Below are 56,592 nucleotides of genomic sequence, written 5' to 3'. Positions count from 1 at the left end.
TTGGCCACGACGGGAATCTGCGGATGGATCAGCGCGTGCTGCCCGCCGAAAGTCCGGATGGAGAAGCCGGCCGCCTCGAAGACCTCGCCGGGGGCCACCGCGTGGATCCTCGTCCCGGCGCCGGGCGCCTTCTCCCGCAGTTGTGCGGCGACCCCCGCCGGCGCGAAAAGCTGCAGGGAAGCGCCGCCGAGCAGCGCGGCCGCGACGGCCCCGACGTCGATGTGGTCGGCATGTTCGTGGGTGACCAGCACGGCATCGGCGCCGGCGAGGGCCTGGTCCGTCTCCGAGAAGTTTCCCGGGTCGAAGACCAGCACTTTGCCATCCTTCTCGAGCCGGACACAGGCATGGGTGAACTTAGTCAGCAACATCCGGCCAGCCTAAGGTCCTGCCACGGCGGTGTCCACGTGCCGGCTGGTAATCTGGGACCTTGCCACCACCCGTATCAAGACCACCAGCGAAGCGAGTTCGACGATGTCCCACGGCGCCACCGCCGACGGCGGCCGGGCAACCGTGCCGGCCCCTGCCGCGGCCAAGGAGCAGCGTGTCACCAAGCAGCGCCTCGCGGTCAGCGCCGTCCTTGACGAACTGACAGACTTCGTCAGCACGCAGGAGCTGCACCGCATCCTGCAGGACCGCGGCACCTCCGTGTCCCTCGCCACCTCATACCGGATCCTGCAGTCCCTCGCGGACGAGGGCCTGGTGGACGTCCTCCGGAACGCCGACGGCGAGGCCGTGTACCGGCGCTGCGCCGTCACCGGCCATCATCACCATCTGCTGTGCCGCAACTGCGGCAAGGCCGTCGAAGTCGAGGCACCCGCAGTCGAGGCCTGGGCCGCCCGGACGGCCACCGAGCATGGCTTCACCGCAGTGGAACACACCGTGGAAATTTTCGGCCTCTGCCCGGACTGCACCGCCCGGGCTGGGTGCCACTAGGTAAAAAACACCGCGGGCCGGGTTGCAGTTGCTGCAGCCCGGCCCGCGGTGGCGTGGGGTTTTCGCCGGCTACTTCCTCGGCCCGGCGGCCGGGGCGAAGGCCTCGTCGTCGGCGTCGTCGGCCGTGATCAGGATGTTGCCTTCCGAAATGGATTCGGAGAGCACATCGTGCTCAATGGCGATGGCCAGGGGTTTCTGCTTGACGAAGCACATCAGCGCGGCGGCGACCAGCGCCAGCGGAACCATCCAGATGAAGATCGGCGTCAGAGCGTCGTTGTAGGAGGAGATGATGGCCTCCTTGATGGGCGCCGGCAGCTGGCTGACCACTGCAGGAGTCAGTGAGTTCGATCCTCCCGGCGTGCCGCCGCCGGTTGCCGTGGCCGGCAGGCGCTCGGTGAGCAGCTCGGCCAGCCGGCTGGCAAAGAGGCTTCCCACCACGGCGGAGCCCAGGGTGGCCCCGATCTGCCGGAAGAAGTTGTTCGACGCCGTGGCGGTGCCGACTTCGCGCAGCGGGAAGGAGTTCTGCACGATGAGCACCATGATCTGCATGCTCAGGCCCAGCCCGAGGCCCATCACGGCCAGGTAGGCGCAGATTTCCCAGAGCGGAGCTTCGGGCTTGAGCGTGGAGAGCAGCACGAGGGCGATGGCAACCAGCACGCCGCCCGCGATCGGCATCCACTTGTAGCGGCCGGTCCTGCTGACGAGCTGGCCGGAGACCACCGAGGCCACCAGCAGGGCGCCCATCATCGGAATCATCAGCAGCCCGGATTCGGTGGCGTTGACGCTGAAAGCCATCTGGAGATAGGTGGGCAGGTAGCCGATGGCGCCGAACATGGCCACGCCGATCAGCAGGCCGGCGACAGTGGAAAGGTTGAAGTTGCGGTCCTTGAACAGGTGCAGCGGAATGATCGGTTCGGCCGTACGGCGCTCCACCAGGACGAAGGCAACGGCGCTGAGCACCGTGCCGGCGATCAGTGCCAGGATGATCGGATCGCTCCACTCGTACTTGCCGCCGCCCCAGGTCGCGAAGAGCACGAGGCAGGTGGTCGCGATGGCGAGCAGCACCATGCCGCCGAGGTCCAGGCGCGGTTTGCCGGCGTGCTTGGGCAGCTTCAGGAAGAACACGGCCCCGGCCAGCGCAAGCAGGCCCAGGGGGATGTTGATCCAGAAGACCCAGCGCCAGCCGGGTCCTTCGGTGAACCAGCCGCCCAGCAGCGGACCGGCGACGGAAGCAATGGCGAAGACGCCGCCCATCATGCCCATGTACTTGCCGCGTTCGCGGGCCGGTACGACGTCGGCGATAACTGCCTGCGAGAGGATCATCAGACCGCCGCCACCGAGGCCCTGGACGACGCGGGCCGTGATAAGCACACCCATGTCGTTGGCCAGGCCGCCGATGACGGACCCGATCATGAACAGGATGATGGCGGCCATCAGCAGGGCCTTGCGTCCCATCAGGTCGCCGAGCTTGCCGTAGATAGGCATGGTGATGGTGGAGGCGAGGATGAAGGCGGTGATGACCCAGAGCATGTCGCTGACGCCGTGGAGCTCGCCGACGATGGTGGGCAGTGCCGTGCTGAGCACGGTCTGGTTCAGTGCTGCCAGGAGCATCGAGAGCATAAGGCCCACGAAGAGCAGCACGATGTGCTGCTCTCCTTCGGCCTGTCCCGCGGCGGGGACAGCGTGCTTGGTCATGAAATTTTCCTTAGTAAATGGTGGAGCAGGGCCAACGACGGTCCGAGGGTCTCTGCGGAGATCCCCTCGACCGGGTTGAAATTGGCTGACGTGAGATCAAAGCGGATGGGGACTCCGGCGATCATGACCAGCATGCGCGCGGCCTCCTCGGGGCCGAAGCCTTCGGCGCCCGCCGCCCAGGCGGGATCCTGGGCCAGCACGCCGGCGATCCCCTGGCAGACGAGGCCCTCGGCTTTGACCATGTAGTCCATATGGCGGCGGCCCAGATTGGGATACCGGGCGATGAGCTGGCGGCGCCGCGTGCGGTCGGTGCCTCCGATCGCTGTCCAGGCAACGGTTACCAGGAGGCACGAGATCTGCCCCACCAGATCGTCCGCCGTGGTGGAGATCCGGGACAGCTGTGACGCCTCCAGGACAGGTTCGCGCAGCCCCAGAATGGCGTCTTCCTTCACCTGGAAATAGTTGAAGAACGTCCGCGGGGAGACTCCGGCGCTGGAGGCGACGGCTTCCACCGTGGTCTCGTCAACGCCGTGCTGCAGGGCAAGCGAGGCAGCCGCCTCATGGAGGGCGGCCCAGGTCTCAGCTTTTTTGCGCTCACGCAAGGGAAGCGCGGCAACATTAGTCATGGCCTAAATAATTGCATAACTGCAATGACTGCACAAGTGCATACTTGCACTGATGCATAACTTAGTGCGCGCCGATCGCGCGCCGGCTCAGGCGGCCGACGCCTCCGTAGCCCGCAGCACCCGTCCATTGAGTCCGCGTTTGGCCCGGACCGCGCCGACCACCCGGCACACGACGTAGATCAGGAAGGACAGTGTGGTGACATAGGGGCTGATCGGAATCCGGCCGCCGAGGGCCAGCAGGATGCCTCCGACCGTCGCCGTCATGGCGAACGCCACGCTGAGAATGACCACCAGCCGGGGCGAGGACGTCACCCGCATGGCCGCTGCCGCGGGAGTGATGAGCAGTGCCAGCACCAGCAGGGCGCCAACAATCTGGATGGAGAGGGCGACGCTGACGCCCAGCAAAAGCATGAACCCGAGGGCGAGTGCCCGGACGGGCACGCCGCGGGCCGAGGCGACATCGGGGTCCACGCTGGCGAAGGTCAGCGGACGCCAGATGGCCACCAGGGCGAGCATCACAACGACGGCGGCGACGGCCAGCACCTGGAGCTGGACGGTGCCGACCGAGACAATCTGCCCGGTGAGCAGGCCGAATTTGTTGGCCGCCCGCCCCTCATAGAGGGAGAGGAACAGGATGCCCAGGCCCAATCCGAACGGCATGATGACGCCGATGATGGAGTTCTTGTCCCTGGCACGGACGCCCAGCAGACCCAGCAGCAGGGCCGCCACGACGGATCCCACCAGGGATCCCAGGACGATGTCCGTCCCGATCAGCAGGGCAAAGGCCGCGCCGGCAAAGGAGAGTTCCGAGATCCCGTGGACGGCGAACGCCAGGTCCCGCTTCATCACGAAGGTTCCCATCAGGCCGCCGAGCAGGCCCAGTACAGCGCCGGCCCAGAGGGAATTCTGGACCAGCACCAGCAGTTCGCCGTAGTTCTCGAAGTTGAAGATTGAGTTGAGCAGGTTGTCCAGGTCCACCTAGCCCACCTCCCCCGCCACGGCGTGGGCGTCCTCGTGGTGGTGGGTCGTGGCGTCCGGCAGCCCGACGACGATCAGCCGTCCGTTCGCGTGGATCACTTCGACGTGGCTGTCGTAGAGATCGGACAGGACCTCGGTGGTCATGACTTCCTCCGGCGGACCCACCCGGAAGCGTCCGCCAGCCAGATACAGCACGCGGTCCACATAGTCCATGATCGGGTTGATCTCGTGCGTCACAAACACCACGGCGCTGTCCTGGTCGTGGCACTGCTTGTTGATCAGCCCGCTGACGGCCTGCTGGTGCTGGAGGTCCAGGGACAGGAGGGGTTCGTCGCAGAGCAACACTTTGGGTTCGGTGGCAAGCGCCTGCGCCACGCGCAACCGCTGCTGCTCGCCGCCGGAGAGCTGGCCCACGGGTACCTTGGCGTAATCGGCGGCCCCCACGAGGTCCAGCAGCTCATCGATTCTGCGGTTCACTTTCGCCGCGCCGAGCCGAAGGCCCCAACGGTGGCCGTCGACGCCGAGCCCGACGAGGTCGCGGGCGCGCAGCGGAGTGTCGGGGTCGAAGGACTTTTGCTGCGGGACATAGCCGATCCCCCGGCTGCCCCGCGCCACGGGCCTCCCCGCGAGCGTGGCCGTGCCGGAGCTCAGCTCCTGCAGGCCGAGCAGGACTTTGAGGAACGTCGTCTTGCCACTGCCGTTGGGGCCGAGGACAGCGAAGAATTCACCCGGGTTGATGTCCAGGTCCAGGCCCTCCCACAACGTCCGTTTGCCGAACATCAGGGAGGCTCCACGGAGGCTCACTACGGGTGTCAACTTGGATCCTCGAATTCTGCGCAAGCCGTCGGCTCGCGTTCTTTACCTGGGCCGTCTGGCCGGGATGTCTGCCGGGCTGCCTGAGCGGCCGTACAGCGGGGGGCTGTCTGCTAATCCTAGGCCAGGGCCTTGGCGATGTTGTCGACATTCCCGGTCATCCACTGCAGGTAGGTCTTGCCCTCCGGCAGGGTCTCGCTGAAATTCACCACGGGGACCCCGGCAGCTGCCGCGGCGTCCCGCACAGCCACTGCTTGCGGACCTTCGGTCTGCTGGTTGTAGGCCAGGAGCCTGATGCTGCCCGCACGCATGAGGTCGGTGGTGGCCTTGAGCACGGCGGGCGGCACATCCGCGTCTTCCTCGATTGCGGCGGTATATTCACCAGGGGTCTGGTTTGCCAGGCCGGCGGCTTCGAGCAGGTAGAGCGGCACCGGCTCCGTCACGGCGACGGGCGCCGCCCCGGCGGACGCCTTGAGTCCGGCCAGCTTCGCCTCAAGGCCGCCGAGCGAGTCCTTGAACGCCGCGGCATTACCGCGGAAAGTCCCGGCGGAGGACGGTTCAAGCTCGCCCAGCTTGGCAGCGACGGCGTCAGCCATCCGGGCCATGGCGGGGAGGCTGTACCAGACGTGCTCGTTGAAGCCGGCGGGGCTGTGGCCGTGCCCGTCGGCGGCAGCGGACGCGCCGGCAGGCTCTTCCGGAGCCAGCCCGGAGAGCTCCACGGCATTCAGGACGCTGCCGTGGTCGAGTCCCGTGTCGTCCGCGAGCTTGTGGATGAAGTCGTCATAGCCGCCGCCGTTCTCCACCACCAGCTCGGCCTTGGAAACCGCCAGCTTGTCCTGCGTCGTGGCCTCGTAGCTGTGCGGGTCCTGGCTGGTGCGCGTGATGACGGAGGTGACCCGCACTTTGTCTCCGCCGATGGCGCCCACGATGTCGCCGTAAACGCTCGTGGAGGCAACGACATCGACAATTCCGTCGCCGGCACCCGGGGCCGGGTTCCCCGGCGTCGGCGAGCAGGCCGTCAGCAGCAGGGTGGCGCCGGCAAAGGCGGCAACGACGGCACGGGCAGCAGGACGACGCACAGGGGACCTCGGATCTGTTATTGAGAATCAGCAGCAATAGCAACAGTTCGAGTGTAGCCCTAAATGGGAATGATTCCTATTTAGGGCTACACCCTGACGTTGCGGCTGGCCGTGTTACTGCTGGTCCTGGCCGAGCCTCCGGTAGCCGGTCGCCTGCGTGGCGTCCCGGATCTCCCCGACGAGCTGTTCGATGACGTCCTCAAGGAACAAAACGCCCTGGGTGAGGCCGTCCGGGCCGATCACGCGGGCCAGGTGCGAGCCGGTGCGCTGCATGACGGACATGGCCTTCTCAATTTCGTCGCCCATGGCCAGGTTCGCCAGGGAGCGGATGTGGCTTTCCGCGATGGGCTGGTGGTAGGCGGCGTCCGGGATGGAGAGCACGTCCTTGATGTGCAGATAGCCGGAGAGCATCCCGTCGTCGTCGAGCATCGGAAAGCGGGAGAACCCGGTGCGGCTCACGGCCTTCTCGAACTCCACCGGAGTGGTGTTCGCTTTCAGCATCACCAGTTTGTCGAGCGGGACCATCACATCGGAGGCCGTATGTTCGGAGAACTCCAGGGCACCGGTGATGAGTCCGGCGTCGTCGTCCACGAGCCCGTGGCGGGTGGATTCCTGCACGATCGACTGGACTTCCTCAAGGGTGAAGGACGACGTGACCTCGTCCTTCGGCTCGATCCGCATCAGTTTCAGGATGTGGTTCGCGGCCCAGTTGAGCGCCACGATCACCGGCTTGACCAGCCGGGCGACGAACATCAGCGGCGGAGCCAGCAACAGGGCTGCCTTGTCCGCCACGGAGACTGAAATGTTCTTCGGGACCATCTCACCGATGGTGACGTGCAGGAAGGTGACCACCAGCAGGGCGACGGCGAACGCCGCGATGTCGGCGATCTCCACCGGGATGCCCACGGCCTCCAGCGGCACGGCCATCAGGTGGTGGATTGCCGGCTCCGCAACCTGCAGGATCAGCAGCGAACACACGGTGATGCCGAGCTGCGCGCAGGCCAGCATCAACGAGACGTTTTCCATGGCGCGCAGAGTGGTCTGCGCCCGCTTGGATCCCGCCTCGGCGAGCGGCTCGATCTGGCTCCGGCGGGCCGACATGACCGCAAACTCGGCACCCACGAAGAAGGCGTTGCCGAGCAGCAGGACCACAAGCCAGAGGATTCCTGCCCAGTCGCTCATGCGGCACCGACCTGGCCCTTGGAGTGCTCGTCATGGTGCGCGCGGACGGGCTCAAAGCAGATCCGGTCGATCCTGCGTCCGTCCATGCGGGTGACAGCAAGGGTGCCGCCAACAACGTCGACGGTATCCCCCACGGAGGCAATCCGGCCCAGCTTGCTCATGACGTAACCTCCCACCGTTTCGTAGGCAGACTCATCGGGCACGGTCAGGCCCGGGATCTGTTCGGAGAGTTCATCGGGCCGCAGCAGGCCCGGGAAGTACCAGTCGCCCGAGGCGCTTTGCAGCAGCCCGGGCCGGACCTTGTCATGTTCATCGGCCACTTCCCCGACGATTTCCTCGACAAGATCCTCCAGGGTGGCGATGCCTGCGGTTCCGCCGTACTCGTCCAGGACGACGGCGAGCTGCAGGTTGCCTTCGCGCAGTTCCGCCAGCAGTGCGTCCAGGTGAATGGTTTCCGGAACACGGAGCACATCGGTCATGATGGCGCCGGCCTCCAGCTTGGCCCGCCGGCCCGAGGGGACGGCGATGGCCTTCTTGATGTGCACCACGCCGCGGATGTCGTCCGAGGACTCCCCGATGACGGGGAACCGCGAATAGCCGGTGCGGCGTGCGGCCTCGACAATGTCCGATACCGGCTGGTCGCCGTCGATGGTCTCGACCCGGATGCGGGGCGTCATGACGTCCGCCGCTGTCCGTCCCGAGAATTTGAGGGTCCGTGCGATGAAGTTGGCGGTGCCGGCGTCGAGGGTCCCCATCGCCGCGGAGCGGCGCACGAGGGACGCGAGCTCGGCCGGGGTCCGCGCGCCCGAAATCTCTTCCTTGGCTTCCAGCCCGAAGATATTGAGCACCTTGTTGGAGAAGCCGTTAAGGACCACGATGGCGGGTTTGAAGATCGCCGTGAAGATCAGCTGCGGACGGGCCAGGACCTTGCCGACCTCGAAGGACAGCGCAATCGCCATGTTCTTCGGGACCAGCTCGCCGATCAGCATGGACAGGAGCGTCGCGAGTGCCATCGCCAGGACCAGTGACACGGAGGAAACCGCGGCTGCGGGCAATCCCAGGGCCGCCAGCGGCCCTTCGAGCAGTTTGCCGACCGAGGGCTCCATGACGTAGCCGGTCAGCAGGGTGGTGATGGTGATGCCCAGCTGGCAGCTGGAGAGTTGGGTGGACAGGGACTTGAGGCATTTGAGCAGGGGCGCGGCGGCGGTATCGCCGCTGTCCACGGCCCGCTGGACCGAGGCCTGGTCAAGGGCCACGAGGGAGAATTCAACGGCTACGAAGAAGCCGGTTCCGAGGATGAGCAGCAGGCCTGCGCCGAGAAGTAGCCACTCCATTTAGCGGCCTGCTTCCGGGGCAGCGCGGCGGCGGCCCGGCGGAGGATGGTCAGACGAGGCCGACCCTGTTTCCTGGAAGGCTCCGGTTTTTTGATAGGCACCTGGCTGGTGTGCCGCCGGAGAATGATGGGCGCGTGAACGGGGTTTGCCGGCTCTTCGGGTGGACTGCGCGGGAAGGATTTCCATCCCCCGCTGACAGCCCCCAGGCCGGCACCTAGATTTACTGTCCATAAGAGTTTCAGTCTACAGGAGCAGCGGCTACCAGCTCTGCGGGACCGGGCGGCCTTCCTCGTAGCCGGCCGCGGACTGGATGCCAGCCACGGCGCGTTCCCGGAACGAGGCAAGATCCGCGGCGCCGGCGTAGCTCATCGAGCTGCGCAGCCCGGCGGTGATCATGTCCAGCAGATCCTCGACGCCGGGGCGCACCGGATCGATGAACATCCGGGACGTGGAAATGCCTTCCTCGAAGAGGGCCTTGCGGTCCTTTTCGAAGGCGCCCTCGCGCTGGTTGCGGTTCTGCACGGCACGGGCCGAGGCCATGCCGAAGCTCTCCTTGAAGTGCCGCCCGCCGGCGTCCTGCTGCAGGTCCCCGGGGCTCTCGTGGGTTCCGGCGAACCAGGAACCGATCATGACCTGGCTTGCTCCGGCCGCCAGGGCCAGCGCCACGTCGCGCGGGTAGCGGACGCCGCCGTCGGCCCAGACCCGCCCGCCGGCGGCCCGCGCGGCGGCCGAGCACTCCAGCACGGCGGAGAACTGCGGCCGGCCCACGGCCGTCATCATGCGCGTGGTGCACATGGCACCGGGGCCCACCCCGACCTTGACGATGTCCGCGCCGGCCTGGATGAGTTCGCGGGTCGCCTCCGCCGTGACCACGTTGCCGGCCACCACGGGCACGCCGGGGTTGAGGCCTTTCACGGCGGCCAGGGCATCGAACATCTTCTGCTGGTGGCCGTGCGCGGTGTCGAGGACCAGCACGTTGACCCCGGCGGCGAGGAGTTCCGCGGCACGCCCGGCGACGTCGCCGTTGATCCCGACGGCGGCCGCCACTTTGAGCTGGCCTGCACTGTCCAGCGAGGGCCGGTACAGAGTCGAGCGCAGGGCGCCTTTCCGGGTGAGGACCCCGGCCAGGACTCCGTCCCGCTGCACGGGCGTGAAGTCGGTCCCGGCAGCGTCCATGGCCTCAAAGGCACGGCGCAGGCCGGAGCCGGCGCCCGGTCCTGTGCCGCTGGCGCGCGTGTCCTCCAGCAGTTCCGCCTCCAGGACCAGCGGCTGGACGCGCATTACCGAGGCAAGGGAGGCGAACCGGTCCTGGCCTTCGCAGTCCGCACTCCGGACGATGCCGGCGACGGCGCCAGCGTCGTCCACGACCATAACGGCCCCGTGCGGACGCTTGCCCATCAGGTGCAGGGCGTCAATGACGGTGCTGGCAGGCGAGAGCGTGACCGGTGTTTCCAGGACGGGGTGTCGGGACTTGATCCAGGCCGTCACGTCGCGGATCACGCCGAGCGGGACGTCCTGCGGCAGCACCGCCAGTCCGCCGCGCCGCGCCATGGTCTCAGCCATGCGCTTGCCGGTCACCGCCGTCATGTTGGCCGCGACCAGGGGAATCGCGGAGCCCGTACCGTCGTCGGCCGCCAGGTCCACATCCAGCCGGGAGGTGACGTCGGAACGGGACGGTACGAGGAAGAGGTCCGAATAGGTCAGGTCGGTGGTGGGCTCGGTCAGGAAACGCACGGCTGCTCCTTAATAGGCATTCCGGTGCTCAACGGGTTCTCCGAGTGATTCTAGCGAGGCTCTCCAGGGCCCCGCACGGCCGCTCCCGCTGCTGCCCAAAAGGCCTCCGGAGGGCCGGATCGCGTGCGGCTCCGGCGCGTTGAGGCGACTTGATGATTTGAGTCACCCTTATTGGCGGTTTGGCAAGAATCGTCACTAGACTGGCATGGGTCTGGGTTCACTGGACGCGGAGACTGGTTCAATCGTCGTGCTGAGGCACCGTGAAACCAGTGGGAATCAAACTCATGGAAGAGGCGTAATTCAAGTGCCAGAGCAGCCTAGCCACCGTCTACCAGAGGAATTTGGCGGAAACGAGTGGCTCGTTGACGAACTGTACGAGCGTTATCAGCAGGACAAGAACGCGGTGGACGCCAAGTGGTGGCCCTTGTTCGAATCCTTCGACGCCGGAGACAGTTCCTCCACCAACGGAGCCTCAGGCGCAGCGGCAGTTGCCCGCCCCGCCACCCGCGAACTTCCTGTTGTAGCTCCGGTTGCCGCGGCGGCAGCGCAGCCGCCCGCTCCGGCCGCCGCGCCCGCACCGGCCGCAGCTCCCGCTGCCGCGAAGAAAGCCCCGGCCACTGTTGCCCGCGACGGCTCCAAGACCTCGGAAGCCGGTCCCGGCACCACGCCGATCCCGGCCCAGCTGCCCAAGAACATCAAGGCGCCCACGGCCCCCGAGGAAGACGTCGTCTCCGTCCTCCGCGGCCCGGCCAAGGCCATCGCCACCAACATGATCACCAGCCTGGAGGTGCCGACCGCCACCAGCGTGCGGGCGATCCCAGCGAAGCTCCTGATCGACAACCGTGTGGTCATCAACTCCAACCTCGCCCGCGCCCGCGGCGGCAAGGTTTCCTTCACGCACCTGATCGGCTACGCCGTCATCCGCGCCCTGGCCCAGTTCCCCTCGATGAACGTGTACTACGACGAGATCGACGGCAAGCCTGTCGCGGTCCAGCCGGCGCACGTGAACTTCGGCATCGCCATCGACATGCCCAAGCCCGACGGCACCCGCCTGCTCATGGTGCCGAACATCAAGAAGGCGGAGACCCTCAACTTCTCCGAGTTCTGGCACACCTACGAGGACCTGATCAAGCGTGCCCGTGCCGGCAAGCTGACCGCGGACGACCACTCCGGCACCACGGTCTCGCTCACCAACCCGGGCGGCATTGGAACCGTGCATTCGGTGCCGCGCCTGTCCAAGGGCCAGGCCGCCATCATCGGCGTCGGCGCACTGGACTACCCGGCGGAATTCCAGGGTGCCAGCGCGAAGATCATCGCGAAGAACGCCATCAGCAAGGTCGTCACACTGACGTCCACATATGACCACCGCGTCATCCAGGGTGCCGGCAGCGGCGAGTTCCTGAAGCTCGTGAACCAGCTCCTGCTCGGCGCGCAGAACTTCTACGACGAAATCTTCGAGTCCCTGCGCATCCCGTACGAGCCCGTGCGCTGGAGCCCGGACCTGCAGGTGGACCCGGCCGACGAAATCAACAAGGTCGCCCGGATCCAGCAGCTCATCCACGCCTACCGTGTCCGCGGCCACCTGATGGCAGACACCGATCCGCTGGAATACGTCCAGCGCAAGCACCCGGACCTCGACGTCCTCACCTACGGCCTCACGCTGTGGGACCTGGACCGCGAATGGCCCACCGGCGGCTTTGGCGGCAAGCCCATGCTCGCGTTCCGGGATATCCTCGGAGTGCTCCGCGATGCCTACTGCCGCACCACCGGCATCGAATACATGCACATCCAGGACCCCGCGGAACGCAAATGGTTCCAGGACCAGCTGGAGCACCCCTACTCCAAGCCCAGCCGTGACGAGCAGCTGCGCATCGTCTCCAAGCTCAACGCGGCCGAAGCCTTCGAGACCTTCCTGCAGACGAAGTTCGTCGGCCAGAAGCGCTTCTCGCTTGAGGGCGGCGAGTCCCTGATCCCGCTGCTGGACGCCATCATCTCCGACGCGGCCGACGACGAACTCGACGAAGTGGCGATCGGCATGGCCCACCGCGGCCGGCTCAACGTGCTCACCAACATTGCCGGTAAGACCTACGCCCAGGTCTTCCGCGAATTCGAAGGAACCCAGGACCCCCGCTCCGTGCAGGGCTCCGGTGATGTGAAATACCACCTCGGCACCGAGGGCACCTTCACCTCGGACAACGGCAAGGAGACGAAAGTATACCTCGCCGCCAACCCGTCCCACCTTGAGGCCGTGGACTCCGTCCTCGAAGGCATCGTCCGGGCCAAGCAGGACCGCCTCGACCGCGGCGAAGCGTTCCCCGTGCTTCCGATCATGATTCACGGAGACGCCGCCTTCGCCGGCCAGGGTGTTGTCGCGGAAACGCTCAACCTCTCCCAGCTGCGCGGCTACCGCACCGGCGGCACCATCCACGTCGTTGTCAACAACCAGGTCGGCTTCACCACCGCCCCGTCGTCGTCGCGTTCGTCCACCTACTCCACGGACGTCGCCAAGATGATCCAGGCGCCGGTGTTCCACGTGAACGGCGATGACCCGGAGGCCGTGGTCCGCATCGGGCAGCTCGCCTACGAATTCCGCCAGCGGTTCCACAAGGACGTTGTCATCGACATGGTCTGCTACCGCCGCCGCGGGCACAACGAGGGCGACGACCCCTCGATGACCCAGCCACTGATGTACAACCTGATCGAGGCCAAGCGTTCGGTCCGCAAGCTGTACACCGAATCCCTGATCGGCCGAGGTGACATCACCGAGGAAGAAGCAGAGCAGCTGCTGCGCGACTACCAGGAACGGCTGGAGCGTGTCTTCGCCGAAACCCATGCCGCGCAGACCTCACCGATCCCCATCATCACCGCCGATTCCGCCGCGGTCTCGGACCTGGAGCGCCCGCTCGCCCAGCAGACCGACCTGGGCGTCAGTGCCCCGGCGTCGACGGCGATTTCCGCCGGGACACTGGCACGCATCGGCAAGGCCCACACCGACATCCCCGAGGGCTTCACGGTCCACGCCAAGCTCAAGCAGCTGCTGGAGAAGCGTGAAGTGATGTCCCGCGAAGGCGGCATCGACTGGGGCTTCGGGGAGCTTGCCGCGTTCGGCTCGCTCATCATGGAAGGCGTTCCCGTCCGGCTTGCCGGCCAGGACTCGCGCCGCGGCACTTTCGTGCAGCGTCACGCCGTCTTCCACGACCGCGCCAACGGTGACGAGTGGCTGCCCCTGGCGCACCTCTCCGAGGACCAGGCCAAGCTGTGGATCTACGATTCCCTGCTGTCCGAATACGCGGCCATGGGCTTCGAATACGGCTACTCGGTGGAACGCCCGGATGCCCTGGTGCTCTGGGAAGCGCAGTTCGGCGACTTCGTCAACGGCGCGCAGACCATCATCGACGAGTTCATCTCCTCGGCCGAGCAGAAGTGGGGCCAGCGCTCCTCGCTCGTGCTCATGCTGCCGCACGGCTACGAAGGCCAGGGACCGGACCACTCCTCCGCCCGGATCGAGCGCTTCCTGCAGATGTGCGCCGAAGAGAATATGATCGTGGCCAACCCCACGACGTCGGCGTCGCACTTCCACCTGCTGCGCCGGCAGGCGTACAGCCGGCCGCGCAAGCCGCTGATCATCTTCACGCCGAAGCAGCTGCTCCGCCTCAAGGCCGCAGCGTCTTCCGTGGAGGACTTCACCACCGGCACCTTCCGGCCCGTCATCCCCGAGCACGAGCAGCTGCAGGGCGACGCCGTCGAGCGTGTCCTGCTGGTGTCAGGCCGCCTGTACTACGATCTGCTGTCCACCCGGCAGAAGACCGGAGACAAGACCACGGCGATCGTCCGGGTCGAGCAGCTTTACCCGCTGCCGGCCGAAGAGATTGCCGCTGAGCTTGCCAAGTACCCGAACGCCGAGGTTGTCTGGGCACAGGACGAACCCGCCAACCAGGGCCCGTGGCCGTTCATCGGCCTCAACCTTCCGGACGCACTGGACCGCCGGGTCCGCCTCGTTTCCCGTCCCGCCTCGGCTTCCACCGCAGCAGGATCGATGAAGCGCCACGCGGCCGAGCAGGACGCGCTGCTCAAGCAGGCATTCGCACGTAAGTAAGGTCAACGCTGCCCGGCCGGAGATGTAAACACGCAACTCCGGCCGGGCACCGTTGTTTAACCGGCTTTGTTCCCCTCCGTCTGAGACGGTCCCGGGGAACGGTTTAATGGACACCCTGAAGTGAAGAGGTAGTCGTGGAAGATCGAAAGCTGCGGATCGCAGCCGTGGGCGATGAAATGCTGGCCGGCCTGGGTGATCCCCGCGCGCTGGGCTGGCTGGGCCGGGTCCTGGCTCGCACGCCGCAGGACGGGCTGTCCCTGGAGTGCTACTCCCTCCCCTGCCCGGAGGAAGGCACGGAGGGTCTGGCGGCCCGCTGGCTCGAGGAAGCCGGCCGGCGCTTCAACGACCACGCTGAGAACCGCCTGGTGATCGGCCTCTCCGGCCGGGATATCGAGTTTGGACTCTCCACGGCCCGCAGCCGGCTCAACCTCGCCAACATCCTCGACTCCGCGTCGCAGAACAAGATCGAAGTGTTCGTCGTGGGCCCGCCGCCCACCCTCGACCCGACCCAGAACCGCCGGCTCGGCGAGCTGAATACGGCTTTCGCCGACGTCACCACCCGGCGCAAACACCTCTACGTCGACACCTTCTCGCCGCTGCTGAACCACGAGCAGTGGCGCCAGGACCTGGCAGCCAACGGCGGCACCCCCGGCCAGGCCGGCTACGGACTGATGGCGTGGCTCGTGCTGCACCGCGGCTGGTTCCAGTGGTTGGGGATGGACGCCCCGGAGTAGGCGGGCCGCACCTCGGGGGCGCCCGGGATTTTCGCGATATATCTTGACCGTGCAGATTCGGCGATATATCGTGACTTCATAGTCACGATATATCGCAACCATTCGCACGAAGTATCGCCCTCCTGGAGGAGCCATGTCAGAGAATAACTGGACTGTCACCGGTCCGCAGACGATCGACGTCGACGGCGTCACCTCGCTCAAACTCGGCATCGTCCGGGGGCGCTTCGACATCGTCGCCCATGAGGAGGCCGTCGCCCGGATCGAAGTGTCCGAGGTCCACGGCGACCCGCTGGCGATAAGCCTGGTCAACGGACGCCTCGAGGTCCGGCACCAGCTGCACGGGCCGCAGGGCTGGTTCAAGAACCTGATGGACACGGTCATCAACACGAGCAACAACTCGGTGGTCATCAGCATCGCCCTTCCGGCCGGCGTGGAGGTCGAGGCTGGCACCGTCAGCGGCGACGGCATGGTGTCCGGCATCAGCGGGCACACCCGTCTGAACACCGTCTCAGGTTCGGTCCTGGCTGACGGCACCTCCGGGGAGCTCTCCGTCAACACCGTCAGCGGCGAGGTGATTGCCCGCAACCACCACGGCGTGCTGACGGCCAGGAGCGTCTCAGGCGAGGTCACCGCCTCCGGCGATTTCAGCCACATCCGCGCCAACACAGTGAGCGGGGACCTGAGCTTCGACCTGCACGGCTTCACCCAGGACTTCGGCGCCAATTCAGTGTCGGGCGACGTGACCATCCGCCTGCCGCACGACGTCGGCGTGGACATCATCGCGAAGTCCGCCAGCGGCGCCGTCGTCATCGGCGACACGAAGTACGTTCAGCCCGGCGGATCCGTGCAGACCATCGCCGGACCCGATAGCCAGCTCATGCTGGTCCGCACCAACTCCGTCTCGGGCAAGACGTCGATCTTCCACCGCCCGCCCAGTGCGGACACCGAAACGGGGATCTGATGCCTCCGGTCTTCGCCCACGGGGCGCTGCGGCTCTACCTGCTCGCACTGCTGGAGTCGGGTCCGAAGCACGGCTATGAACTCATCAAGGCGCTGAGCGAACGCTTCGGCGGCACCTACTCCCCCAGCGCCGGAACCATCTATCCGCGGCTCGGCAAGCTCGAGGAGGAAGGGCTCGTGGCCACCCACGCCGAGGGACGACGGACCTACTACAGCATCACCCCGGGCGGGCTCGTGGAGCTGAACAGCCGGCGGGACGAACTGGCCGGCGTGGAAAATGACATCTCCGCGTCCGTCCGGCGCCTCGCCGACAACCTGCGGCAGGACATCAAGGTCAACATGCGGGGCCTCCGGGCGGACCTGGCCGCAACGGCCGAGGCAGCGCGCTCCTCGGCGCGTGCGGCCGGCTCAACGGTCGCCTCGCTGGCAGGCCAGCGCTACTCCCAGGAGGGCGACAACCGGCTGCGGGAGGCGGAGATGCTGGTGCAGGCCTTCCGCGACGACATCCGCGTGGAGCTGCGGCGGCACGGCGGCAGGCACCCCATCACTCCCGTGACGCTGGAGACCGTCAAGACGGTGCTGGACCAGGCACGGATCTCCATCCGCAATTCCCTCGAGTGATCCGCCCGCCCCGCCGGTTCGCGGCGGGTGCCCTGATGTGGGAGACTTGAGGGCAGCTCTTTTGAGTACCAAAAATTAAGGAGGCCAGCTATGAGCAAGCGTGCACGTAAACGTCGTGACCGTAAGCGTGGCGGCGCGAACCACGGCAAGCGCCCCAACGCCTAAGCAAAGCTTGGAATGACAGCTTTAGGCGAATGACCCCGGAACCTCACGGTTTCCGGGGTCATTCGTTTTTGGCGGGGATGCCTTTACAGGCAGGGCTGCCCTTTGCAGTGCGGCCCCGCTGCGTCAGGCTTCGACCGGGCTGCTGGAGTGGATCCGGTCCAGGATCGAATTCTTGAGGTTTTCCGGGGCTGCCTCGGTGCAGGAACGCTTCACCATAACGCGGATGACACACTCGAGGTCATACTGCTCGAAGCATTCCGGGCACCCGTCCAGGTGGGCCTTGATCTCGGCGATGTCCTCGTGGGTGAGGGCACCATCAAGGTACTCGTAAATACGTTGCATCCGGGCGTCGTCGCAGTCGCCCAGTCCCTGGCAGTCGCTCATTTCCTGTTCTCCTGTTTGTTGCTTCCGGCTGCAGCGGTGGCATCTGCGGCCTTGAATCCGCGCTCGGCGGCGTAGTCGGCGAGCATGTCCCGCAGCATCTTCCGGCCCCGGTGCAGACGGGACATGACGGTCCCGATCGGGGTGTTCATGATGTCTGAAATTTCCTTGTACGCAAATCCCTCGACGTCGGCGAAGTAGACTGCCAGCCGGAATTCCTCCGGAATGGACTGCAGGGCGCGCTTCACGTCCGAGTCCGGCAGGTGGTCCAGCGCCTCGGCCTCCGCCGACCGGAGTCCCGAGGAGGTGTGCGATTCGGCACGCGCCAGTTGCCAGTCCTCGATGGTGTCCGAGTTCGACTGCAACGGCTCGCGCTGCCGCTTGCGGTAAAGGTTGATGTAGGTATTCGTCAGGATGCGGTACAGCCAGGCCTTCAGGTTGGTGCCGGGCTTGTACTGGTGGAACGCGGAAAACGCCTTCGTGTACGCCTCCTGCACCAGGTCCTCGGCATCAGCGGGATTCCGGGCCATCCTCATGGCCGCGGAGTACAGCTGGTCCACGTACTGCATGGCGTCGCGTTCGAACCGTATCCGCCGCTCGTGCGTGGTTTCAGTCGCCACGTCCAGCGCCTGCCCGTCCACGATTGTCTCCCGGGCGGCAGCCTCCTGAACGGCGTCGGGCCTCGGGGCAGGGCCAGAGGGTGCGCCGGCGGGGCCGGCAGCAGGTGACTTAGCGGGCGTGGCGCCGTTTCCGGCGACCTCGTGCATGGCCGCAACGGCCGGATCCATGGTGCTCATTGCCCTCAAGTCTACTGTCACCGCGCGGCGGGCGGCCGAAACTGCCGGCACGGTTCCTTCGCGCAGTCCCATGGCCCACAACTCCGCGGGATAGTCCGCCAGTTGCGCGTCCTTCACCAGTACCAAATCTCCGCCTCCCGGCTCGTCGTCCCGCCACCTTCCAGCCGCAAATAAGCAGCTCGAACACGTCATTCACAACCCCGCCCGGCGGGCAAATATTCCACAAAAGTGCAAGACTAGAACCGGTTCTCCCGCATTGATTCCGCGGTTCGTCCATCCAGGAGGAAATTCATGTCCTTTGTCCGCTTTCTCGCCCGGCCCATGCTCGCCTCCAGTTTCGTCCTTGCGGGCATGGACAAGCTCAAGAACGCGGATGACACTGCCACGCAGCTGTCCCCCCTGCTGCGCCGCGCGGCTGAATCCCTGCCGTTCCAGACCAACGAAAAGGTCCTGGCCCGCGTCATCGGCGGTACCCAGGTCGGCGCCGGCGTCCTCTTCGCGGTTGGCAAGTCGGCCCGCCTCGCCGCCACCATCCTTGCCGTCATCTCCGCGCTCAACAGCTACGTTGAATGGCGCAGCGCGGACATCACGTCCAAGGAAGGCCGCGACGCCCGCCGCAAGCAACTGCTCAAGAACGTCTCACTGACCGGCGGCGTGCTGCTGGCCGCCGTCGACACGAACGGCCGCCCCAGCCTGGCCTGGCGCGCCGAGCACCTCGCCGCGGACGCCAAAAAGAACGCCGGCCACCTCGCCGCTGACGTCAAGAAGACCACCGGGAAACAGCTGAAGAAGGCCGACAAGGCCGTCCGCAAGGCCGTCGACCACACCGTCGGAGCCTAAAGCAGCAATGACAGGCACCACCCCCACCGCAGCTGCCCCCTCCGTTCCGGCCGACAGTGCCCCGCTGTGGCGGGCGCCATTCGCCGGACGGCCGGTCGACGCGACGGTCACCGTCCCGGGATCAAAGTCCCTGACCAACCGGTACCTCGTGCTGGCTGCCCTCGCGGACGGGCCCTCACGGTTGCGGGCCCCCCTGCATTCCCGTGACTCCGCCCTCATGGTCGAGGCCCTGCGGCAACTCGGAGCCACCATCACGGAGGTTCCGGGCGACGGCGACTTCGGTCCCGACCTGGAAATCGTCCCGATCAGCCTTGACGCCGCCGGCACGGACACGGCCATCGACTGCGGCCTGGCCGGAACCGTCATGCGGTTTGTCCCGCCCGTCGCGGCCCTGCGCCGCGGAGTAACACTGTTCGACGGCGACCCGCACGCGCGCAAGCGCCCGATGGGCCCCATCATCGATGCACTCACCGGACTGGGCGTGGCCGTCAGGGCGCCCGACGGCGGACCGGCGTCGTCGTTGCCGTTTACCGTCGAGGGCACCGGCACCGGCACCGTGCGGGGCGGCCATCTGGTCATTGATGCCAGTGCGTCGTCGCAGTTTGTGTCCGCGCTGCTCCTGGCCGGCGCCCGCTTCACCGAGGGACTGCACCTCGAACATCAAAGCGTCGAACATCAAAGCGTCGAACATCAAAGCGGGGGGCACGCGGGAAAGCCCGTGCCGAGCCTGGACCACATCAACATGACCGTCGCCGTCCTCCGCGGCGTGGGCGTGGCCGTGGATGATTCCCGCCCGAACCACTGGGTGGTCTCCCCCGGGCCCATCCGCGCCTTTGACCTCCGGATCGAACAGGACCTCTCCAACGCCGGACCCTTCCTCGCAGCGGCCCTGGCCACCCGCGGCACCGTTCGTATTCCCAACTGGCCGCCCGGGACCACCCAGGTCGGCGATCTGTGGCGCAGCATCCTCACGACGATGGGGGCCACCGTCACGCTCACGGACGGCACCCTGACCGTGAGGGGCGGCCCGCACATCAAGGGCGCGGACTTCGACGAGACCAGCGAGCTCGCCCCCACCGTCGCCGCCCTCTGCGCCCTGGCCACCGGGCCTTCGCGGCTGAGCGGCATCGCCCACCTCCGCGGGCACGAAACGGACCGGCTGGCCGCCCTCGTGGCCGAGATCAACGGCCTGGGCGGCGACGCCGAGGAGACGGCCGACGGCCTCATCATCCGGCCCGCACCGCTGCACGGCGGCGTCGTCCACAGCTACGCGGACCACCGCATGGCCACAGCCGGCGCCATCCTGGGCCTGGCTGTCCCCGGCATCGAGGTCGAGGACATTGCGACCACTGCCAAGACCATGCCCGACTTCCCGCAGCTCTGGGAAGCCATGCTGGCGCAGCGAACCCCCGCAGACAAGGACGCCTCCGGTGGCACGCAGCACTGACTCCTGGGACGAATCCGACGTCCGGATCCGCCCCAACAAGAAAGGCACCCGGCCCCGCACCAAGGACCGGCCCGCCTACGAGGACGCCGTCACCGGGCGGATCATCACCGTTGACCGCGGACGCTACACCGCCGTCGTCGCCGAGGGTACCCCCGGGGAACGCAAGATCATCGCCGCCCGCGCCCGGGAACTGCGCCGGAACCCGGTCGTCGCCGGCGACTTCGTCTCCCTTGTCGGGGACGTCAGCGGCGAACCGGACACCCTCGCACGGCTGGTCAGGATCCAGGACCGCAAGACACTGCTGCGGCGCAGCGCCGACGACACCGACCCGATCGAGCGCGCCGTCGTCGCCAATGCCGATACGCTGGTGATCGTGGTGGCGGCCGCGAATCCTGAGCCCCGGACCGGGTTCATCGACCGCGCCCTCGTGGCCGCGTACGACGCCGACATCGAGCCGCTGCTGCTCGTCACCAAGGCCGACGTCAAGGATCCCGCGGAACTCCTTGCCAACTACCAGCACCTTGACTTCCCGGTCATCATCTCCAAAACGGCGGACTCCGCGGCGTCCGGCATCGATGCCCGCTCGGACGACGGGCTTTCGGCCCGGCTGGACAAGGACGCCGTCTCCCAGCTTCGCGCCCATCTCGACGGGAAGGTCACCGTCATGCTGGGCCACTCCGGCGTCGGCAAGTCCACCATGGTCAACGCCCTCACCGGCGCCGAGCGCGCCACCGGCGGCGTCAACGCCGTGACCGGGCGCGGCCGCCACACCTCCTCCTCCGCGCTGGCCCTCAAGGTCAACGATGCACCGGCAGGCAGCTGGATCATCGACACCCCGGGCATCCGCTCCTTCGGCCTGGCCCATGTGGACCCGGACCGGATCCTGCGGTCCTTCCCCGATCTTGAGCCCGGCACCGACGACTGCGAGCGGGGCTGCAAGCACGATTCCAGCGCCGTCAACTGCGGCGTGGACGCCTGGGTGGCCGCCGGCCATGCGGGCGAATCCGGCCCGGCCCGGCTCGCCTCACTCCGCCGCCTGCTCGGAACAGATCCCCGCATGGAAGCCCAGGACGTCAAGGAACTGGGCACCGTCTCCTAGCGGGCTGCGGCGCAGCCTACCGCGCCCCCGCCCGCTTTGGCGGTAGTTTGGAACCATGAGTCAACCCGCTTCGAGCTACAACGATGACCTGCGCCTTGCCCATGTACTGGCAGATTCCGTAGATTCCCAGACCATGAGCCGCTTCAAGGCGCTCGATCTTCGGATTGAGACGAAGCCGGACCTGACACCGGTGACCGACGCCGACAAGTCGGCCGAGGAAGCCATCCGCGGCCAGCTGTCCCGGTCCCGGCCGCGCGACGCCGTGCTCGGCGAGGAGTTCGGCAGCTCCGGCCACGGCTCCCGCCGCTGGATCATCGACCCGATTGACGGGACCAAGAACTTCGTCCGCGGCGTCCCCGTCTGGGCCACGCTGATCGCCCTTGTTGACGAGGGCGAGCCGGTCGTCGGCGTCGTGAGCGCCCCGGCACTGGGCAAACGCTGGTGGGCCGCCAAGGGCGCCGGTGCGTACATGGGCCGGTCGCTGGCGGCCGCCACCCGGCTGAAAGTCTCCAACGTCTCCAAACTCTCGGACGCCTCGCTGTCCTACTCCAGCCTGGGCGGCTGGAAGCAGCGCGGCAACCTCGATGAGTTCCTCGGCCTCACCGAGGAAGTCTGGCGCACCCGCGCCTACGGCGACTTCTGGTCCTACTGCCTTGTGGCCGAAGGCGCCGTCGACATCGCCTGCGAGCCCGAACTGAACCTCTACGACATGGCCGCGCTGGTCCCGATCGTCACGGAGGCGGGCGGACGCTTCACCTCCCTCGAAGGAGCAGACGGCCCGTTCGGCGGCAACGCCCTCGCCACCAACTCCATCCTGCACTCGGAGGTCCTCAAACGCCTCAACCCGGGGCTCGACGACCTCCTGTAGGGAATTCCGGCGTCGTCCTGCAGGTCCGGACGCGTCCCGTAACAAAACACTTCACATTCCTGCCCTGCCTTTTCCGCGGCAGCAGGCATGGCCTACGCTCGAAACAGGTCACGAGTGCCAGCGCGAAACCCCGGTTTGCTGGCCGGCAACCCTCCATTCGCGGTGGGGTGCCCCGGGTGACGACCTGGCCGGTCCGGAACGGACCCGGCAAGCGCGGATCCCCGGTACGTGGGGTCCTTTTCGAGCGAGGTCCCATGACGACTGCCACGATTCCTGCCACCCCCGAACTCCAGTCCGGCGCCGGCCGGACCCGTCCCGAGGCGCGGTTCGCCGCCGCCCGCCGGCCGCTGTCCGCGGTGACCGGAGCGGAGATCCAGGCTCCCCTCATCCAGGGCGGGCACGTCCGCTACGCCAATCTGGATTATGGCGCCTCGGCCCCTGCCCTGTCCGTGGTCTCGGCCTACCTCAACGAGATCCTGCCGTACTACGCCAGCGTCCACCGCGGTGCCGGCTACGCCTCCCAGATCAGCACATCGGTCTACGAGAATGCCCGGACCATTGTCCGCGACTTCGTCGGCGGCCGGCCGGACGATTCGGTGATCTTCACCCGGAACACCACCGACTCCCTTAACCTGCTGGCAGGCTGCCTGCCCGCCGTCGACGGCGTGCACACCGGCGAGGTGCTCTACCTCGACATCGAGCACCACGCCAACCTGCTGCCGTGGCAGCGGGTGCCCCACCGCAGCGTCATCGCCGCGCCGACCCTCGCCGCCACCCTGGAACTGCTCCGCGGGGAACTCGCCCACGGCGGCGTCAGCCTCCTCGCCGTCACCGGCGCCTCCAACGTCACCGGCGAGATCCTGCCGATCCGGGCCCTCGCCGCCCTCGCGCACGACTACGGCGCCCGGATCGTCGTCGACGCCGCCCAGCTGGCGCCGCACCGGCGGATCGACATCGCCGCCGACGACGTCGACTACCTCGCCTTCTCCGGGCACAAGCTTTACGCGCCGTTCGGCGCCGGGGTGCTGATCGGCCGTCCCGACTGGCTCGACGCCGGCACCCCGCACCTGGCCGGCGGCGGAGCCGTGCAGGACGCCCGGATCGACGCTGTCAGCTGGACCACCGGTCCGGCCCGGCATGAAGGCGGCTCCCCCAACGTCCTCGGCGCCGCCACCCTCGCCCGGGCCACCCAGGTCATCGCCGATCTGGATGTGGAGCAGTGGCACGCGCACGAAAACGCCATCCGGTCATTCCTCGTCGAGGGCCTCGCCGGGATCGACGGCGTAAGCGTCCACCAGATCTTCCCGGACAGTGCTTCCTTCGATGCGTCCTTCGACGCAGGATCCGGAGCCGTCGCAGGCACCGGCACGATCGGCGTCGTCAACTTCTCGGTGGAAGGCTACGACGCGGGCCTGGTGGCGGCGTACCTGTCGGCCGAACACGGCATCGGGCTGCGCGACGGCCGCTTCTGCGCGCACCCCCTGCTCCGGCGGCTCGGCATGCCCTCGGGTTCGCTGCGGGCAAGCTTCGGCCTGGGATCCCGGCTGGAGGACGCCGAGCGGCTGCTGGCAGCACTCCAGGAGCTGCGCCGGAACGGCCTCGGCTGGGACTACGTCGTCGACGCCGGCCGCTGGGTGCCCGCCAACGACACCCGCAGCTACCCGCACTGGGCCCCCAACACGCCCGGAACCGCCGGCGCGGCCCCCTGCACCCGGGACTGACTGACAGCGCGGATCCGCCAGCCCTGTGAAAACACGGCCCTGCCGCGTGCGGTAAATTCGATGGGTATCCATCCGGACCTGCCGAAGGAGATCGCACGTGGCAAGCGGCGGACCCAAGCTGCACGGGGGCCCCTTGTTGGGAGGCGGCCCCAAGCTGGATCAGGAGCGGCGCCAGGAGCTGGGCCAGAGCTTCCAGGACGGCGGGGAGCACTACGACCGCGTCCGCCCCGGGTACCCCGGGGATTCGGCCGACTGGCTGATCCCGGCCGGTGCCCGGGACGCCGCGGACCTCGGCGCCGGCACCGGGAAGTTCACTGCCCTGCTGGCCGGGCGCGGCCTGCACACGGTGGCGGTGGACCCGTCCGCCGACATGCTCGGGCAGCTGCGCCGGACGCTTCCGGGCGTCACCGCCGTCGTGGGTACTGCCGAGCAGACGGGGCTTCCCGGCGAAGCGTTCGACGTCGTGACCGTCGCCCAGGCCTGGCACTGGTGCGATCCGCTGCCGGCCAGCACGGAGATCGCCAGGATCCTCCGCCCGCACGGGATGCTGGGGCTGATCTGGAACCAGCTGGACACGTCCGTTCCCTGGGTGCACCGGCTCTCGCGCATTATGCATGCCGGGGATGTGCACAAACCGCACTTCACACCGCCGCTGGGCCCGGAATTCACGGGGCTGGAGAGCCACCTCACGCGCTGGGAAGATCCGGTGCGCACCGCGGACATCATGGAGCTGACGAAGTCCCGCAGCTACTATCTGGCGGCCAGCGAGACGACCCGCGCCAAGGTGCTGGGCAACCTCGACTGGTATCTGCACGAGCATCTGGGCCACCGCCCGGAAGACGTCATCGCGCTCCCCTACCTGACCCAGAGCTGGCGGGCCGTCCGGGCCTGAACCCGACGGGCGGCACTGCACGACCTCCGGGATTGCCCCGGACAGGCGCGCTGGCTTATGGTTTCGGTATGCCTAATAATTATTTGTAGGCACTCGCAAACTCCGGTGCCGGTGCGAACCGCCGCTACCGGCCGCGTCGCCGTCGACGCACCTACCAGGGGAGCCCACCGTGCTGGAAGTGACAGGACCCGAATCTGCGGCGCCGGCGGCGCCCCGCCGGCCGAAACCGGGCCGCCGCGCCATCATCGGCCTGCTGGGCCCGGCCTTCGTCGCCGCGATCGCCTACGTGGACCCCGGCAACGTTGCGGCCAACCTCACGGCCGGCGCCCAGTACGGCTACCTCCTGGTCTGGGTCCTCGTGGCGGCCAACATCATGGCTGTGCTGGTGCAATACCAGTCAGCCAAACTCGGGATCGTCACCGGGAAGAGCCTGCCCGAGATTCTCGGCGAGCGGCTCAAGCCGTTCTGGCGCCGCGCGTTCTGGGTCCAGGCCGAGATCGTGGCCGCTGCCACCGACCTTGCCGAGGTGGTGGGCGGCGCGATCGCGCTCTACCTGCTCTTCGGGTTGCCCCTGCCCCTCGGCGCAGTGATCGTCGGCGGCGTCTCCATGGCCCTGCTCGCCGTACAGGCCCGGAACAAGCAGCGGTCCTTCGAATTCATCATCATGTTCCTGCTGGGCATCATCACGATCGGATTCCTGGCCGGCCTCTTCATCAGTCCGCCGGACCCTGCGGGCGTCGCCGCCGGACTGATCCCAGGCTTCCAGGGTCCGGACACGGTGCTGCTGGCTGCCAGCATGCTCGGCGCCACGGTGATGCCGCACGCCATCTACGTCCACTCGGCCCTGTCCCGGGACCGGCACCGTCCGAACCCGCACCTGCATGTCCCCCCGCAGGCCCTCGCCCGCCTCGTCAAGGCAACCCGCTGGGACGTCGTGGCGGCCCTGGCCATCGCCGGCATCGTGAACATCGGGATGCTGCTGCTGGCCGCATCGACCCTGGGCGGTGAGGAGGGAACGGACACCATCGAAGGCGCCCATGCCGCGATCACCACCAATCTGGGTCCGGTCATCGGTGTCATCTTCGCCGTCGGCCTGCTCGCCTCCGGCCTGGCCTCGACGTCCGTGGGCTGCTATGCCGGGGGATCCATCATGCAGGGGCTGCTCAAAATCCGGATCCCGCTGATGACGCGCCGCGTGGTCACCCTGATCCCGGCCGTTGTGCTGTTGAGCATCGGTTTCGATCCCACCTGGGGCCTGGTCCTCAGCCAGGTTGTCCTGAGCTTCGGTATCCCCTTCGTGCTTGTCCCGCTGGTTGTCCTGACCAGCAACAAGGCCCTGATGGGCCGCTTCGCCGATGGGATGGCACTGCGGATTGCCGCCGTCATCAGCGTGATCCTGGTCGTGGCGCTCAATCTCGTCCTGCTGTGGCTGACGTTCTCCGGCGCCGCCTGACGGTAGGCTGGAGGCTGTGAAGACCAGTCTGCCCTCCTCCTCGATCGAGGACTACGTCAAGGTCATCTACTCCTTCACGGAGTGGCAGGACAAGCCCATCACCTCCACGCAACTGGCCCAGCGCCTCGGCGTGGCCAACTCCTCGGTCTCCGAAATGGTCCGCAAGCTCAAGGACCAGGGCCTGGTGGACCACCAGCCCTACAGCGCCATCACCCTCACGGCCGACGGTGTCCGGCTGGCGTTGTCCATGGTCAGGCGGCACCGGCTTATTGAAACGTTCCTGGTCCGGGAGCTCGGCTACCGCTGGGACGAGGTCCACGACGAAGCCGAGCTCCTGGAACACGCGGTTTCTGACACCTTCATCGAACGGATGGCCGCCAAGCTTGGGAACCCGGTGCGGGACCCGCACGGCGATCCGATCCCTGCCGCGGACGGCTCCGTGCTGATGCCGCCGGCCCACCGGATGAGCGAGCTCGACGACGGGCACACCGGCCGGATCACCCGGATCAGCGACGAAAACCCCGAGCTCCTGCGCTACCTTTCCGCGGAGGACATTGATCTCGACGCCGACGTCGAGGTTCTGGGCCGCAAACCGTTCGGCGGCGCCCTGGTGGTCCGTATCGGCTCCGGCGGCACCCGGCAGGACGTCGACCTCGCCGAGGAAGTCGCCTCCGCCCTCTGGGTCCACAGCGACACCGTCCATCCCGGCTGCAGCCTCAAGCGGTCCTGAGTGCTGGCCCTGCTGACCGGAGCCGCGGCATGAAGCGCGCAGCGAAGGCGTTATCACCGGCTGTTGCTGCGCCGCCTCCCGGGATGCCGGGCTGGCGCGCGTGGGCTGCCGTCGCCGTCGGCGGCCTGATCGGAACGGAACTGCGCTACGGGGCCGGCCTGGCTTTCCCGGAGGCAGCGGGCACCATTCCCTGGACCACCCTGGTGATCAACGTCGTCGGAAGTTTTGTCTTGGCGGCCCTGACCACGGTCTGGATCGCCCGGCCGAGGACCGCCTTCTGGCTGCGGGCCGGGCTCGGTCCCGGGCTGCTGGGTTCCTTCACCACGTTTTCGGCGGTGGTGTTCGCCATCGACCAGCAGTTCCGGGCCGGCTTCCATGCCAGCTGGCTGGCCTACCTGGCGCTCTCGCTCATGCTGGGACTCGCCGCCGCCGCCGCCGGGTGGAAGACCGGCAAGGCCCTGGCCGACCTGACCGGCGGGGCGTCATGACCACCGCCGTGCTCGTGGGAGTCTTTGGCGTCGCGGGCGCCTTGCTGCGCTTCGCCGTCGACTCCTGGTTTGCGCACCATCCGGGACCCCGTCCCCACTGGCCCTGGGCAACCCTCGCCGTCAACGTGGCCGGCTCCTTCATCATCGGCGCGGCCCTGGGGATGACCGGGCAGCTGGGGCTGGGACCCGAGTGGCAGTCCGGCCTCTCGGCCGGGCTCGCCGGCGGCCTCACCACGTTCAGTTCCTGGACCACCGCCACGGTGCGCCTGGTCAGCGAGACGCGCTACCGCGCAGCCGCCGCCAATATTGCCGCCAACCTGGTCACGGGCCTGGCAGCAGCGGCGCTCGGCATGGCCGTCACCGGCCTATGACGAGCCTAACGCCGGCCCTCCGGCGGCGGTAGGAGCACCTTCACATCCCGTATCGTTGAAGGATGATTACCCGCCGTGTTGCAGCCCAGATCCTCGACATTCCGCTGGAAATGGCACACCGTCACGGCATCCCGTCCCGGTTGAGCGACGCTGAGCTCGGCGAACTCCTGGACAACCCGCCGCAGTGGCTGGTCCAGTCCAAGGCCAACCGGACCGGCAAACGCCCGGTGTGGGTCCAGCTGACGTGTGCCGTCTGCGGATTCTCCGAGGCGGCCCGGCCGAAGAAGTGGTGGCCGGAGTTCACCTACGTGTGCTGCGCGCACCATTCCTCGGTCGAGATCCCCGGCGTCGGCGCCGGCCTGGTCCGCAGCGAATATGAGGGTGTGGGCAGCCGGTTCGTTGGCATCGTGGACGTAGCGGTACCCGAGGCGTAACTTAATATCACGGGGGCCATCCCGGCCCCCTGCCGTTAGGGAGCGCCCACATGCCTGACAAATCGCCGCACCGGAGCATGGCCAAGAAGCCGGTGAAAACCATCAAGGAAAAACGGGCCGAGAAGAAGTCCAAGAACGTCGCGGAGACGCACGCGGACCCGGTCGCCCACATCAAGAAGCGTTGAGCCCAGCCCGCCGGCCGGGCCGCCGCTTCTGCCAACAAACGGGCAAAGCAAAAGGCCGGAAGCTGACGCTTCCGGCCTTTTGCGTGGAACTTTACGGGGTGGGGCACCGTTTCCGGTGGCCCGATGGTGGAGATGGGGGGAATTGAACCCCCGTCCGATGTCGTGTTGTCAGGGCTTCTCCGGGCGCAGTTTGCGGTGGATTTTCTCGGCCCCGGCCATGCTGCAAACAGCTGGCTGATCCGGGCCCAGTCATCTAAGAGTCCCGTCCACCCCGATGACGGGGGTAAACAGCAGTGGCTATCTAAATGACGCCAGGATCCGGGGCAATAGCAACCTCGGGCTGACGGACTGTCTTACTGCTTAGGCAGCGAGAGCGAAGTCAGTGCGTTTTGATTCGGCACTTATTGGTTTGCAGACAGCGTTTACGAGATAATTCTGCATCCTCGGCCCGCTTCACCTGTCGCGACTAACATCGTCGAAACCGATCATCCCCGTATTTTTTTATCAAACCGTTCAGGACTCTTGCTGCACCGCCGCAGCTGATGCTTTTAGCGGATGCTGCGCCGTTCCTTCCCGGACTATCAAGCATAACGCACCTCCGGGCAGATTCATTCCCGCGGCCTTCAGTGCGGCTCCTTAGCGCCGGTTCCGCTCGCGCATCACGCGCAGGGCCTCGCGCTTGTCCTGCTGTTCGCGCAGGGTCTGGCGCTTGTCGTATTCCTTTTTGCCGCGGGCGACGCCGATCTCCACCTTCGCCCGGCCGTCCAGGAAGTACAGCTGGAGGGGGACGATCGTGAAACCGGACTCGCGGATCTTGTGCGAGATCTTGGTGAGTTCGTCGCGGTGCAGCAGCAGCTTCCGACGGCGGCGCGCGGCGTGGTTGGTCCAGCTCCCCTGGTGGTACTCGGGGATGTGGATGCCCTCCATCCACAGCTCGTCGTTGTAGAAGGTGCAGAAACCGTCGACCATGGAGGCGTGGCCCTCGCGGAGGGACTTCACTTCCGTTCCCATGAGCGCGATCCCGGCCTCGTAGGTGTCGAGGATGTGGTAGTCGTGCCGGGCCTTGCGGTTGGTGGCCACTACCTTACGGCCACTTTCTTTCGGCACGGTAGAACTCCTTGAATCGAGGGGTGGGCCCTATGCCGGAGCGGCGCAGGCTTCTTCCAGTTTACGGCAGGGCCGCAGCCCGGCCGTGTGGCTTCCGCTCCGGGCGGATCAGAGCAGGTTCATCGGGTCGACGGCCCTGCCGTTAAGCCAGGTCTCGAAGTGCGAGTGGCAGCCGGTGGAGTTTCCGGTGGTTCCGGAGTAGGCGATCAGCTGGCCGCGGCTGACCTGCTGGCCCGGCGAGACCACAACGCTGGTGTTGTGGTAGTAAATTGTGGTCAGCGAGTTGCCCTGGATGACGCCGTGGGAGATTTTGACGTTGTTACCGCCGCCGTCGTTGGCCCAGCCGGCCGAGAACACCGTGCCGGCCGCCGCGGCAAAGACCGGCGTGCCGCAGGCGGCGCCGAAGTCGATGCCGGTGTGCATGTAACCGCCCTGGCCGTAGAAGTCGATGGTGCCCGGCGGCGTCGCACGCCAGCCAAAGCCGGAAGTGATCGGGACGCCGTTGAGGGGATGCTGCAGGCCGAAGGCCGACGGCGAGCCGGCCGGGGCGGGGACATAGGGCGCGGGCGCCTTGGTCTGGCCCTGGGCGCGGGCAGCCGCTGCCGCGGCGGCCGCGGCTGCCTCGGCGATCCGGCGCTGTTCGGCTTCCCAGGCCTCGCGCAGTTTCCGGTCGCGTTCGGCGATGTCCGCGGCGACGGCGTCCTGCTGGGACTTGACCTGGGCGAGCTGGGTCTGGATTCCCGGCTTGGCGGCCTGGAGTTCGGCGTCCAGCCGGGTGGTGTCGGCGATGAGCTTGTCCACCTGGGCCTTTTTGGCCTCAGCCTCGTCGCGGGCTGCCTGTTCGCGGGCCAGCGCGGCGTCGGCCTTGGCCTTGAGGTCCTTGATTTCGGCTTCCACCGCTTCGAGCCGGGCCTGGGAGTTGACGTTGGTGGCGTTCTGCTGGGTGAGCTTGTCCATGGCGGAGTTCTGGCTGCGCATGGCCTGGTCGGCCAGGTCGATCGTGTCCGTGAGGCTGCCAGTGTTGTTGGAGCCGAAGAACAGTGAAAGGTTGGAGGGGACTCCCCCGGACTTGTAGGCCTGGGTGGCGATCTGTCCGATCAGCTTCTTTGTGTCGGTAATCTTCTGTTTGTCCGTCTCGAGCTGCTGGGTGATCTTGGCCTTGTTCTGCTGCGCCAGGTCCACGCGGGCCGCGAGTGCCTCGGCTTCCTTGACGGCGCCGGCCACCCGGCCCTGGGCTTCGAGCAGGGACTGCTGGGCACCGGGGAGCTGGCCCTGGTACAGGACGAGGTCCCCGGCCGCCTGGGCGATCCGGGAGTCGACGAACTCGAGGGAGTGCTGGACCCGGGTCGCTTCCTCACGGAGCGCCGCCTGCTGGTCTTCGAGGGTGTCGGCGAATGCCACCGGCGTTGAGGCGCCCATGCCCGCCGCCAGGACAAGGGCCAGTGCGGCGCTGACGATGCGGGCACGGCGGCCGCCCACGGCAGGCCGGGTGGTGCCCGGCCGGGGGGCGGTACGGTGCATCGGTGTCATGGGGTTCCCTTTTTCGTTGCGCACGCTAGACCCTCAAGTATCGTCGAAGTGTCAGGAGTGATGATACGCCCGCCAGCAGCACGCCGAGTCCGATCAGGGCCGGGGCCAGGATCAGCGTCTGACCTGCGGAGATGAAGGCGGTGTCCGGATACTGCTTGGACAGGTAGCCGCCAAGGAAGAAGTGCGCCACAGCCCACAGCGTTCCCGAGGCCAGCGCCGCACCGATCACGGCGGCAATCACGCCCTCGAGGATGAACGGCAGCTGGATCACGATCTTCGAGGCCCCAACCAGGCGCATGATCCCGGTCTCCCGGCGCCGGCTGAAGGCCGACAGCCGGATCGTGGTGGCGATCAGCAGGATGGCACAGACAATCATCACGCCGGCGACACTCACCGCCACGAGGGACGCGGCGTTCATGACCGAGAAGAGCCGCTCCAGGAGCTGGCGCTGGTCGATCACGGTTTCAACGCCGGCCTGTGAGGAGAAGGTCTCGCTGATGATCTGGTACTTCTCCGGGTCCTTCATGTTGATCCGGAAGGAGGCCGGGAGCTGGTCCGGGGTCACCGAGTCGACAATCGGGGAGTTGGAGAACTGTTCCTTGAAGTGCTTGTACGCGTCGTCCTTGGACTCGAACTGGAAGTCGTTGACGTACTGGGCCACCGCCGGCGACTCCAGGAGCTTGGCCAGGTTGTCCTGCTGCTCCGGGGTGGCCGGGCCGGTAGCGCAACCGGCCGCCGTCGAACCGTCACTGCAGAGGAAGATGGCGACCTGGACTTTGTCGTACCAGTAGCCCTTCATCTGGTTGATCTGCAGCTGCAGCATGCCGGCGGCGCCGACGAAGGTCAGGGACACGAACGTCACCAGAATGACGGAGACCACCATGGAAAGGTTGCGGCGCAGGCCGCTGCCGATCTCGGCGAGGACGAATTGGAGCCTCACAGCTGACCCTCCCCTGCGGCGCGCGCTTCGGCGCGGGCGTCGCTGCGGGTGGTTACCGCGGCTTGCGGTTCATCCCGTCCGCTGGCATCCCGCAGGCGGCGCGATTGTCCAACGACCGGAATCATGGAGGTGTAGAGGGCCTTGGCCTCGTCACGGATGATGACGCCGTTGCGGAGTTCGACGACGCGTTTGCGCATCTCGTTGACGATGTCGTCGTCGTGGGTGGCCATCACCACGGTGGTGCCGTTCTGGTTGATCTTGTCCAGCACGCCCATGATCCCCATCGAGGTCGTCGGGTCCAGGTTGCCGGTGGGCTCATCAGCCAGCAGGATTCCGGGGCGGTTGACGACGGCGCGGGCGATCGCCACGCGCTGCTGCTCGCCGCCGGAGAGCTCGTGCGGAAGGCGGTTTTCCTTGCCTTCGAGGCCGACGGTCTTGAGGACCTCGGGAACGGTGTCGCGGATGACGCTGCGGCTCTTGCCGATGACCTGCATCGCGAAGGCGACGTTGGCGAAGACGGTCTTCTGCGGCAGCAGGCGGAAGTCCTGGAACACGACGCCGATCCCGCGGCGGAGCCGGGGCACGCGCCAGCTGGAGATGTTTGCGACGTTCTGGCCGGCCACGTAGACGGCGCCGGAGGAGGCGCGGTCCTCTTTGAGGACAAGGCGCAGGAAGGTCGATTTGCCGGAACCGGAGGCCCCGACGAGGAAGGCGAATTCGCCGCGGTCGATTTCAAGGTTGATCGAATCCAGCGCGGGGCGCGCCTTCTGGTCATAGACCTTGGTGACATTTTCGAAACGGATCATGGCCCTAAGTACCCTGCAGGACGTGGACGGGTACGGCCCAGTTCTGCTGCCGGTGCGCGGGCTTTCTAGTGGGGGAAGTAGAGCTCCGGCTTTTCGACTATACGCACGGGTCCCGGCGGATCGGCCGGAGTGCGGGGGCGTGTCGCAGGATTAGACGGGAGGGACAGGTGTGACGCGAGAGCCAAAAGGTGATGCTGGCGTGCCGCTACTTGTCCGCGTTGCGGTTGTCGGTCCGCCAGCGGATGCCGGCGTCGATGAAGTCGTCGATCTCGCCGTCGAACACGGCCGAGGTGTTCCCGACCTCGTGCTCGGTGCGGAGGTCCTTGACCATCTGGTACGGGTTCAGGACGTAGGAGCGCATCTGGTCGCCCCAGGAGGCCTTTACGTCGCCGGCGAACGCCTTTTTCTCCGCGTCCTCCTGCTCCTTCTTCAGCAGCAGGAGCCGGGACTGCAGCACGCGCAGGGCCGCCGCGCGGTTCTGCAGCTGGGACTTCTCGTTCTGCATCGACACGACGGTGCCGGTGGGGATGTGCGTCAGGCGCACGGCGGAGTCGGTGGTGTTGACCGACTGGCCGCCGGGGCCGGAGGAACGGAAGACGTCGACGCGGATCTCGTTGTCCGGGATGTCAATGGAGTCGGTCTGCTCGATCAGCGGGATGACTTCGACGGCGGCGAACGAGGTCTGGCGGCGGCCCTGGTTGTCGAAGGGGCTGATCCGGACCAGGCGGTGGGTGCCGGCCTCGACGCTGAGCGTGCCGTAGGCGTAGGGTGCCTTGACCTCGAAGGTGGCGGACTTGAGTCCGGCTTCTTCGGCGTAGGAGGTGTCCATGATGGTGGTCGGGTAGCCGTGGCGTTCGGCCCAGCGCAGGTACATCCGGAGCAGCATTTCGGCGAAGTCCGCGGCGTCCACTCCCCCGGCGCCGGCGCGGATCGTGACGACAGCTTCGCGCTCGTCGAACTCACCGGACAGCAGCGTCACGACTTCGAGATCCTTGAGCGCCTTGCGGATCGATTCCAGTTCGGTGGCGGCTTCGCCCATCGAGGCGGCGTCGTCCTCGTCCTGGCCCAGTTCCACGAGGACTTCGAGGTCGTCGATCCGGGAGGTGAGGGACTCGAGGCGTGCCAGTTCGGACTGGCGGTGCGAGAGCCTCGAGGTGATCACCTGGGCGGCCGCGGGATCGTCCCACAGATTGGGTTCGCCGGCCCGTTCGCTGAGTTCGGCGATGTCCTCCTTCAGCGCGTCGACATTCGAAACGTTCTCGATCGAGGCGTAGGTGGCGCGGAGGGCGCGGATTTCTGCGGGAAAATCAATGTTTGCCATGGTTTTTTAAGCCTACGCTATCCGTGCGGGCCACCCGGACTGGGTCGCGGGACATTGCTGCGGGACGTGATACAGGCTAGCGCGTGAGCCGGGAACGCGCCGTCGAACTGGCGTCGATCCTGATGCCGTCCGGGACCAGGAAGTTGACCACGGGCGGGTGGACAGCGGCGCTGAGGACGACGACGGCGGTGGAGCCGTCCGGGCTGCCCGTGCCCGGCCCGACGGCGAGTCCGCTGAAGCGGGTGAAGGCGCTGCTGCGGTCCAGGAACTCGACGGCGGCGCTGCGCACGCGGGTACCGGTCAGGACTGCCGTGGGGGTGCCGCCACCGGTTTCGAGCTGTCCGAGCGTGAAGCTGTCTGCGGCGGCCACCGAGGCGCCGTCGGCCATCGACAGGAGTTTCTTGTGCTCGATGTAGACGCTGGACGCGGCGATGACCACGGTGGTGATCAGCAGCGCGAGCAGCACGAAGCCGATGATCAGCACCATCAGCTGCCCGGCGTCGCGGGGCTGGCGGCCGAGTGGTTGCTCCGTCCCGTCATGGCTCATCGGAAGCGGCCCACCAGCTGGGTGGCGGAGGCGCTGAGCTGCCCGGCGTTCAGGTCCAGCACCTCGCTGAACGGGACGAACGGCAGCGGCACCGTGAGATGGACGGTGACCGTCACGGCCGAGCCCGCTGCCATGCAGTCCGCGGGTTCGCACGTCGTTTCAATGTGGGCGTCCGCCGCCGGGTGCCCGTGGTCGGCGAGCGCCAGCAGCACGGCCTGCTCGGCGGCGGCCCGGCCGGCCCCGGCGTCGGGCTGGGCGACGAAGACCTTGGCGGCCTGGTCCGCGGCTCCGACCACCGCGAAGGAGCCGCCCTGGAGCTGGCCCATGGTGATGATGAAGTAGACCAGCGGCACCATCAGCAGCAGTGACAGGAACGTGAATTCAACGACGGCGCTTCCCCGTTCGGCAACGTCGCCGCTGCTAGGGCTGGATGGCGGCATGCCCCTTCACCTCCAGCACTGCGCGGGGACCGATCAGCCCGATCACGGGCAACGGCGCGCGGACCGTGACTTCGAGGGTCCGGATGCCCTGGTAGGTGGCTTCGCTTGTGGTCACATCGGTGGCAAAGTCCTGGTTCAGCGCGACCCCGATCAGCTGGGCGGTCCGCTCCCGGGCGTCCCCGGAGCCGCGGTCCGCGAGGGTGCCGTATCTCGCGCCTGAAGCGGCGGCGTCGATCAGCGTGTTCCGGACGTGGAGGACAAGGGTGAGCTGGACGATGGCGAGGAAGAACAGCGTCAGCAGTCCACCCACGAGGACAAAGTCCACCACCGCCGAACCCCTTTCGTCAGTTCGGCCCCGGCCGGCGCCGGGCAGGCGCACGGGTTACTGCCCGACCTTGTCCATGGCCTGGTTGAACAGCCCTTCCAGCGCCGGCCCGGCGAGCGCCAGGAGTGCGGCGACCAGGACGGCCGACATGAGGGTGATCATCACCCAGCCGGGCACGTCCCCCCGCTCGCGGTGGTCGCCGTGATCGCCGCCCCGCCGTCCGCGGGCTTCCTCCGACGTGTCAGGTCTGGCCAGCCCAGGCATCAGGCTGATGGTGCAGAGCAACAATGCCATGCGGTTTAGGATCTGTTTCACGGTCTCCCCTTTGGTGGGTGGTGCGGTTGTCCTGGTGCTTCCTTACTGGTTCCTCTGTTGCTACAAACCCATGCTGATGGCGGCCAGGCCGGGAAAGACGGCGAACACGACCGTCAGCGGCAGGACACCGAAGACCACGGGAATCATCATTCCAATTTCCTTTTTGCCTGCCGACTCCATCAGCTCGCGCTTTGCCGTATCGCGGACGTCCTGGGCCTGCGCCCTCAGCACCTCAGCGAGCGGTGTCCCGCGTTCGACGGCCACGATCAGCCCGTCTACGAAGCGGAGCACCGGGCCAAGCTCGGTCCTAGCGGAGAACTCCTGGAGGGCTTCCACGAGTGGTTTCCCCGCCCTGGTCTCCGCCAGGACACGGGTGAAGTCCTTGGACAGCTCTCCCCGGGCGCTGCGGCACACCCGGTCCAGCGCGCCGGTGGCACTTTCTCCCGCGCTGACGGCGAGCGCCATGAGTTCGGCGATGCTGGGGAATTCCGCCATCATGCGCGCTTCGCGCTTCCTGATCCGGGCGCCCAGCAGATAGTCCCGCAACAGAAATCCGCCAGCGGCGCTGCCAATCACCAGCACGACGGCGAGCAGGGGGCTGAACCGTCCGGCCACGCCGAAGAGCACGACTGCCCCGACCGCCGCAACGAAGCCGCCCGCGCCCCAGAGCAGCTGTTCGGCCCGGAAGTCGGCGGGCGTCTTGGCGCTCCCGGCCCTGGCCAGGCGGCGGTTCAAGGCCAGGGACCCGGGATTCAGCCTCCCCAGCCAGGTGACGGCGTCACCGATGACCGGACGCAGGATTCGTTCCAGGGGCCCGAACGGGGTGATGGTGCCCGGCACGGTGCGCAGGAGCCGGGATTCCAGGTTGTGGGACTTCAGCTGCGGGCGGATGCGTTCGACGAACGTGGTCGGCCGCATGAACGGCAGCCTGACCAGCAACAACCAGACTCCGCCGCCAAGGACGACTCCGCAGACAACGGCAGCCGCCGTCAGCCCGGTCATCGAAGGACCCGCTCATCTGCCGGGAGCGCGCCAATGCGCAGCATGATGGCATAGGAGACCAGGGAGACCGCCAGTCCCCCCAGCAGGACGGCGGCCCCGAGGGGAGTGTTGTAGGCAGCCACCGCTTCGGGCCGGCTTGCCAGCAGGACCAGGACCAGCCAGGGGGCGGCCACAGCGAGGCGCGCGGCGTTGACGGTCCAGGACTGCCGGGCCTCCAGCTCGCTCCGGGTGCGGGCACTCTCGCGCAGGAACTCCGCCAGGGTGCCCAGCAGCCGGCCCAGATCCGACCCGCCCACCTCCCTGGTCAGCCGGAGCGCCTCGACGATCCGGTCCGCCACGGGGTCCGCCAGCCGGTCCTTCAGCCGCGTCAGGCAGGGATCGAACTGCCCGCCGGAGCGGTAGTCCGAGCCGAAGTCGCGGAACACGTGTCGGAGCTCTTCGGGACCCTTGTCTCCCAGCTGGATGAGGGCTTCCGGGAGCGAGAGTCCAGCGCGGATCGCCGACCGGAGGTGGTCGACGACGTCGGGCCATAACTGGCGCAGGATGGCGCTCCGCTTCCGGGCGCGCCATTTGACGACGGCCAAGGGCAGCCAGCCGCCAAACAGGCCAAAGCAGCCAGAGATCGGCCAAGACCTGGTCACGGCGAAGAAAACGAGCATCGTGACCGCTCCGACGCCGAGGCAAGTCGCCAGCAAGCCGGCGCCGCTGACCTTCTCAATTCCGGCCGAGCGCAGCAGATCCTCCAGCCGGCTGCCTCGCGCCCTGGAGCTGGCCGCCTTGGGCTGTTCCCAGGCGGACCACCAGATCAGCAGGAGTCCGGCCCCGGCAAGCATGCCGAGCAGCGCCGCCATCAGCCCGCCTCCAGCAGAGCCGCGACGTCGTACCCGGCCCGGGCAAACTTCTCGGCTGCCGGCATCGAGATGGCCCTGGGCTGCAGCCGGCCGTCAGCGAGGGCGAAGACCATCGAGGATTCGATGATCCCGCTTTCCACGCGCCGGCCCAACGACAGGATCTCCGTCACTTCCCGGCGTCCGCTCGCGTGCCGGGCGCAGTGGACCACGAGGTCGATACAGGATGCCACTGTCGGCACCACGAAGGCACTCGAGATGTTCTCGCCAGCCAGCAACGGCAGCGTGCAGATCTTCGTGACTGCGTCGCGGGCCGAGTTGGCGTGGACCGTGCACATGCCTGGTAAGCCCGAGTTCAAAGCGATCAGCATATCCAGGCTCTCAGCCTCCCGGACTTCGCCCACCACCAACCTGTCGGGGCGCATGCGCAACGCCTCCTTGACCAGCCTGCGCATGGGGATTTCGCCTTCGCCCTCCAGATTCGGTTGCCGGCACTGCAGCCCGACGACGTCCCGCAGGGGAAACTGCAGCTCGAAGATCTCCTCGACGGTGATGACGCGTTCGCGGGTTCCAATGCTCGCCGCCAGGCAGTTGAGCATGGTGGTTTTGCCGACTTGACGCTAATGTACCCCCATGAGCAAAGCACGTTCCGCGGTAGCGATCTACGCCCGGATTTCCCAGGACCGAACGGGTGAAGAGTTGGGTGTGAAGCGGCAGTTGCTGGACTGCCGGGCTGAGGCCGAGCGGAGGGGCTGGCATGTGTCGGAGGAGTATGTCGACGATGACGTGTCTGCCTACTCGGGCAAGAAACGTCCCGCTTACGAGCGGATGCTGCTGGATTTGGCAGAGGGACGCCGAGACGGTGTGATCGTCTGGCACATGGACCGGCTGCACCGGCGGCCCATCGAGCTTGAGCGCTTCGTGGACACGTGCACCCGTGCAGGAGTGCGCGACGTCGTGACTCTTTCCGGTGACATCGATCTCGCGAAAGGAGACGGGCTGCTAATGGCTCGTTTGCTGTCGGCTGTCGCTGCCAACGAGTCCGACTCAAAGCGTCGCCGCGGCCAGCGCAAGTCTTTGGAAGTTGCACAAACCGGAACCCCTCACATGGGCGGCCCCCGAGCGTTCGGCTTCCAGAGCGACAAGACAACCCACGAGCCAGCCGAAGCGAATGTTATTCGTGACTTAGCCTCTCGGGCGCTCGCCGGTGAGACGCTCATTTCCATGGCGACTTGGCTGCAGGACAACGACATCCGCACTGTGGGCGGCAAGGAATGGCGCACCAATACCGTGCGCGCTTTCCTCACCAATCCTCGCTATTGGGGAATGCGCGTTCACCAGGGCCAGGTCATCGGCCCGGCAACGTGGGAACCAATCATCACCGCCGAGCAGGGCGAGCGTCTGCAACGGTTACTGCTGGACCCTGCCCGCCGCACAAACCGAAGTGCCCGCAGGTACCTTCTGACCGGGCTGCTAGTCTGCGGCAAGTGCGGGACCCGGCTGAACTCAGCGCCGCGCGGTGAAATACGGCGGTATGGCTGCCGCAAAGGACCCGACTCCCGAGGCTGCGGAGGCGTCTATATTTACGCTCAGATGTTGGAGGAGTTCATTGCCGAGGCCGTCCTTTACCGGCTGGACTCCCCCTTCATGCACGAGGCTCTCACGGACGGCGGCACTGACCAGGAGGAAGCCCGAACGTTGGGTGACGCCATCCAGGCCGACACGAACCGGATGGACGATCTGGCCACGATGTGGGCGGACGGAGAAATCTCCCGCACGGAATGGTCCAAGGCCCGGAACCGGATTCAGGAGCGTTTGGAGCGTAACCGCCGCACCTTCGCACGCCTGACGCACCGCGACGCCGTGGCTGACTACATAGGCCATGGAGAACAGCTACGAGACCAATGGGACGGTCTCAACCTGTCCCGTCAGGTGGCAATCGTCAAAGCCGTCCTGAACCATGTGACGATTCTTCCGGCCAGCACGCCAGGCCGTCACGGGCTGGACCCGGAGCGCGTCGTACCTGAGTGGCGGCAGTAGCGGCCGGGCGGTCCGTCACGTGCTCGGCGCTGACGCGCCGTGCGCGCGTGCGCGGCCCATCCCGGCACCCAGCAGCACGCCTATCTCACGCAGAGCCGCCAAATCCGTAATCTTCTCGGGCACACCTTGTGCCTGACAACTCGCCTGCACCCACGCGGCTATCAGCTCAGGCTCAACCATCACGCGCCCCACTGAGCCCACACCGCAGGAGGACCTGCCCAGTCCTCCACCGAGCCCGAAGACCATTCGGTGCCGGGACCTGCGCCCATGTAATCGCTCGCCTGTGCTATTACCTCCGCCGACGAGCTTCCATGCAGTGCCAGACCCTCCGGCATGAAACCCTGGGCGACGTCGTACCTGTGCAGCCCAAACACTCGGGAACCCGGATCTACGAATGTCTTGGACACGTACTTGGACAGGTACCCGGCGGCGTGCCGCGCCTCGGATAGCGCGTTAGATCCCACGCCCAGCCCGCCGAGCAGCTTGATATGGACGAACCCCCGCCCCCAGGCTTGAACTATCTGCTGGCGACGAATGAAGCGTCCGACAGCAAAGTGCACATGCAGGCCGTGGCCTGTCTTGTGCCACTCAGGAACCCACACGTAGGGAAACGGGTCACCACCCATAGTGGCCCTGAGGTCACGGAAGAAATCAGCGACGTGCAGGCGGAGTTGCTTCGGGTCATGGCAGCCGGCGCCGGCGTAGGTGAGCGTGCCCAGGCGATTTAGCCGGTTGGCTGCGCAATACCGCCGAAGCTTCGCGCGTGCACGACGACCGGCCTCAGCCGCTGCCCGCTCGGGATCAGCCGCAGACCCTTTCGCCACGTAAGTTCGGAGCGGCTTCTGGGAACTGACGAAGCATCCACCGCCCTCACCCGCTTCCGGATACAACGTGAACGACCATCCGGCCGCAGGCAAAATAGGCGGCTCTAACAAGTGCGAGACAGGAGCAGTAGGCATTGGGACCCCAGGAACGAAACCGACAAGGAATCGCTGAAGTCCCGCCAAATGCGAATTGAGAGGATCGAGCAAAGACAGGGGCTTCAGCATCCGGTCTCGCTCCGGATGGGCCCTCTCTGTCTGAACCATGAGCATTCACTGTTAAGGACGCGGGCCTACCACGCTGCTCAGCCTCTCAGGAAGGCCACCTGCATTGAATATATGTCCGGCCCTGAGTTGGTCCTGCCGGGTGCTACGAGCCCCATCCTTGCACATGAATTACATGCGTGTCACTACCCCACGGACGGCAATCTGGGAGGCGTAACCGACCTACGAGTTATGTTGCTATTTCAAGTCAAGGGTGCGGCGGGCGCTTCGCACCCGCCCGCACCGCTTCAACAGCGTCTCGTGCGATCACATACTCGGAGGATCAACCGAATACATGAACGTAGTTCTGTGATCGCGTGAGTTGCTTCTGTGATATTTGCCATCGCTGGCCATCGAAATATCCACAAAAAGGTTTTCGCCGACCATTGCCTCAGTAATTACCAGGTCGAAACTAACGTCTGTACCGTCCACGGCTGGTCCAGCTGGCCCACCAGGGATCGTCTCAACGTCCCACCGAAGCTCACGCCCCTGCGGGTCCCATCCCCTCATATCGAAGGTGACAACGTCCCCTACTTTCAGCCGTAACTCCGTCCGGTAAATCTGAATCTCACCCGGAGACATCTCGGGTTCATTCCCAAAGGAATCCCGAACCCACTCGATCACCGGATAATGCTTTGCATCCGGGGACCGCGTTGACAGGAACGTTGTTACAGAAGTCCTAATCGTTCCTGCGATGCCCTCAAGAAGTGCGCGTTCATGATGCAATAGCTCTCGACTGTGTGCCGGGGCGTTTCGGAAGTCCTCCACTTTGTCGGCCAGAACGGAAAACTCCTTCTTTTCGCCGAGAGCAGTCGAAAAGTCTTGCCAATTCTTGTCTATGATTTTTCTGAGTTGGTAGAAGTGAGTATACGAAAGCAGCGAAACGGGAACTTTTGCCGGGGCTCTGCGCTTCGACTCCTCCAGCTGGCGATGCTCCAGCGCCTGTAATTCCTCGGGCGTATAACACTTCTCCAACCACTGATGCCCGTGCTTCACGCTCATAACAGCGTCGAGAAGATGGCGAAGGTCATTCTCTATGACCGAGATCGCGGCGGTAGGTTCCATGCAGGTCAACATAGCAGCCATGCCTAAGTCGAAAGAGCAACCCGGTGTATTAGCGACTTGTCGGCTTGCCGGCCTGGGTTGCGCCGGAGACCAGAATGTTCAGCCCGCTGGCCACAGCCGCGCCGAGGAACCGGGCTGCCTGGGGCGTCAGCGTGCCAAGTTCCACAAGGTGTTCCAGGCGGCTGGCCTTCACCACGAACTTGCGGATGTTGATGGCCCAGTGGCGCCGCGTCACGTCTGGAATCACGACGTGCAGGCGGGATCCGTATGTTATCTAGCCCTAAGCCTGTTAGATGCCTGGAATTCAAGGTATTGGCTGTCAGCTACTGTCAGCCATTGGAACAGCGCCAGCAGAGAGTCGGGTTCGAATCTTGGACAGGCAAGCAGAGTTGCTTTTCCCTTCCCCACCGCCCAGACGTCGTTGCCAAATATTGGCTCTGGGGCCAGAGTCAAAACACTCGACCCGGACAGGGGCCGTGAAACAGGGAAACCCGCTCGGAACATACGCGGCTGGAACCGCCCGGCGGGGCACGAGGGTGCCCGGACCTCATATGCATCAGACGAACGCCGTTCTGGCAATTTCAACGCAGCTGCCACTTCCGCGGCATGAGGGGCCAGGTCGTCAAACTTTCGTTTGAGCTACCCCGAGTAGGACCGCGTCTTTCCACCCGAGAAGAATGTGTCCAGATGGCGACGTGCTTCTGGTGTCGCATAAACTGGCGGATAGGACGAGTTGGTACGTGTTGTCCACATAGTTGGTACTGCCGTTCCGGGGACCTGGTACCGGCCGGGGCGGCTGCTTGGCCAGCCCGGCCGGTATTCGTGGTCGCCGCGGGTCCGGTGGGGCTTATTCCCAGTAGCCGGTGGTTGCTTTGGCTTCCTGGTTGCGTAGCCGTCGCATGTCGATCTCGCCGAGGTTGAGTGTGCGGGACTGGTTGGCGAGCCGGTTCACGGTGGAGTCGGCGGCCACCTTGTCGGGCAGGGCTTCCACCCAGTAGGCGGGGCCGGATTGGCTGACGATGATAGTCGGCAGCCGGTGGTCGCGGTTGGCTAGGATCGAGAAGAGGTCGCTGGCGGCATTCGGGTCGATTCCCACGGTAAGGAAATCATCGATGATGAGCAGGTCAACGTCGCTGAGCTTGTTGAGCATGGTTTGGTGGCCGATTCCGTCCCCGCGTGCGATGACCAGGCGGCGTGCCAATTCATCCATCCGCGTGTAGTGAACGGTGTGCTCGTTGTGGCAGGCGGCGACGCCGACCGCGCAGGCCAGGTAGGTTTTGCCTCCTCCGGTTGGGGAGATGATCAGCAGGTTCGTCGGATCGGCTCTCCAGTCGTGGTTGGCGTAGCGTTTCATCCTTACCGGGGTGATGCCGCGCCCGGGCGGGTAGGCGATTTCAGCGACCGTGGCCTCCGGGAGCGGGAACCCTGCCTGCCTGATGAGTTTCTCAATCCTGCTGGAGCGGCGTAGTTCCAGGGCCTCGTCAACGGCGGTGAGGAACAGTTCCTCCGGGGTGGCATCGTCGTTCGCTTCGTCCTTGATGAGTTCTTCAAACCGGGTCGCGACGTGCGTGATGCGCAGGGCTCTGAATTTCTCGTGGTCAACACTGGTAAACACTTCCCGGATCACCGACGTTCCTGGTAGTAGTCGGCGCCGCGCACCATGACGCCGGGCAGGTCCACCGCCCCGGGAGTGCTCTTCTGGTTGGAGGCCGCCGCAACCAGCGGCCGGGTGCGTTGGTTGTCGCCGGTGATGGTCGCCATGATGCGTTTGAGCGTGGTGTAGGTCGGGTAGCCGCGCTGGTTGATGATTTCCTGGCAGGCTGCCTCCAGCCGCTGCTTGTTGCTCTTGCCCAGGGTCAGCAGGATGTTCTGGCAGTCCAGGTAGGCTTGCGCCTCAATGACGGAGCGGTCCAGGATCATCTCGATCACCGCCGTGGTCGCCGGCCCGAAGCTCCTGGCACGGTGCACGAACCACTGCCGTGACCACAGCCCGTCGATGTCCTGGTGCTGTTTCGGCGCGTGCTCTGCGCGAGTGGAGTATTGACCCTTCCGTCCGGCTTTGCGTGGATGCTCACACACGAGAGTCTCGCCATCGAAAATGGTGACCGTGACGGAGGTCAGGCGCACCCGCAGAATCTTACCGGCCAGCGTGTAGGGCACCGAGTAGTGCTGGGACTCGGCGGTGACGTGGTAGTTCCGGCCGACTTTCAGCTGCTTCCACGCCACCGTATCGAACCTCTCAGCCGGCAGCGGCTGCAGCAGCCCGGCTTCCTCCGCCAGGAACCGCTCATACCTGGTCGTGCCGTCGGCACGGCGCATCTGGTGGTTGATCTCCACCATCCGCTCTTCAATCGCGGCGTTCAACTCCGCGAAGGTGGTCCAAAGTTCTTCGGCAAGGTAGCCGATCACGCGCTTGTTGATGGTGTTCACCGCCGATTCCACCGCTGCCTTGTCGCGGGGCTTCCGGACCCTGGCCGGCACTACGGCAGTAGAATAGTGATCGGCGAGATCCTGATACCGGGCGTGGACAACTCTGGCACTGTCGCCCTTGACGGACCGGTGGGTGGCCGTGGAAGCGTTGTCCGGGACGATGATCTGGGTGGCACCGCCGGCGAATTCAAAGGCCTGCACATGTGCGCTGATCCAGGCCTCCTGCTTCATGTCGGCAAAGGCCCGGCAGAACACGAGCCCCGAAAAAGGCAGGACGGCAACAAACAGGTAAGCCTTACGGACTTCACCGGTGACCGAATCCGTCACCGGCAGAGTGTCCCCGGCCCAGTCCACCAGCAGTGCCCGGCCCGGCTCGTGGTGCAGCGTCGCGACGACATCATGGGTGGCCACGAACTCCGTGAACAGCTGGCAGTACCGCGAGTACCCGTACTTCCTGCCCTGCCCCGACGGTAGCCCCACATATATCCGCCACGCCTGCTGCAACGTGAAATGCTTGTTGCTCTTCATCGACTTCAACGCCTGCGCGAAGTCAGGCTGGTCAAAGGCTCCCGACACATTCCGGCGCCCATCAGGGAACAACTCCGCCCACTGGGCCTCACCCATTGAGGCAGCCTGCGCGGCCGTCAAGCCTCTGGCCGCCACGGTCTTCTTCACCACCGAAATATCCCGGCGTGAACACCCCACGATGCCCACGATCTCGTCGTAGCTGCGGCCCTCAAACACCAAAGCCATAATTGCCTTGTAGCTCGCCATCGATGCTTCCTCCATCAGGAATCAGCAACACCCAATGTGTCGCCGTTTCGCAGAGGAACACGCGAAAACGACCGCAGTACCAACTACAGGGAAAAGCAGTACCAACTACGTGGACTGCCCGTACCAACTCCGGCTATCCGCCAATAAACGGTGACCGTATCGAATAGGAGACGATAGCCAAGGTGTTTGGCGTCCGTACCGAGCATCTCTCATCAAGATATCGGAGCGTCAACTCCTTCCGCGCCGCTGCCATGGAACAGTCGGCCCAACTCGGACATTTGTTGCGCCCCGAAGCCTCCCAACTAGCGCTCACAGCACTCAGCCACCGGTGCTGGAGGGAGAAGCCCAACCCTGTTTTGCTTCAGTCATGCTCCGAAGACTTCATTGTCAGAAGAAGAAGAAGACTACCCCGCGAACCGTGAGGTAATCCTGTCCACGCCGTTCACCGATAGGCTCCTGCTATGACTAATGGGGGACCTCAGAATAACTTGTCGAACATCGACCAATGGGTATCGACTGTGCCAAAACAGCGGCACAGTCTCACAAGAGCGATGGCCCGCGCGGCCCACAGAACCGCAGACGACCTGACCAAGACCACGTTTTACGGGCTCGATTTAGGGGAAGAGGCAATCACGGATCTAACCCTCTTAGCTTTGCGGAAAGCCGTACCGAATCTCCGCGTTACGCCAACGACTAAAGCCAAGGAAGGACGTAGCGGCGTTGACTGGGAGTTCTGGGTCGAGGGCGATCGCCAATGGTTCTCGTTCATGGTCCAGGCTAAGAAGGCAAAGTCCGACAATGGCGTTAGCTATGATGTCGGATATTTGAGCGGCAAACAAAAAAGGTCGCAGATTGAAATGCTCCTTGCGACATCGGCTCAGCGGGGTATGCGTGCCGTTTACACCATGTACAACGAGCCAGGTTTGAGCCCGAACTACGTGCGTCAGGCTTGTCAGGCGAACCATCTCCCCGACGGCGTCGATGGCGTTACCGCGGTCTCCGCAACCACGATGTTCCGTAGTTACATTAGAAACGGCTTCCGGCACGTTCCAGTGGATCTCGCGGCGCGACACTCAATCCCTTGGTCTTGTCTGGCGGCATGCCCCTCGGCTACAACGTGTGCTGACCGACGTCCAGCGTTTCCCAGGGGTGCTAGACAATTAGGCTTCCTTGAGGGCACACGCGAAGACGACCCTGCAGTAATTGCAGCCAGAGCCGTGAGCGAAACTGAACGACGCCTAGATTCGATCCTCTTCCCACGGGCTGAAGATCTCCCCGTTTACATTGGTGTAAAAAGCGAGCCCCCGAACTATCTGCCGCGACTAGGTGAAGGGACTCAAGAACCTGTGGTCTATCCGGCCGACGATTTTCCGGCACCGCGCTATGTGGTGGCTCTGTGGCAGGTGCGGGACGACCGGCCTGCGGAACCAACGCCTCATGACTAACTTCTGGGGCCGAAATGTCGCTTGGGCTGGCGGGATTTGTCAATAGGCAACACTAGGGCCGCCGCAAGGATCATTGTCCGCCCCCGGCTTATCCCTGAAGCGAACAAAGTTGTCATGCAGGTGCTGGGACCGAAGGCTTGGCGATCGAGAAATGAGGCGGGCAGCGTTGGAGATTCTAGCGCTGTGGGCGGTCGGCCGCTCTCCGAGGGACTTGGCCAGGATCAGAATTATTTGTTGGTCGGCACGCGAAGGGAGACGGGAACCATGGCGGAATCCTCAGACGCATTCGGAGGTCGTTCCAGGGAAGAGTACGAGCAGCGGCTGATGGCAAAGCTGCAGCCCGCGGCTATCCGCTCGGCACTAGCGTTTGCCGGGCTCTATCAAATGACGCACGAGATGCTCAAGCAGGCCATTCTGGAGAGAGTCCGGGATTTTTACTGCATAGGCTTCGATCAGGCCGGGTTCAAATTCGACGAGAGGGGATATACGGAGGACGTCATCGACGCGGCGCGTGCTGAAGGTTGGATTAGTAACAACAAACAAAAGTTTGATGCGTCCGCGGCGTGGCTGGTCCGTGCGGATGCCATCACGGCGGTGCAGGCCAAACGCCTTCAAGGCATTTACAACCATCGCCATGAACTAACCCATAATCTGGCGAGCTTTATCATTGACCCCGATCGAAGCCTCGACCCGCAGATGTTTGTAGACGCAGTGACGATCCTTCATGACGTCCATCGCTTCTGGGTAAGCGTTGAGAGGGATATCGGGATGTTCGAGCACTTGGGCGATGTCGCGCTGGAGGACATCACCCCGGCTGCCCTAGTGCTACTCCAGCAGTGCATCAACGCCTACGTCGAGGACTTACAGACCCAGGAGGCATAACATTCATCCATCAATTTCGCGGTCAATGACTTTCCTAGAAGCATCCAGAACGCTGTTGTTCCAGCGTCGGCCTATTGGGTCGGTCGGACTCCGAGCCGTTCCTTGAAAATTGGGGAACCGGCACAGCGCAGGGCCCCTTTCTTTCTGCTAGGTTTCATCCCTCGTGCACGACGCATTCCGCGCGGCTTAGAAATCCCATCGCCGGGTGTCTGCGTAGTTCGTCGATGCCATCCGCGGAGCCCAGCACTAGTAGTCCTACGGGCAGGCCTCGGCGCACGAGGTGTTGGAAGGCTGCGACCAGTACGGGTACTCCCGGAGTAAGCGGCGCGACGACGTCACGGAGGATGAGGAATCCGGTTTCCTGGAGCGGGCCGCGGGTGCCTCCGATCTGGTCTGCGGTGAGTTCGTACAGAGGCCAGCAGGCGGCGGTGACTGCATGACGTGCGATCTCTATGACCTCGGTGATGGCAGTCGAGTCCCGACACGGTGCCAAAGTCAGCAAGGCGGGTGCCCCGGGGCCATCTGCAAGCGACTCCGTCAGTTCCTCGCCCCATTCGGCTAAGTTCATGCTCATCACCCTAGTTGAGTCGACCCGGGCAGCAGCGGGCATAATCTCCAGACAACAAGAGACCAAGAAGCCACGCCGGACTGGCAGCCGAGCTGTGATCTGAGGGACCATCTTTCGCAGTCGACACGCGCAATCCTCGCTGTGCGAAGTAGCCGCAGGCCAGATCGTCCGGTTCGGAGATATCGGGGGAGAGAGCCATAGCAGGCATTGGCCCACAGGTGTGGCGACTGAGGGCTTCGGCGAAAGTTGGCGTTGCGGGCTGCGTAGCAATTGAGCTTTGTGGTGCAGCCGTCGGCGTTCATATGGCGGTTCGCTGGTTGTGGTCTCGGTTCCCGATGTCGGCGATTGTGCGTGGATCGGCCGCAGGTCATCTGTCGTATCGCCGGTGAGGTTGTTTACATCGCGATCATAGTCCGCGTCGACCGTGGCCCGGATGCGAACGATGTCGTCCCTGGTCAGGATAGTTTTTTCTTGGTTGCGCCTTCCTCGCTTTAGGCGAATCCGCCTTGTTCGAGCGCGCGCAAGGCGTCCAGGACAGGGCCGGTGCCATCGAGGGCGAGAACGTCCACGGGCCGTGCCCCTCCAAGGAATGGTTCGGACCCCTGAAGCCACAGTAGGGCAGCCTCCGGTGTCATCAGCTCGAGAATCCGGTTCACCAGCGGATGGTCATCCCGGCCGAGGACAGTATTCACGATGACTTCGAGGTCATCCATGGCGGTCATAGCAACCAGCCTAGGCCCTGATTGCCGCTTCAATACGTGGGCTCTGCCAGCGGGACGCAGGCCAGGTAATTCCTCACGCCTCCGGGCATTAGCGGGCATCGCGAATGCCCGGAGGGCGACGGGCCCTCCACCGAAGCGGGAAGCCGGGGCAGGAACAACCAGAACGCGGCGGGAGGATCACCGGGGCTTCATTGCGGCTAACCCTGTCACAGGACGGTCTGTGCCTTCGGCAAGCTCGCTCATTTTTGCCAACACGGGATCTTTCGTGTGTAGCTTGCAACTGGGCATGAGCCAGGAATCGTCCTTCACCCAGCGAAGAGCCCCCGGCGCCTACTCCGACTTTGGAGTGACGGGAATTGGGATTTCCAGGAAATGCGCCCGATCATCGGACGTGTTTCCCATCCGGAGATCTGTGGTTGGGTCTAAGTCGTCCGGGATGTAACTCAAAAACAGCGTCAGGTCCCGAACGGACACCACTTGGTTCAGATCGAGTAGAACTGAGACTGCCATAGAAATGCCTTTCGTTTTCTGGGCTGTGATCCGTCTCGCATGTAGCACTAGTGCGACAGACAAACATGTTTCATTCTAGTGCCATGGGATGTGCCTACTCGACCTTCACAGACCCCACCTGCCCGGCTAGAAGCTTGGCAGGACCGCCGCAAGCAGGTTGGAGCGCGAATCCGCGAGATTCGCATAGCACAGGATCTCAGCCAGGAAGCGTTGGGTCTGGAAGCCGGGTTGCACAGGAGCATGATCATCGGGATTGAATGGGGACGAAAGAGTGTCGCCTACGAACGTCTCTGGGACATTGCTGACGTTCTGGGAGTAGACATCCTTGACCTGTTCACGAAGCCTTCCAACGCGCCGGCGGTTGAATCTCACCGCCGCGGGAGTGCAAGAAGCAGCACGAGAGCTAGGCTGTCCGCTGGTCCTCTTCCGAAGTAACGTGCCGTCACCTACTTCCCGGTTCCCGACGCATGGGGAATTGATCGCTTGACCGCGGCATTCAGTGATCGCTTGGTGTCGCGCACGTGCCCATATGGGGATCGGAATACGGGCGTATGGCCGACTCCGTTACATCGAGTCAATGCTATAAAGAGGATGAGCTGAGCGTAGGGTCACCTGTGGGCTCAGGCCTGCGTACGCAACCGCTACTTGGTCTCGGACGCAGGCGGAACCGTGCGATCGTCGTCCACTTTCCAGATACCGACGCCCACGCTCTTCATCGCCTCTGGGAGCCTTGCGATGATATCGGCCATTGCGGACGAGAGTGCATCGTGACCAGCCCGTGACTCCGCCACTAGGTCGTCAACCGTTGGGGGAACATGACCGGGTGAAGATCCCAAGCTAAGCGACATCGTTCCGCGGCCTTCATCCATCCAAGGGTTTTTAGTCAAAGCACCACCTTCGATGCTCTGGGGTCGCCAACGGTGATAGCCAATATCTCGACGTGAAGTGAGTGCCGCCCAGGCAGGACTTTTAACGAGATGGACCAGCGGATCAACGAGTGACTTCACAGGCAGCGCCGCGGTGGCTGACGCGGCTCGCAACAGCGCCTTCACAGTACCGTCGTTCAGAGAAAGGTTAGAGTACCTTCCTATATCAAACGGCTCGGGCGGCCCCTCCCACTTGAACGCCTTATCCAGATGAGTCGACAAGCTGTGTGCTCGTACAACTCGTGCCACTACGTTGGCGACCGCGTGACCGGTGCTAATCGACCAGAGCCCAGAGGATTCAGCCAAGGCGCGGCCGGCTATACCCCGCCTATTCTCTTGGCCGTGCTCAGACTCGATGTCGTGCCAGACTTCCGCGTCCCGGACGGCGGTGAGCGCTAGCCCAAGTTGTTCCCCGGCTGCCGCAGCGCGTCCGAGTAACTCCGCCATGTACCCGAGGGGCATTCCCGCCAGAATGCCGTGAACCTCGGCGAGCTGAGCCACGGCGGCCAAGTTCTGCCATTTCAGGGACACTTGGAACAGACCGCTATCAGCTTCGTCGATCGGCTTCCCGCCATCCGGGAAGAAGCTACCGAGCACCGCGCCGACCGCTACAGACTCATGTGAGGTGTTTTCCATAGGAACACTCTCGCGCATCTAGAGCGCCATACTGGGTCGCTCTGGTCCATACCGGCGCTTGGTGCCAACCAACTCACCCCCAACTGGGTCCAAAATGTCCGCTCTGGCGTCGTTTTCTCAGGCCCTAATGCCGCCCTTGATGCCCGCTAGCCGATCGTTCTCCGGAACGTTCTGAGGAGCTGAGTCCAACTACGAGGGCAGTTCCTGGCAGCTAGACGCGACTGCAGATGCGCCTTCCCAGCCGGAAGCCTGGGCTAGAGTCGAGAGCATGAGCGGCAAGAGTGCGAAGCTTCAACGCAGGCAGAATAGGGCATTGGCTGTCACCGACTGGTCGAACCTGGACGTCCGTATGTTTCGGGACGATGTTGACTGGCTCGCATCGCTCGGGGAGGCAAGCCAGATCGATAAGCGCTGGCAGGGCATCATTGGCCTGGCACTCACGCCGCATATGGCGCGCGTTGTCCATGAGGGCATGGCTCTGCTGCAAACGCGCCGGCCGGCTCATGTCAGAGCGATCAAGCTGGAATTCGCGGCCGAAATCGAAGCTTCTAGGCACTCGGTAAAGCTGCTTGATGACACGAAAAAGCTATACGACGGAGTTGTTCAGGACTTCGAACGAATCGACGAACAACACTCCCAGGCATGGGCGTTCGTCCCTGACTATGCACTCGGCGTCCGCGACGGGCGCATTTTCACGACCAGCCGTGCGGCTGAGTTTCAACGGTCGGGCAGGTTTAGTGAGCGGACCACAGGCCCGAACGGTTATTCCAACAGGTTCGGCTTCGACATCGGGAAGGCAGCAGCATCGATTCTCCGGCAATTCGGCTACGCACCGAATTTTTTGGCATTGCCTGTCCAACAATGGGGCACTGCGCCAACCATCAACACACTCGACCGATCGGACTACTACGAGACGCGTTTCGATCCTAGCTTCCCGCCAGCGCTTAGCGACATTTTGTGCCTGATCGAGGGATCCATCAATAGCGGTTTGCACATCTTCAAGCGCATCGAGGGGCCTTTCGCGAGTCCGGTTTTCCGGGTCTTGTTTGTCACGGTCTCCCATGCCCTCAGTGCACTGGACGAAGTGCGCGCCAGATACCCAGACATCACCGAAACACCGGGGATGTCTGGGGTCAGTGACGTCATAGACTTACCTGAGGCCGTCCGTATCCGTACGTTGCGGAAGTTGCGCAACCGGTGCATGCATTACGTCATACCCGCGAACCTGGCCGAGCTAGATGAACGCCTGCCCATGTATGGTCTTGTCGAGGCGACGTCACCCGGGCTCAGCTATGAAACCGTCAATGCAGATGTATTGCTTGTACTGGCTTCCCTGTCCGATGCCTTGCACAACTGGAGGCAAGACTAGCGGGTTCCGTTCACTCGAGATACGGGGGTGGGTGCACCGGGTCTAAGCCGAACGCTCCGTAACCGGTCGGGCGCCTCGCCGACATAGCGTGCTCTTCCAGTTGGAGTTCCTCTCACTCGGAAATCTCGTCTGCTAGGGTAAATCATCGCGCTCATGTCGCCCAGAATCCTCCAATTTTTCATACGGGGCAGCCTCTGTGGCGTGCAGGACCCACGAAAATGACCCCTATCGACTCGCCGCTGACTCCGTGCCAATCCCCATGGTTTCGCGCAGCACTCGAACGGCTGCGCGTCGGGCGGGAATCTGATGCGAGCGTCGTTACCCCCAGCCACTGACCCGCTGGGGGTAACGACGCTCGCATCTGTCCAAACAGGGTTCTCCCAGAACAAGTCCCCCTCACCCCGGGCTACGATCTTCCTGAGGGCGATGTCCGGGTCGATGTGTCCGGAGCAAATCGTCGACATGTTGCCGATCTTTCCGTCTGCTGTACATTCGCTGCTGCTCCTGGCGGGCGGGCGTGGGCAGCTTGCCGAACTCCGGTCGGCGGGACCAATGGCACTCAGCGACGAGCACGGCTAACCAAGTCATGCATCCGAACCGCAAGCGTGGAGACACAAGCTATTTGACAGGATCGCGAGTGAGACGCTCTCTAATTTGCGTCGGGAGAAGGCCGCCCTCCCATAGGATCCCAGCGATCTCATTTCGTTGGGCATCGTCATCTTGATCAGTCGCGAACGTCCTGATTTTTGCCCAAGCTTTCTTGGTTTCGATTGCGATCTCTCTGATGATTTCTGGAACCACTAGATAAACGTTCCTGTTAGCGCCCGCGACGGCTTCGGGCCGCACCACGCCTTTCGGACTGATGATGACACTGATGCTCTGTTCTGGATATTGCTCCAGTCCCTCGTCGTCGGCCAGCATGTCCAACTGAGTGTTGGTCTGACGGACATAGGTCGGATTGATGGTGCCACCATCGAGCTGCTCGCTCTTCGCTTCCATCGCCATCCACAGCTCCGGCAACAGCCAAACGCTGTCCGCTCGTGCATCACCTTCCGGCTTGAAAGCCCGCGCACCCAAAAACATCCCGAGGGCAGTGAGTCCGCGCTCGTAAATCTTCGAGTTTGTCTGCCCAACATCGGCCAGCATCTGTGTCAGCTCACTCTGCAACTTCGTTGGACGGATCCCCGAGGCCGCCTTCCCATGAATAGCAGCCACAGCCTGTTTGTCCCATTCCTCCAACGTCGGAGTGGAAGACTTGACACGCTGGATTTCCTTGAGCCAAGTAGTGCCGAACGACGAGTTGTGCGCGAGCCCCAAATACTCCTGGGATTTTTTGCTTGTTGGCGCGCCGTCTTCGGCCGCCAAGGCCAACCAAGAGTGAGCCAAATAGGCCCAGAGAGATCGATATGGCGTCAGCTGATTCCCATTCAATTGTGCGTGAACCTCCATGGCGAGCTGTCCGGCAGCCGCCCACTGCTCGGTCCATGCCTCGCGCCAAGCCCGAACTTCCTTCGCCGCTGAAGCAGCAAGTTCAGCGGACTCGGCATAGGGTTTCACTTCGGAATCTTCGCGCCACTCAATAATTTGAGGTTCCGCCTGAGCTGTCCACTTCTTATCCTGCTTCAAAGCACTACGCGTGAGTGCCACCAATTGCGGTTCGGTGACATGTTCGCTCGTGTTTAGGCCAAATTGAATTTCGGCTTGCATCTCCCTCGGCATAGATTCGATGTTCTCATCGCGTGACAGGAACCGGACCAAAGACTCGTCCTGTACAACGACAACTGAATAGTCTTGTGGACCTCGTGTGCATCGACCTAGGCCCTGAACCACGCGGGTCCGTAGCCGCTCCTGAAGGACACTTCTAGCTCGAAGCTTCGATTCGAAGAATCTGTCCTGAAGATGGCTGGCGCCAGGCAGTCCGTGAATCAGCATCATCCGGCAGATTTCGTCGGCAAGATCCATGCCGTCATATCTGTTTGCGGCTAGGAGGGTCCCCACTTTAGCCTCGGAAAAGTCATTGAACTGACGGTTGCTGACGCGGTAAATCTCATCTTCAGGGACATGCAGAACCGTTGCGATTTGCTCGGTGGTCTTGCCGTTTTGGCTCAAGACAAGACGTTTGTCGGCCAGATTGAACAGCTGCTCAGTAAGGCTCAGGCCGTCCGCAGGACCAACGCCTGGTAGCTGCGCGGCTTCAGCCAGACTGGGGAAAACGAAAAAACGCCGACCACTTCCTGTCTTTTCCCAGGCCGCTGGAACTCCGATCTTGGCAATTACGGATCGCCCGAAAGCGCGCTCCAGTTCACCACCTGCCCCAATCGTTGCCGATAGGTAGATCCGCTGTGAAGGGTTGGTGAAGGCTCCATGTTCGAACGTGGGCGGGATCATCGGACGGATGTACCACCGCGACTTGTCAACGTAGAACAGGCAAGAGGAGAGATGAGGTAAGACGCGCTGGACCGACCACTTCAGGTCCTTCGCTTCGACGATGGCGTCCTTCAGGACTTGGGCTAGTGCCGTTTTGTTTTTCGCGACGACTGCCAAGGGCAGCATCCTCACCTCAGGTTCGGATGCCTCGCTGGCGTCGCCGTCTGATATGCGCGCTATCAACAGGGGATCCAGGTCTTCCGCCAGAGTGTCGAATACCTGCTGGTAGGCAGAGAGCTTCTTCGGAATCTGAAGGGCCCAAGACTCTGCAACATAACCCTCGGCTGCATGTGCATCATCGAAGACGATAGATTGCGCGTCGGACAGTTTGGAGTATGCGCTGAAGATCTGGCTGTATGTTGTCACAGCTGTCGCTTGGCCGCGGGTGTAAGCATTTAGGTCAACTTCGTCCCACTGACTGCTCATACCCATCAGCAGGACTGTCTCTAGGCCTTGCGCCTGGGCCGAGGCATGAACTTGTTCGGCCAATTGCTGTGTTGGGCACGCGAACACGGCCCGATGCGATAATGATCGGCGCCGCCACTCTGAAATGAGCAGACCCATAAGGGTCTTTCCAGAACCTGTGGGCAGTTCCAATGCAACATCCGGACTGTTTCTGTGCTCTTCGAAGTAGGTGCGCAGTTGGTCTGCCTGATGTGCCCAAAGCGCCGGTACACGGGTCGGGGTTTTGGGCAGAGAACCGAAAAGCTCCTCCGGATTAGCGGGCGCACGAAGGGGCCGCTTCCTCGTTGGAAATGAAACTTCTTCGTATCCCGTATTGGTCATATCTATACCCCCACCTTATGAATGATTGTCCGGCTGACTATACCGTTGGGCGCGACTGGGAGCCGGGGCGAAATAATCTCTGACATCGGAGCCCCAGGTTTTAGCCACGACAATTTGACTTCGTCGTCCCGTCGTACTTCCACGATGGCATTGAAGTGCCATGCCGGCGCGCGGAAACTGTGCCGGTCAATCGGGTACGTCCAGACTCGACATCAGTTGTAGCAAATGCCTCAAGTGGGAACTCGGCGGCGTCTCGCGTCATCGGGACTTAGCGTGCGTGGGCTCCGACCACGTTGACACCCAGGCGAAGACCAGTTGGCGGGTGTTGCAGGTGAGCAACCTCCAAGCAAGAGGATTGCAAACGAAATCTGCCACGGAAAATCTGAAAAGCCTGTGCCCGAACAGGCCGACAAAATAACATGGCTTCCGCGCCGTGGAGCCCTGCCGTTTCTGCGAGGACCCTTCCCTCACTAGGTGACTTGCTCAAAATCCTGTGGGAGGCTTCGGCGAGACGCCCGGCCTGGTGCGTCGTTGACACATCAGACGGGCGAGGTAGTCTTCATCTGAGTCGCCACACCTTTCAAACGCTTCTCGGTTTCGCCGAGTTTGAAAGGACACACTTGTTTCAGTTACAGCCAACCCGGAATCAAACCCATGTCGGTTCGCTTCCCTCAAGAAACCGTCCGGGCTTCCACTCGACCCGTTCCCCAGCGCCGGACCTACCGAAGGCCCGCCCAGAGGCCGAGGACTCTCGCAGTGCTCTGACATACACCCGAGTTGGGTCCCTGTCTGTCCTCACTTTGCTGGGCGTGCACCTGTGATCGCGAAGCCCAAGTACACACTTAGCCGGGCCCTCCTCGGTGACGGGGTAACAGAACGTTTCGTTATCGTTGACGAGAACGACGCTTTACATGTGGCATCGTCTTGGCTCCAATTCCTAGCCGAGACCGGCCGGTCACCGAACACAATCAGGCACTATGTGAGGTGTGTCAAGGATGTGAGACAGTCGGGTGGTTTCTTGTCAGTTAGGCAGCCACGGTTTGCGGCTGGTTTTTTGTCTTGAAATTGGCCATCGCGGTGGCCGGCGGCA

General features: G+C 64.7%; 53 protein-coding genes, 1 other RNA gene, 2 pseudogenes and 1 riboswitch (1 of these 57 only partly in view). Of the genes and pseudogenes, 23 read left to right on the top strand and 33 right to left on the bottom strand.

All coding sequences use genetic code 11. The features are described 5' to 3' along the window. Nucleotides 1-368 carry the 5' portion of an MBL fold metallo-hydrolase gene (locus ACZY0Y_RS13075; protein ID WP_463880038.1) on the bottom strand. 289 nt of this gene lie to the left of the window's left edge, so only the first 368 of its 657 coding nucleotides appear in the window; it begins with the start codon at nucleotides 366-368; the stop codon falls past the left edge of the window. Nucleotides 369-471: 103 nt separating this feature from the next. Here ACZY0Y_RS13075 and ACZY0Y_RS13070 point away from each other — a divergent pair, with 103 nt between their 5' ends. Beyond that, nucleotides 472-933 carry a Fur family transcriptional regulator gene (locus ACZY0Y_RS13070; RefSeq protein WP_463880276.1) on the top strand — a complete coding sequence of 154 codons (462 nt, stop codon included), beginning with the start codon at nucleotides 472-474 and terminating at the stop codon, nucleotides 931-933. A gap of 69 nt (nucleotides 934-1,002) precedes the next feature. Here the strand turns inward: ACZY0Y_RS13070 and ACZY0Y_RS13065 are convergent, their stop codons facing one another. From ACZY0Y_RS13065 to ACZY0Y_RS13030, 8 genes are all read right to left on the bottom strand, one after another. Then, entirely contained in the window at nucleotides 1,003-2,628 is a 1,626-nt protein-coding gene (locus ACZY0Y_RS13065; protein WP_463958385.1) for an MDR family MFS transporter, read from the bottom strand. Continuing rightward, nucleotides 2,625-3,254: a TetR/AcrR family transcriptional regulator gene (locus ACZY0Y_RS13060; protein ID WP_463958383.1), complete on the bottom strand. Its 630-nt coding sequence runs from the start codon at nucleotides 3,252-3,254 to the stop codon at nucleotides 2,625-2,627. Before ACZY0Y_RS13060 ends, ACZY0Y_RS13065 begins: the two co-directional genes overlap by 4 nt. A gap of 87 nt (nucleotides 3,255-3,341) precedes the next feature. Next, nucleotides 3,342-4,232: a metal ABC transporter permease gene (locus tag ACZY0Y_RS13055; protein WP_463880030.1), complete on the bottom strand. Its 891-nt coding sequence runs from the start codon at nucleotides 4,230-4,232 to the stop codon at nucleotides 3,342-3,344. Next, nucleotides 4,233-5,048, bottom strand: a complete 816-nt coding sequence (locus tag ACZY0Y_RS13050) for a metal ABC transporter ATP-binding protein (RefSeq protein ID WP_463958381.1) — start codon at nucleotides 5,046-5,048, stop codon at nucleotides 4,233-4,235. Between the two features lie 116 nt (nucleotides 5,049-5,164). Continuing rightward, nucleotides 5,165-6,124 carry a metal ABC transporter solute-binding protein, Zn/Mn family gene (locus tag ACZY0Y_RS13045; RefSeq protein ID WP_463958380.1) on the bottom strand — a complete coding sequence of 320 codons (960 nt, stop codon included), beginning with the start codon at nucleotides 6,122-6,124 and terminating at the stop codon, nucleotides 5,165-5,167. Between the two features lie 114 nt (nucleotides 6,125-6,238). Beyond that, nucleotides 6,239-7,306, bottom strand: a complete 1,068-nt coding sequence (locus ACZY0Y_RS13040) for a hemolysin family protein (RefSeq protein ID WP_024368012.1) — start codon at nucleotides 7,304-7,306, stop codon at nucleotides 6,239-6,241. Then, the gene (locus ACZY0Y_RS13035; RefSeq protein WP_463958378.1) at nucleotides 7,303-8,640 is read right to left on the bottom strand and encodes a hemolysin family protein; all 1,338 of its coding nucleotides are present in this window, start codon (nucleotides 8,638-8,640) and stop codon (nucleotides 7,303-7,305) included. The genes ACZY0Y_RS13040 and ACZY0Y_RS13035 overlap by 4 nt, the downstream gene beginning before the upstream one ends. 258 nt (nucleotides 8,641-8,898) lie before the next feature. Beyond that, nucleotides 8,899-10,374 (bottom strand): GuaB1 family IMP dehydrogenase-related protein, encoded by a 1,476-nt coding sequence (locus ACZY0Y_RS13030; protein WP_463958376.1) that lies wholly within the window; start codon nucleotides 10,372-10,374, stop codon nucleotides 8,899-8,901. 304 nt (nucleotides 10,375-10,678) lie between these two features. Between ACZY0Y_RS13030 and ACZY0Y_RS13025 the strand changes: the two genes are divergently transcribed. The 5 genes from ACZY0Y_RS13025 to ACZY0Y_RS13005 all read left to right on the top strand — a co-directional run bounded on the left by ACZY0Y_RS13025 (nucleotide 10,679) and on the right by ACZY0Y_RS13005 (nucleotide 16,950). Further along, nucleotides 10,679-14,470, top strand: coding sequence for a multifunctional oxoglutarate decarboxylase/oxoglutarate dehydrogenase thiamine pyrophosphate-binding subunit/dihydrolipoyllysine-residue succinyltransferase subunit (locus ACZY0Y_RS13025; protein ID WP_463958375.1), 3,792 nt, complete (start codon nucleotides 10,679-10,681; stop codon nucleotides 14,468-14,470). Between the two features lie 134 nt (nucleotides 14,471-14,604). Beyond that, complete coding sequence (locus ACZY0Y_RS13020; protein WP_160664768.1) at nucleotides 14,605-15,204, top strand: GDSL-type esterase/lipase family protein; 600 nt, start codon at nucleotides 14,605-14,607, stop codon at nucleotides 15,202-15,204. A 133-nt stretch (nucleotides 15,205-15,337) separates the two neighbouring features. Next, complete coding sequence (locus ACZY0Y_RS13015) at nucleotides 15,338-16,165, top strand: DUF4097 family beta strand repeat-containing protein (protein ID WP_463880017.1); 828 nt, start codon at nucleotides 15,338-15,340, stop codon at nucleotides 16,163-16,165. Continuing rightward, a complete protein-coding gene (locus ACZY0Y_RS13010) occupies nucleotides 16,165-16,785 on the top strand; it encodes a PadR family transcriptional regulator (protein ID WP_463958372.1) in 621 nt (206 codons plus the stop codon). Before ACZY0Y_RS13015 ends, ACZY0Y_RS13010 begins: the two co-directional genes overlap by 1 nt. A gap of 90 nt (nucleotides 16,786-16,875) precedes the next feature. Then, nucleotides 16,876-16,950, top strand: a complete 75-nt coding sequence (locus ACZY0Y_RS13005) for a 50S ribosomal protein bL37 (RefSeq protein WP_104061284.1) — start codon at nucleotides 16,876-16,878, stop codon at nucleotides 16,948-16,950. Nucleotides 16,951-17,073: 123 nt separating this feature from the next. On the opposite strand, the gene rsrA is transcribed toward ACZY0Y_RS13005, so the two are convergent. Beyond that, a complete protein-coding gene (rsrA, locus tag ACZY0Y_RS13000) occupies nucleotides 17,074-17,334 on the bottom strand; it encodes a mycothiol system anti-sigma-R factor (protein ID WP_463880012.1) in 261 nt (86 codons plus the stop codon). Further along, nucleotides 17,331-18,200 carry a sigma-70 family RNA polymerase sigma factor gene (locus tag ACZY0Y_RS12995; protein WP_463958395.1) on the bottom strand — a complete coding sequence of 290 codons (870 nt, stop codon included), beginning with the start codon at nucleotides 18,198-18,200 and terminating at the stop codon, nucleotides 17,331-17,333. The genes rsrA and ACZY0Y_RS12995 overlap by 4 nt, the downstream gene beginning before the upstream one ends. Nucleotides 18,201-18,419: 219 nt before the next feature. Here ACZY0Y_RS12995 and ACZY0Y_RS12990 point away from each other — a divergent pair, with 219 nt between their 5' ends. From ACZY0Y_RS12990 to ACZY0Y_RS12935, 12 genes are all read left to right on the top strand, one after another. Further along, the gene (locus ACZY0Y_RS12990) at nucleotides 18,420-18,968 is read left to right on the top strand and encodes a DoxX family protein (protein WP_463880010.1); all 549 of its coding nucleotides are present in this window, start codon (nucleotides 18,420-18,422) and stop codon (nucleotides 18,966-18,968) included. Nucleotides 18,969-18,975: 7 nt separating this feature from the next. After that, on the top strand, nucleotides 18,976-20,415 hold the full coding sequence (aroA, locus tag ACZY0Y_RS12985) for a 3-phosphoshikimate 1-carboxyvinyltransferase (protein WP_463958370.1): 1,440 nt from the start codon (nucleotides 18,976-18,978) through the stop codon (nucleotides 20,413-20,415). Further along, nucleotides 20,399-21,514: a ribosome small subunit-dependent GTPase A gene (gene rsgA, locus ACZY0Y_RS12980; RefSeq protein WP_463958368.1), complete on the top strand. Its 1,116-nt coding sequence runs from the start codon at nucleotides 20,399-20,401 to the stop codon at nucleotides 21,512-21,514. The genes aroA and rsgA overlap by 17 nt, the downstream gene beginning before the upstream one ends. 55 nt (nucleotides 21,515-21,569) lie before the next feature. After that, on the top strand, nucleotides 21,570-22,382 hold the full coding sequence (hisN, locus tag ACZY0Y_RS12975; protein WP_463958367.1) for a histidinol-phosphatase: 813 nt from the start codon (nucleotides 21,570-21,572) through the stop codon (nucleotides 22,380-22,382). A gap of 106 nt (nucleotides 22,383-22,488) precedes the next feature. Next, a riboswitch (SAM riboswitch) is annotated at nucleotides 22,489-22,602 on the top strand. A 34-nt stretch (nucleotides 22,603-22,636) separates the two neighbouring features. After that, a complete protein-coding gene (locus tag ACZY0Y_RS12970; RefSeq protein ID WP_463958366.1) occupies nucleotides 22,637-24,103 on the top strand; it encodes an aminotransferase class V-fold PLP-dependent enzyme in 1,467 nt (488 codons plus the stop codon). 133 nt (nucleotides 24,104-24,236) lie between these two features. Next, nucleotides 24,237-24,995, top strand: a complete 759-nt coding sequence (locus tag ACZY0Y_RS12965; protein ID WP_463958393.1) for a class I SAM-dependent methyltransferase — start codon at nucleotides 24,237-24,239, stop codon at nucleotides 24,993-24,995. 169 nt (nucleotides 24,996-25,164) lie between these two features. Continuing rightward, nucleotides 25,165-26,448, top strand: coding sequence for an Nramp family divalent metal transporter (locus ACZY0Y_RS12960; RefSeq protein WP_463958364.1), 1,284 nt, complete (start codon nucleotides 25,165-25,167; stop codon nucleotides 26,446-26,448). 16 nt (nucleotides 26,449-26,464) lie between these two features. After that, the gene (locus ACZY0Y_RS12955; RefSeq protein ID WP_463880000.1) at nucleotides 26,465-27,178 is read left to right on the top strand and encodes a metal-dependent transcriptional regulator; all 714 of its coding nucleotides are present in this window, start codon (nucleotides 26,465-26,467) and stop codon (nucleotides 27,176-27,178) included. A gap of 29 nt (nucleotides 27,179-27,207) precedes the next feature. After that, nucleotides 27,208-27,666 (top strand): fluoride efflux transporter FluC, encoded by a 459-nt coding sequence (locus tag ACZY0Y_RS12950; protein ID WP_463958362.1) that lies wholly within the window; start codon nucleotides 27,208-27,210, stop codon nucleotides 27,664-27,666. Beyond that, nucleotides 27,663-28,037 carry a fluoride efflux transporter FluC gene (locus tag ACZY0Y_RS12945; protein ID WP_463958360.1) on the top strand — a complete coding sequence of 125 codons (375 nt, stop codon included), beginning with the start codon at nucleotides 27,663-27,665 and terminating at the stop codon, nucleotides 28,035-28,037. Before ACZY0Y_RS12950 ends, ACZY0Y_RS12945 begins: the two co-directional genes overlap by 4 nt. 62 nt (nucleotides 28,038-28,099) lie before the next feature. Beyond that, entirely contained in the window at nucleotides 28,100-28,471 is a 372-nt protein-coding gene (locus tag ACZY0Y_RS12940; RefSeq protein WP_463879995.1) for a hypothetical protein, read from the top strand. Nucleotides 28,472-28,521: 50 nt separating this feature from the next. After that, nucleotides 28,522-28,656, top strand: a complete 135-nt coding sequence (locus tag ACZY0Y_RS12935; protein WP_272927706.1) for a hypothetical protein — start codon at nucleotides 28,522-28,524, stop codon at nucleotides 28,654-28,656. Between the two features lie 124 nt (nucleotides 28,657-28,780). Here the strand turns inward: ACZY0Y_RS12935 and ssrA are convergent. The 13 genes and pseudogenes from ssrA to ACZY0Y_RS12870 form a co-directional block, all read right to left on the bottom strand. Then, nucleotides 28,781-29,149, bottom strand: a transfer-messenger RNA (tmRNA) gene (gene ssrA, locus ACZY0Y_RS12930). Between the two features lie 143 nt (nucleotides 29,150-29,292). Then, nucleotides 29,293-29,763, bottom strand: coding sequence for an SsrA-binding protein SmpB (gene smpB, locus ACZY0Y_RS12925; RefSeq protein ID WP_024367797.1), 471 nt, complete (start codon nucleotides 29,761-29,763; stop codon nucleotides 29,293-29,295). Between the two features lie 108 nt (nucleotides 29,764-29,871). Beyond that, nucleotides 29,872-31,284 carry a peptidoglycan DD-metalloendopeptidase family protein gene (locus ACZY0Y_RS12920; RefSeq protein ID WP_463958392.1) on the bottom strand — a complete coding sequence of 471 codons (1,413 nt, stop codon included), beginning with the start codon at nucleotides 31,282-31,284 and terminating at the stop codon, nucleotides 29,872-29,874. A 34-nt stretch (nucleotides 31,285-31,318) separates the two neighbouring features. Continuing rightward, nucleotides 31,319-32,233 carry a permease-like cell division protein FtsX gene (gene ftsX, locus ACZY0Y_RS12915; protein ID WP_463879991.1) on the bottom strand — a complete coding sequence of 305 codons (915 nt, stop codon included), beginning with the start codon at nucleotides 32,231-32,233 and terminating at the stop codon, nucleotides 31,319-31,321. Further along, entirely contained in the window at nucleotides 32,230-33,039 is an 810-nt protein-coding gene (ftsE, locus tag ACZY0Y_RS12910; protein ID WP_463958358.1) for a cell division ATP-binding protein FtsE, read from the bottom strand. Before ftsE ends, ftsX begins: the two co-directional genes overlap by 4 nt. A gap of 205 nt (nucleotides 33,040-33,244) precedes the next feature. Then, nucleotides 33,245-34,360 (bottom strand): peptide chain release factor 2, encoded by a 1,116-nt coding sequence (gene prfB, locus ACZY0Y_RS12905; protein ID WP_463958356.1) that lies wholly within the window; start codon nucleotides 34,358-34,360, stop codon nucleotides 33,245-33,247. A 76-nt stretch (nucleotides 34,361-34,436) separates the two neighbouring features. Next, entirely contained in the window at nucleotides 34,437-34,907 is a 471-nt protein-coding gene (locus ACZY0Y_RS12900) for a pilus assembly protein TadG-related protein (protein ID WP_463958354.1), read from the bottom strand. After that, nucleotides 34,904-35,347, bottom strand: coding sequence for a hypothetical protein (locus tag ACZY0Y_RS12895; protein ID WP_160664734.1), 444 nt, complete (start codon nucleotides 35,345-35,347; stop codon nucleotides 34,904-34,906). The genes ACZY0Y_RS12900 and ACZY0Y_RS12895 overlap by 4 nt, the downstream gene beginning before the upstream one ends. After that, a complete protein-coding gene (locus ACZY0Y_RS12890) occupies nucleotides 35,328-35,672 on the bottom strand; it encodes a TadE family protein (RefSeq protein WP_463958390.1) in 345 nt (114 codons plus the stop codon). Before ACZY0Y_RS12890 ends, ACZY0Y_RS12895 begins: the two co-directional genes overlap by 20 nt. A 57-nt stretch (nucleotides 35,673-35,729) precedes the next feature. After that, the gene (locus tag ACZY0Y_RS12885; protein WP_463958389.1) at nucleotides 35,730-35,936 is read right to left on the bottom strand and encodes a hypothetical protein; all 207 of its coding nucleotides are present in this window, start codon (nucleotides 35,934-35,936) and stop codon (nucleotides 35,730-35,732) included. Between the two features lie 111 nt (nucleotides 35,937-36,047). After that, complete coding sequence (locus tag ACZY0Y_RS12880) at nucleotides 36,048-36,989, bottom strand: type II secretion system F family protein (protein WP_463958352.1); 942 nt, start codon at nucleotides 36,987-36,989, stop codon at nucleotides 36,048-36,050. Next, on the bottom strand, nucleotides 36,986-37,840 hold the full coding sequence (locus ACZY0Y_RS12875; protein WP_463958351.1) for a type II secretion system F family protein: 855 nt from the start codon (nucleotides 37,838-37,840) through the stop codon (nucleotides 36,986-36,988). The genes ACZY0Y_RS12880 and ACZY0Y_RS12875 overlap by 4 nt, the downstream gene beginning before the upstream one ends. Then, nucleotides 37,840-38,454 (bottom strand): annotated as a pseudogene (locus tag ACZY0Y_RS12870) (TadA family conjugal transfer-associated ATPase); the annotation flags it as partial. The gene ACZY0Y_RS12875 and the pseudogene ACZY0Y_RS12870, both read right to left, overlap by 1 nt. Before the next feature lie 16 nt (nucleotides 38,455-38,470). Here ACZY0Y_RS12870 and ACZY0Y_RS12865 point away from each other — a divergent pair. Next, a complete protein-coding gene (locus tag ACZY0Y_RS12865; protein ID WP_463958349.1) occupies nucleotides 38,471-39,877 on the top strand; it encodes a recombinase family protein in 1,407 nt (468 codons plus the stop codon). 179 nt (nucleotides 39,878-40,056) lie between these two features. Here the strand turns inward: ACZY0Y_RS12865 and ACZY0Y_RS12860 are convergent, their stop codons facing one another. The 5 genes and pseudogenes from ACZY0Y_RS12860 to istA form a co-directional block, all read right to left on the bottom strand. Next, on the bottom strand, nucleotides 40,057-40,926 hold the full coding sequence (locus ACZY0Y_RS12860; protein ID WP_463958347.1) for a rolling circle replication-associated protein: 870 nt from the start codon (nucleotides 40,924-40,926) through the stop codon (nucleotides 40,057-40,059). A gap of 303 nt (nucleotides 40,927-41,229) precedes the next feature. After that, nucleotides 41,230-42,027: a Swt1 family HEPN domain-containing protein gene (locus tag ACZY0Y_RS12855; RefSeq protein WP_463958345.1), complete on the bottom strand. Its 798-nt coding sequence runs from the start codon at nucleotides 42,025-42,027 to the stop codon at nucleotides 41,230-41,232. 58 nt (nucleotides 42,028-42,085) lie between these two features. Further along, nucleotides 42,086-42,292 (bottom strand): annotated as a pseudogene (locus tag ACZY0Y_RS12850) (CpaF family protein); the annotation flags it as partial. Between the two features lie 582 nt (nucleotides 42,293-42,874). Continuing rightward, a complete protein-coding gene (locus ACZY0Y_RS12845) occupies nucleotides 42,875-43,642 on the bottom strand; it encodes an ATP-binding protein (RefSeq protein ID WP_463958343.1) in 768 nt (255 codons plus the stop codon). Between the two features lie 8 nt (nucleotides 43,643-43,650). Further along, nucleotides 43,651-45,231, bottom strand: coding sequence for an IS21 family transposase (gene istA, locus ACZY0Y_RS12840; RefSeq protein WP_463958342.1), 1,581 nt, complete (start codon nucleotides 45,229-45,231; stop codon nucleotides 43,651-43,653). 488 nt (nucleotides 45,232-45,719) lie between these two features. Between istA and ACZY0Y_RS12835 the strand changes: the two genes are divergently transcribed. Both ACZY0Y_RS12835 and ACZY0Y_RS12830 read left to right on the top strand, forming a co-directional pair. After that, nucleotides 45,720-46,676: a DUF6615 family protein gene (locus ACZY0Y_RS12835; protein WP_463958340.1), complete on the top strand. Its 957-nt coding sequence runs from the start codon at nucleotides 45,720-45,722 to the stop codon at nucleotides 46,674-46,676. 264 nt (nucleotides 46,677-46,940) lie between these two features. After that, nucleotides 46,941-47,558 carry a hypothetical protein gene (locus ACZY0Y_RS12830; RefSeq protein WP_463958338.1) on the top strand — a complete coding sequence of 206 codons (618 nt, stop codon included), beginning with the start codon at nucleotides 46,941-46,943 and terminating at the stop codon, nucleotides 47,556-47,558. A gap of 154 nt (nucleotides 47,559-47,712) precedes the next feature. Here ACZY0Y_RS12830 and ACZY0Y_RS12825 read toward each other — a convergent pair whose 3' ends face one another. Then, nucleotides 47,713-48,126 carry a hypothetical protein gene (locus ACZY0Y_RS12825; RefSeq protein ID WP_463958336.1) on the bottom strand — a complete coding sequence of 138 codons (414 nt, stop codon included), beginning with the start codon at nucleotides 48,124-48,126 and terminating at the stop codon, nucleotides 47,713-47,715. Nucleotides 48,127-48,617: 491 nt separating this feature from the next. After that, entirely contained in the window at nucleotides 48,618-48,848 is a 231-nt protein-coding gene (locus ACZY0Y_RS12820; protein ID WP_463958334.1) for a hypothetical protein, read from the bottom strand. A 588-nt stretch (nucleotides 48,849-49,436) separates the two neighbouring features. Here ACZY0Y_RS12820 and ACZY0Y_RS12815 point away from each other — a divergent pair. Further along, nucleotides 49,437-49,793 (top strand): helix-turn-helix domain-containing protein, encoded by a 357-nt coding sequence (locus ACZY0Y_RS12815; protein WP_463958332.1) that lies wholly within the window; start codon nucleotides 49,437-49,439, stop codon nucleotides 49,791-49,793. A gap of 206 nt (nucleotides 49,794-49,999) precedes the next feature. On the opposite strand, the gene ACZY0Y_RS12810 is transcribed toward ACZY0Y_RS12815, so the two are convergent. Then, nucleotides 50,000-50,920, bottom strand: a complete 921-nt coding sequence (locus ACZY0Y_RS12810) for a hypothetical protein (protein ID WP_463958331.1) — start codon at nucleotides 50,918-50,920, stop codon at nucleotides 50,000-50,002. Nucleotides 50,921-51,188: 268 nt separating this feature from the next. On the opposite strand from ACZY0Y_RS12810, the gene ACZY0Y_RS12805 reads away from it, so the two are divergent. Next, nucleotides 51,189-52,289 (top strand): hypothetical protein, encoded by a 1,101-nt coding sequence (locus ACZY0Y_RS12805; RefSeq protein ID WP_463958329.1) that lies wholly within the window; start codon nucleotides 51,189-51,191, stop codon nucleotides 52,287-52,289. Between the two features lie 618 nt (nucleotides 52,290-52,907). On the opposite strand, the gene ACZY0Y_RS12800 is transcribed toward ACZY0Y_RS12805, so the two are convergent. Then, a complete protein-coding gene (locus ACZY0Y_RS12800; protein ID WP_463958327.1) occupies nucleotides 52,908-55,502 on the bottom strand; it encodes a DEAD/DEAH box helicase in 2,595 nt (864 codons plus the stop codon). Nucleotides 55,503-56,592: the final 1,090 nt, after the last annotated feature.

This window comes from Pseudarthrobacter kochi (assembly GCF_055412805.1).
Note: the sequence above shows the minus strand (reverse complement) of the source record. Positions and strands in the feature narration are given on the sequence as shown.

Bases quoted from the DNA above. Each gene is read 5' to 3' on its own strand.
- ACZY0Y_RS13070 (WP_463880276.1), top strand. From the start codon at position 472: ATGTCCCACGGCGCCACCGCCGACGGCGGCCGGGCAACCGTGCCGGCC.
- ACZY0Y_RS13065 (WP_463958385.1), bottom strand. From the start codon at position 2,628: ATGACCAAGCACGCTGTCCCCGCCGCGGGACAGGCCGAAGGAGAGCAG.
- ACZY0Y_RS13060 (WP_463958383.1), bottom strand. From the start codon at position 3,254: ATGACTAATGTTGCCGCGCTTCCCTTGCGTGAGCGCAAAAAAGCTGAG.
- ACZY0Y_RS13040 (WP_024368012.1), bottom strand. From the start codon at position 7,306: ATGAGCGACTGGGCAGGAATCCTCTGGCTTGTGGTCCTGCTGCTCGGC.
- ACZY0Y_RS13035 (WP_463958378.1), bottom strand. From the start codon at position 8,640: ATGGAGTGGCTACTTCTCGGCGCAGGCCTGCTGCTCATCCTCGGAACC.
- ACZY0Y_RS13015 (WP_463880017.1), top strand. From the start codon at position 15,338: ATGTCAGAGAATAACTGGACTGTCACCGGTCCGCAGACGATCGACGTC.
- ACZY0Y_RS13010 (WP_463958372.1), top strand. From the start codon at position 16,165: ATGCCTCCGGTCTTCGCCCACGGGGCGCTGCGGCTCTACCTGCTCGCA.
- rsrA (WP_463880012.1), bottom strand. From the start codon at position 17,334: ATGAGCGACTGCCAGGGACTGGGCGACTGCGACGACGCCCGGATGCAA.
- ACZY0Y_RS12995 (WP_463958395.1), bottom strand. From the start codon at position 18,200: ATGGGACTGCGCGAAGGAACCGTGCCGGCAGTTTCGGCCGCCCGCCGC.
- ACZY0Y_RS12990 (WP_463880010.1), top strand. From the start codon at position 18,420: ATGTCCTTTGTCCGCTTTCTCGCCCGGCCCATGCTCGCCTCCAGTTTC.
- aroA (WP_463958370.1), top strand. From the start codon at position 18,976: ATGACAGGCACCACCCCCACCGCAGCTGCCCCCTCCGTTCCGGCCGAC.
- hisN (WP_463958367.1), top strand. From the start codon at position 21,570: ATGAGTCAACCCGCTTCGAGCTACAACGATGACCTGCGCCTTGCCCAT.
- ACZY0Y_RS12970 (WP_463958366.1), top strand. From the start codon at position 22,637: ATGACGACTGCCACGATTCCTGCCACCCCCGAACTCCAGTCCGGCGCC.
- ACZY0Y_RS12950 (WP_463958362.1), top strand. From the start codon at position 27,208: ATGAAGCGCGCAGCGAAGGCGTTATCACCGGCTGTTGCTGCGCCGCCT.
- ACZY0Y_RS12945 (WP_463958360.1), top strand. From the start codon at position 27,663: ATGACCACCGCCGTGCTCGTGGGAGTCTTTGGCGTCGCGGGCGCCTTG.
- ACZY0Y_RS12940 (WP_463879995.1), top strand. From the start codon at position 28,100: ATGATTACCCGCCGTGTTGCAGCCCAGATCCTCGACATTCCGCTGGAA.
- ACZY0Y_RS12935 (WP_272927706.1), top strand. From the start codon at position 28,522: ATGCCTGACAAATCGCCGCACCGGAGCATGGCCAAGAAGCCGGTGAAA.
- ACZY0Y_RS12920 (WP_463958392.1), bottom strand. From the start codon at position 31,284: ATGCACCGTACCGCCCCCCGGCCGGGCACCACCCGGCCTGCCGTGGGC.
- ftsE (WP_463958358.1), bottom strand. From the start codon at position 33,039: ATGATCCGTTTCGAAAATGTCACCAAGGTCTATGACCAGAAGGCGCGC.
- prfB (WP_463958356.1), bottom strand. From the start codon at position 34,360: ATGGCAAACATTGATTTTCCCGCAGAAATCCGCGCCCTCCGCGCCACC.
- ACZY0Y_RS12900 (WP_463958354.1), bottom strand. From the start codon at position 34,907: ATGAGCCATGACGGGACGGAGCAACCACTCGGCCGCCAGCCCCGCGAC.
- ACZY0Y_RS12895 (WP_160664734.1), bottom strand. From the start codon at position 35,347: ATGCCGCCATCCAGCCCTAGCAGCGGCGACGTTGCCGAACGGGGAAGC.
- ACZY0Y_RS12885 (WP_463958389.1), bottom strand. From the start codon at position 35,936: ATGCCTGGGCTGGCCAGACCTGACACGTCGGAGGAAGCCCGCGGACGG.
- ACZY0Y_RS12880 (WP_463958352.1), bottom strand. From the start codon at position 36,989: ATGACCGGGCTGACGGCGGCTGCCGTTGTCTGCGGAGTCGTCCTTGGC.
- ACZY0Y_RS12875 (WP_463958351.1), bottom strand. From the start codon at position 37,840: ATGGCGGCGCTGCTCGGCATGCTTGCCGGGGCCGGACTCCTGCTGATC.
- ACZY0Y_RS12865 (WP_463958349.1), top strand. From the start codon at position 38,471: ATGAGCAAAGCACGTTCCGCGGTAGCGATCTACGCCCGGATTTCCCAG.
- ACZY0Y_RS12860 (WP_463958347.1), bottom strand. From the start codon at position 40,926: ATGCTGAAGCCCCTGTCTTTGCTCGATCCTCTCAATTCGCATTTGGCG.
- ACZY0Y_RS12855 (WP_463958345.1), bottom strand. From the start codon at position 42,027: ATGGAACCTACCGCCGCGATCTCGGTCATAGAGAATGACCTTCGCCAT.
- istA (WP_463958342.1), bottom strand. From the start codon at position 45,231: ATGGCGAGCTACAAGGCAATTATGGCTTTGGTGTTTGAGGGCCGCAGC.
- ACZY0Y_RS12830 (WP_463958338.1), top strand. From the start codon at position 46,941: ATGGCGGAATCCTCAGACGCATTCGGAGGTCGTTCCAGGGAAGAGTAC.
- ACZY0Y_RS12825 (WP_463958336.1), bottom strand. From the start codon at position 48,126: ATGAACTTAGCCGAATGGGGCGAGGAACTGACGGAGTCGCTTGCAGAT.
- ACZY0Y_RS12820 (WP_463958334.1), bottom strand. From the start codon at position 48,848: ATGACCGCCATGGATGACCTCGAAGTCATCGTGAATACTGTCCTCGGC.
- ACZY0Y_RS12810 (WP_463958331.1), bottom strand. From the start codon at position 50,920: ATGGAAAACACCTCACATGAGTCTGTAGCGGTCGGCGCGGTGCTCGGT.
- ACZY0Y_RS12805 (WP_463958329.1), top strand. From the start codon at position 51,189: ATGAGCGGCAAGAGTGCGAAGCTTCAACGCAGGCAGAATAGGGCATTG.
- ACZY0Y_RS12800 (WP_463958327.1), bottom strand. From the start codon at position 55,502: ATGACCAATACGGGATACGAAGAAGTTTCATTTCCAACGAGGAAGCGG.